The sequence below is a fragment of the Streptomyces sp. 3N207 genome (assembly GCF_052246355.1).
In the GTDB taxonomy this organism is placed as follows: Bacteria; Actinomycetota; Actinomycetes; order Streptomycetales; family Streptomycetaceae; genus Streptomyces.
Genome location: NZ_JBQQBV010000024.1, coordinates 1 through 56,514, shown reverse-complemented (window position 1 = coordinate 56,514; position 56,514 = coordinate 1). Strand labels below are relative to the sequence as shown.

Below are 56,514 nucleotides of genomic sequence, written 5' to 3'. Positions count from 1 at the left end.
ACCGGTGGGGTTACTTGATCCCTGGTGTCCTAGCTGGGACTACCGGGCCTCGTCATGCGCCCCACCCTCCCGGCACAGCATCGTGCTGAAACGCGATGCTGTCAGCGCAGTGCTGTATTACAGGGGTGCACGGCCGCACACCGCGTTCTCAGTCATCCTGTGGCGGGTTTCTGGCGTATCAGTTTCATGCCCGCACCAGAGCGGTACGGGCGCGCCTGACGCGCACTGTCAGAGGCCCAAGTCCGGACGGCTGAACTCTCGCCTTGTAGGCCGCTACAAGGAACTTCCACGCCCGTCGTGCGCAGTACTCTCTGGGCATGTATGCGGCAGTCGCCCTCCACGTGATTTCGGTGGTGCTGGAAGTGGGCGGCATCGTCACAACTGTCTGGGACATCCGTAATGCGCGGCGGAACTTGCGGGATTTCATCAGGCGCCCTCGCCACGCGTACGCCTCGTCAGCGACTGTCACCTCCGAGGCATACAGCGCCGACGTCGTCACCAGCGATACGAAGACTCTTGAACAGCGCGTCGAAGACCTGGAGGAGTGGAGGCGCAGTGTCCCGGAGGCACTCGACCGTCGCGACCGGGAAGTGGCGGCCCGCCTGGAGACTCGCCTGCAAGGAGACCTTGAGGGCAGCCGACGGTCCGTGCAGGCACAGCTCGTGGAGGTCAGCGAGTACCTGGAAGGCGGATTGCAGTCGGCGACGGTCAGCTACCGTGGTCCTGCTGCCTTGTTCGTCGGGGTGATCGTCGGCTTCTGCGGAAATTTCGTTGCGCTCGGCGGCGTTTGACCAGGCAGCCGGTTGGCTGCGCCCGTTCAGGATCACCCCGAGACCCCTATTGGGCTTACCTCGGCGATCCACCTTCACGGGTGGGAGCAGTGGCACCTGTTTATACGGACTGCGGCGGTTCGTCGCCCCTGAGCAGCTATGGACTCCACCGTCAGCACAGGGAAACAGCGGGGAATTCACGTTGCCGCGTGACCCCCTACACGAGGGCCGGCACCTGCATGGGGACGCTGGCCCTCATGCTGCAACCAGCACATCCGCCGGCTCAGGGCTGGTCCGGCCCGAACTGCGGCAGCTCGTCGGGAGACAGGTCGGGGCGCAGCCGCCGTACCCGCACCGGATGCCGCCACCTGCCGGAGTCGAAGGCGGCGTCGGCCTCGAACTCCACCACGAGGCTGGGCCTCACACACCGGTGCTCCAGCGGTTCGCGAGTCCCCCAGCCGGCAGAGAACGTGACCCCTCGCCAGGGGTGGTCGGGAGCAGGCAGGCCCAGGACGCCGCCGATCTGCTGCCTCAGCATTCTGGGCAGAGGGGTGCTGTGGCCAACCAGCCGCATGCGCCCCGCCTGGTCCCAGCGGGCCAGCAGCAGCGTGCTGGGCAAGGTGATCGGCCCGGTGACGGCCCCGATCACCGCGTCGTGCGTGGTACGCGACCGCAGCTTCTCCCAGCCGCCCCGACCGCCCCGCTCGCCCGGCCTGTACGTACCGGCCTCCGGCTTGACGACCAGCCCCTCGACGCCGACCGCGGCCCACTCCGGCGCCAGCCATTCCTGCGCCTGGCCGGCATCGCGGGTGGAGGGGCACAGCGTCCAGGGAGCCGTCAGCTGACGGCGGGCGAACAGATCCTCCAGCAGCGCCCGCCGTTCCCGGTAAGGCAGCTGGAGCGTGACCTGGTCGCCGAGCTGGAGGACGTCGAAGCAGATCAGGTGTGCCGGGTGGGCGAGAGCGGAGGTCTGCGCGCGCTGGCCGGTGCGGCGGGCACGGGCGGCGAGCAGTTCGAAATCCAGGCGCCCGTCGTCGCCGGCGACCACCAGCTCGCCGTCCAGCACGCACGTCTCGACCGCGGCCAGCTCCTTGGCAGCGTGCACGATCTCGGGGAAGGCACCGCCCATCTCGGACCCGCGCCGGGACTGAAGATAGATCCGGCCCGGCATGGCGAAGGCCAGTGCCCGGAAGCCGTCCCACTTCGCCTCGAACCTGAGCCCGCGGCGGCGGGGCATGCGCTCGATGGGCCCGGCGAGTATGGGAGAGATCGGCGGCGTCAGGGCAGGCACAGGGGGACCCCAGCAGTGCGGGAGGGCGGGTGCCGGTGAGTGTGCCCGGACTGCTTCTCGGCGGGGGAGCGGCACGCCGAGGCTGTGGCAGGTTTCCCGAGGCGGCTGCGGAAGCTGCGGCGCGAGAGGCGCCGTACGGCCGGGCACGACACACAGGGAGATCGAAAGCGTTGCGCGCTTCCGGGTGAACCACTGCCGCATCGCGGGCGCGCCGCCTGCCCGGCTGGCTACAACACGATCGTGAACAACCTGACTCGCGGCCTGCTGGCCGCAGCTTTGACCGTGCCCCTGTTGACCGTCGCAGCGTCACCGGCGCCCGCCAAGACGGCGGTGATCGACTGCCCCAACGGCTACGTGTGCATCTACCCCGACATCAACTTCGGCGGCCAGCCCTGGGTCAAGCGCGCGGTCGACGGCAGCGTGAAGGACCTGCCCACCGCCATCCGCGACCGCGGCAGCTCGGTACGCAACAACAGCGACCGCACCGCCCGCGTCTACGAGAAGCGCAACTTCGCCGGACGGTGGGTGTGCGTCACCAAGAGCGGCGGCTCCATCCACGACCTGCGCGGCTACAACCTCAACGACCAGACCCGCTCCCTGCGCATCAACCGCAACGACTGCGGATAACGCAGCTCCGGCCCGCACCCGCACTTCTGGAGCGGGTGCGGGCTCGCCTGTCACGGAGCTGTGCGCTCCATCGTGTGGTTTGGCAGGACACAGCCGTCTGATGGCCTCTTGCGACGCCCACAATGCCGTCGTGATCACACTGGTTCGCGGCCTGACGGCCGCTGCTCTAACCCTCCCCCTGCTGGCTGCTGCCGCTCCCGCGGTGGCTGAACCGACACCGGGCCGGCAGGCTGTCGACCTGCCAGTGGCCCAGGCCATCGAGGCCCTGCCCGTCGAGAAGGAAAACCGCGCAGGCTACAAACGCAGCAAGTTCAAGCACTGGGTTGACGCAGACCGCGACGGCTGCAACACCCGGCAGGAAGTTCTCATCTCGGAAGCCACCGAGGAGCCGAAGATCGGGCCGGGCTGTTCTCTGACGGACGGCCAGTGGTTCAGCTACTACGAGGGCAAGTCCACCGACAACCCCCGCAGTCTCGACATCGACCACATGGTGCCCCTCGCCGAATCCTGGGACTCTGGCGCCTCCGCCTGGGATGCGAAGAAGCGGGAACGCTACGCCAATGACCTCGACTCACCCCGGTCGCTCGTGGCAGTGACCGCGAGGGAGAACCGGCAGAAGGCCGACAAGGACCCTGCCCAGTGGTGGGTGCCCGCCGAGTCCGCGTCCTGCCAGTATCTGTCGGACTGGGTGGCGACCAAGACCCGATGGCAGCTCGCCATCGACCAGCCGGAGAAAAACGCCCTCGGCGAGCATGCCGCCGAATGCCCGAACGCGCGGGTGAAGACCGATATTGCCCAGTAGCAGCGGGGCAGCCCGTCCGTCTGGGCGAGTGGTTCCATGCCATGTTCAGCTCACCCACGTGGGGTCACTGGCGGACCGCGCGGATCCGCCAGTGACTGAGACAGTCCACGCCGCGGATTCGGAGCCTGGCCCGTCAGGTGCTTGACGTTGTCAGGCTGGGCCGTCAGCTGTCGGACCTCGACGTGACTCGATCTTTCAGTGGGCTGTCATGGCCTGCCGTTCGGTGTGCCCTGGAGGCGTCCAGGGCACACCGAACGGTCTGTCCCTACCGGAGTAAGGAGGCCGCCGTCCGGCCTCCAGGCGTCGTCGGCTGCTTCGCGGGGCGCCCCCGGGATGTGAACCGCTTCAAGGCCGGCAATGCCTTCAACTCCTCACTGCTGCTTGAGGAGAAGCAACGCGACCGTCATGGCAGCGATGCCCACCAGAAGGGCGGTACCCACTGCCGGGTGCCGAAGGGCGATGTACGTGGCACCCAGCCCGATCAAGATGACGACGGCGGTACGCAGGTCCAGGCCGTTGTTCACCGGACGCCCGCCTTCGACGTGCCGAGACGGTGGTACATCGCCGTGGCCTCACCGAGGCCGGGCCGGCACTTGGCTTGGTCGGGCAGCCGAATCATCTCTCCCTCGACCGCACGGGAGGTTCGGGCGGTGAGCGGTGGATCTGCGGCCTGCTGGCGAGGCGGTGCGGAACCGTTCATGGTTGTTGCGGGCATGGCACTTCCTTGTTTTGGGCGCGACGAAGTCACGCCGAATGAATGGGGATGGTCGAACCGTGGAGCACCGGAGCCCTAGCCCCGCAAATCCCGTCCCGCCTCTGGGGACGCCTCCCGGGTGGGACGGACACGGAGGAGAGTGCGCCGCAGCTCATGCATGACGCGAGTTCTCGCGAATTTCGGCAGCGGCCCGGCGATGCGGTCGCAGCTTGTACCGGATCCCGAATCCATTCAAGCCACCTGACCTGCGGCTTTGCGGCTGCTGGCGCTTGAATGGATCCCGTGATGCTGGTAAGGACCGCACTTTTCGCGACCGTTTGAATGGGAGGCGCCGGGCTGCTAGAGACGGTGCCCGCCAGTCGTACACCGCGGCGGGGCAAGCTCCGCAAGCACGGCGGCACAGGAAACACCCCGAGCGCCGAGAGTCGACGGCTGGCTAGCCGGCGCAAACTGGTCGATGAACCGCTCTGCGGTGGGAGGCTTGGACAGTGAGCGCTCCAGCGCGCTCAGGATCGAGCCGGGCTCGTGAAGTCCCTCTACGAGCGCCTTGACCACTTGGAAGGTGTGGCTGCTGCCGACCCGGCAACCTGATCCCGCACCTTCCCTATCCCCGTCCAGCACCTCCCCCCGGTGACCTGGATGGGAGCAAGCCCCCGGCGCGCTGCTCACACTCCGCCGAGGGCTTGCTTGCGCTGATCACGACTTGCCCGCAGTCCTGGCACGGTCGAACGCCCATTCCTTTCTGTGACGCCATGGGTACGGATTGTCAGTGGTGGGCGTCATGCTGAACGTGGCCACGGTGTGGGCGCGAGCGTCAACCGCCCTCTGTGAAAGGGAATTTGGGAGAAGGAGAGCTACAGGTGCCAGAGCCGACTGAAGAGCAGGCTGCTGTGATCGACGCGTTCGCCACCGGTGACGATCTTGTCGTCCAGGCGGGTGCCGGCACGGGGAAGACGACCACGTTAGAGATGCTCGGCGCCAGCGACGACCGTCGTGGCCTGTACATCTCTTTCAACAAGTCGGTGGCCGTGGAAGCCCGGCGGCGCTTCCCGCAGCGGGTGAAGTGCTCTACGGCGCATGCGCTGGCCTTTCGAGCAGTCGCTATCCCGTACAAACACCGCCTGGGCGCGCCGCGCCTCCCCTCCTACCGCATCGCGGCATCGCTCGGCATCCAGCACGCTCTGCCGCTGGGAGGCAAGGTCCTTGAGCCACGCAACCTCGCCTACATCACGCTGCAAACCGTCCAGTCCTTCTGCTGGTCCGCAGAGCGCGAACTCTCTCCCCGGCATGTGCCTTTTCAGCGCGGAGCGGAGGAACCCGAGATGCACCAGCTGCTGGTCCAGGCCGTCATGCCCTTCGCCCGCGAAGCATGGCAGGACGTCACCGACCCGGAAGGGCACAAGGTCAACTTCAAGCACGACCACTACTTGAAGATGTGGCAGCTGCAAGACCCCCAGCTGTCCTACGACTACGTCCTGCTGGACGAGGCACAGGACACCAACGGGGTACTGGACGACGTCATCAAGAATCAGCGCGGCCGCACTCAGATCGTTCTCGTCGGCGACTCCGCTCAGCAGATCTACGCCTGGCGCGGCGCACGGGACGTAATGACCCGCGCTCCCGGCACCCACCTGCACCTGTCACAGTCCTTCCGGTTCGGTGACGCGATCGCCCAGGAGGCCAACCGCTGGCTCGGCGCCGTACGCTCCGGCCTGCGACTGACTGGGCACGCACCCGTCACAACCCGGATCGGGCCGCTTGAGAAGCCGGACGCAGTGCTGTGCCGGACCAACGCCGGTGCGCTGACCGAGGTCCTTTCCCACCTGGGGGCCAGCCGCCGCGTCGCGATGGCTGGCGGCGGTGACGAGCTGCGCAAGCTGGCCTTGGCCGCCCGCGATCTGAAAGCCGGACGCGGCACCAGCCACCCCGAACTCCTGCTGTTCAAGACCTGGGGAGAGGTTCAGGAGTACGCGGAGAACGACCCCTCGGGAGCCGACCTGCTGCCCTGGGTCGAACTCATCGATGACCTTGGCTACGAGGAGATCCTCGGCTCACTCCAGCGTCTGGGCGACGAGGACTCCAGCGACGTCACCATCTCCACCGCCCACAAGGCCAAAGGCCGCGAGTGGCCCCGGGTTCGTATCGGCGACGACTTCCCCGAGCCCGACCCGGAGGAGAACGGAAAACCTGGCCGCATCCCCCGCGCCGAGGCCCGACTCGCCTACGTCGCCGTCACCCGCGCCCAGCACCACCTCGACCGCGGCAGTCTCTCCTGGATCCTCGACCACCCCGCCGGCCAACCGACCGTCCGCACCGTCGCAGCACCTCGCCGACCGGCCCCGGCAGCCGGTTACCGAACGTGGAGTGATCTCGGGCCCACTCCCAAGAAGGGCCACTGATGCCGCTGACCGCCCTTCACACCAGCTTCGGCCTGCTGGACGCAACCTGCGAGGACCTCGACGCCGGACTGGACTGGGAGACCATCTACCGGGTCCGCCCCCGAGCGCCCCTGCACTGCACCGCCTGCAACGGACCCGTCCACGCCAAGCTCTCCCGGCGTGGGCGCCGCTTCTTCGCCCACGACAGCGCCGCCCCCCACTGTCCAAGCCGCGGCGAAAGCCCCGAACACCGTCGGCTCAAGCGAGCTCTTGCACTCGCCGCCCGTCGTGCCGGTTGGCGAGCCGAGCTAGAAGTCGCCGGCGAGGGCTGGCGCGCCGATGTCCTGGCCACCGCGCCCAGCGGACGCCGCCTGGCCCTCGAAGCACAGCTGTCCCCCATCACCTACGCCGATATCACCAACCGCACCTACCGGTACGCCGCCAGCGACGTTGAAGTCTGCTGGGTCACCGACACCGAGCCGCCCTGGCTGATGACCGTGCCCTCCCTCCAGGTCACCGCTGACGAAAACGGCCAGCTCCTTGTCCTGGATGGCCACCGCGCCTTATCCAGCAAACCCGTAACCCAACTCTGCGCCGTCGACCTCGACGGCGACCGCGCCGACCACGACGTGTGCGGTCTGCGCTGGCAGCACTGGGAACAGGCCCTACCCCGCACACCCGTCCCCTGGTACGACCCCTGGCGGCTCCTCGCTGCTCACCGCACCACCGAAGACGACTCTGCCGAAGAGGAGGCACCACTGGCCATTCCGCGCGCCAACACCTTTCGAGCCCACCTCGGCTGGTGGCGCCCCAAACGACAGCTGACCGTCGAACGGTTCCTCACCGCACTACGCCACGACCAGATCACGCTGCTGGAACTTGCCGCTCCCTTCCGCGACATCTCCGGCAACCGGAGTGACGCGCTGGTGTGGACGACCCACGACTACCTGGAGCGCGCCACCAAGCTCACCGCATTCGCATACGGCTGGCGGCTCTACCACCGCAGCGAACTGAACCGGTGCCCGTGCGGGAGTGGCGAGAGCTATGTCTTCAGCGCAGACGACCCCGCCGGCTGCCTCATCGATCTGTGCTCGCAGTGCGACAGGGAACTTGTAGGGCTGGCCTCCGACATTGAGGACTGGGAGGGGCGGGGCCAGTACGTATCCCTGTTCGTGGACAGCCCTCTGGTGTACCTCACGCCCTGGCAACGGCAACTACTCTCTCCCCAAGTCGAGACGGATGTTCGGATCGAATCCGGTATCACGCCACAAGACGCCGCCCGGAGACTGACCGGGTACAGCGGCTGACCAACTGCGCCCCAAGAAGTGGTGACTGTGGCGCACGAACAGTTCACGCGTCTGGTGCGAGCGCATCAAGCAGTCGCAGTACGACGTTGTAGCCAGCGGTGATGTCGGGGAGCGGGGAGGTTACGGTGAACAGAAAGTTCGTGGTGCATTTACTCGAACCTGCGCAGCGCAGGTCCGCGGGTACGGCGAGCGCGGTCCTTACTCGATATCTCAAGGCATCCCCTGGCGCGTTGACTCACCTTGGGGTCTCTCAGGACGCGTATCTATCGCCTCTGTACTGGGCGCGTACCGACGTCGGTTGGTACGCAGTGCTGTTGATGAGCCGCAATGACCATGTGAGGACTGCGGATGAAGGCTTTCGCGACACGGTAGGACTGCTTGCTACGCACGGGCTTCAGCGCAGCTTCCCTCGCGTTCTGGATCTCGCTGAAGCGTGCATCGAAAACGGCATGCCACCCGAGTGGATGGCCCTGGTCGAAGCGCCGCATCAAAGATGAGGTGTTTGCACACGAACAACAGGCTGCCGAAGACGCGACAGTGTCTCCGGCCGACATCAGCCACGAGAGGGAGGTGGCCTAGATGCCGGAGCGTAACCTCAACTTTGGACTCTACGGTGCCCAGGGGCAGAAGAGTGCCCAGTTGGCCTCCGAGGTCTTCAACCGACTTGCGCTGGAAGGGGGCATGTGTCCAGCCGACGCGGGCTGTACGCCCGCCTGAACTACCTGACCCGTTCCGCTGCGGGCGGGCAGGCGATGGCGGATGCGGGCATCGCGGTCACCCGCGGCACACTGCACAGGTGGCTTCAGCACAAGCAGACCCCGCGACAACCTCGCCCGTATTGACGCCGCCTACCGCACCTACCGCCGCCAGAACGTCGCCCGCCACCTGCTGCAGCGCCTCAACGCGCGGGGCGGGACTCGGGTGGAGATCCAGCCCCTCGACCAGACCGCTGTGCCCGAGCCCCGGCAGCGCACCATCATCCCCGTGGCAGGGTTCCGTTCATTGCGCACGAGTGAGCCGCCACATCGGGCACTGGCGAGGCCGACCAACGAACCGGCGGGAAGTGTACAGTTCTGTACATGAGTGAGATGTTGCCGATCACTGAGGCGAGGGCCCGATTCGGATCGCTGGTGCGCCGTACCTCCCACGCGCGGGAGCGCATCACGATCACCGATCACGGCCAGCCCGCAGCTGTCCTGGTCAATCCGCAGGAGCTCGCCGACCTGGAGGACGCGCTCGCGTTGGCCGAGTACCGTGCCCGGCAGGCGGCCGGCGAGACGGTCATGGTGCCGCATGACGAGGTACGTGCCCGGCTCGGCCTGGAGCGCGGTTGACCTACACGATCGTCTGGGAAGAGGCGGCACTCAACGCCGCCGCCCGGTTCCTCAAGGACGACGCCGACGGGCTGCGCCGGCTGATGGACGCGGTGGATCTCCTCGCCGAGCAGCCACGCCCGGAAGGCACCGTCGAATACGGTTCGCCTGACCTGCGCCGCATGTACGTAGGCCGTTACCGGGTGATGTACGAGATCACCGGCAGCACCGTCACCGTCGTCGTCATGCACCTCGGCCGGACAGGCTGACTTCTATCGAATGGCTCAGGCAGTAGCCCGGCGGCGCTGGACCAGACTGTGCCAGCGTCCGCGTGTGGTCTCCGCTCCGTCGACCCACTGGGCCGTTGCGTCGATGGCTGGCGGCAGGCCGGCCATGAAGCGGGCGATCTCGATGTAGTGGGCATGGTCGCCGCCCTCGGACAGCTCACGCAGTCGGCCGAGATCAGCGGCAAGCTTCGCCTGGTCGTCGCGGACGGCGTGGTGGAAGGCCAGGGCCAGTTCCAGTTTGACCTCTGCTTCCTTGACGCCGGCGACCTGTGCTTCAGTGCGCACGACCTGTGCGCGGTCTTCGATGTCGGCGTCGTCGCGTCCGGCGTCCCGAGTCAGGGATGCGATGAGGACGGTGAGGTTGGTCGCGCGCATGTCCAGTGGGGCCAGCAGCTGCTCGGCGAGGTCGATTTCCTCGGCGGCAGTCTGCGGGTCGGCGAAGGCCATGGCCAGGGTGAGCTGGGCCTGGCAGGCGGCGACCTCGCCGTCGATGCCTTCTTCCTCGGCTTCGCCGCGGGCGGTGCGGTAGGCGGTGGCCGCGCGGTCCATGTCGCCGTGTGCCCACCACACATCGCCCTCGATGCGCTGTCCGCGCCCCTCCCGTCCCGATTGGCGGGCGAGGGTGAGGGTGGTGGGGAAGTCGCCGGCGAGGCGGGAGAGGTGGGCCAGTCCGCGGCGGGCGTCCGGCGCCATACGGCCGCCGGCGTCGGCGACTTGCTGCATACCGCGTCGGGAGGCCGCGCTCTGGCCGAGGTCGCGTTGGTCCTTGGCCAGGTAGTAGAGCGGCATCTCCCGCAGATTCTCCGGCAGCACGTCGGCGTCGAGGACGCGGGCGAGACGGTCGGCGATATGTGCGCGGTGCTCGTGCTGGCGGCGGGCCAGCGCGCTGAGAACTTCGGCCAGGCCGTCGGCAGCGGTCTCCAGCCGCGCCTGGCCGCGCTCGTCGGCATCGCGCGCCGGCGGGGCGAGGGGCTCCCAGATCGCATCCCGCACATACACCCAGGCGGCGTCGACCAGCCATCCCAGTTCCAGGTGGAAGTCGCGGGCCAGGGCGAGGCCCTGGCGCAGGCAGCCGACCAGCAGCCGCCGGTCCAGCCCGCCGCCGGCCTGCCACGCGTCCCCGAGCGTGGAGTGCGCCCGACGCGCTGCAGCGAGCCAGTCGTCCGTTGACCAGCGGTCGTCGGTGTGGTCCTCAGCGGTGCGGAGGGTGGAGCGGATCAGGTCGTGCAGGTGGAAGGGCCACAGCCCAGAAGAGTCCTCCCGCACGAAGGGGCGCTCGGTCAGCCGCAGCGCAGCCGACTGGTGGGGAAGGCCGGCCGTACGCGTGGCCAGCTGGAGGTCGAAGGCATCCAACAGTGCGACCGAGCGCAGCACGGAGCGCTCTTCAGGGGTCAGGTCAGCGAGGGTGCGGGCTATCAGTGCGGGGAAGTCGGCTTCGAAGTCGCCGGCCTGCGGAGTGTGGCCGCCGCGGCGCAGCTCCAGAAACCGCATCACGGACAAGTCGAGGTAGAGGGGGAGTCCGTGGGAGCGCTCGGCGATGACCTGCCGCACGGCCGCAGGGATGAGGGGCTGGCCGCCGTTGGTCAGGCGTTCGGCGAGGTAGTTTTCGCAGTCCTCGGGGGAGAAGTCGCCGACCAGGATCTGCCGACTGTAATCGTGACCCGGGCCCCGGTCGGGCAGGTGCGGCAGCGAATGAGCCGCCAAGCCGGGCCAGGCAGTCGGCCCGGCCCAGTCGAGCTGCCCGTGCAGCGCCGCGTCGCCCCACTGGAGGCGGGAGCGGCCGGTGACGATGAAGAACGCGTGGGGCATCAGCCACACCACCCGCTGGATCAGCCGCTCCAGATCCCGGTGCGTACGGTCGCCGACAGCTTCGAACGTATCCAGCAGCACCACCGGCACGACCTTCTTGTCGGCGGGGAACTGGGCGAGCTCCCAGGCCAGCAGGTGCGGGTAGAACGAGAGCGCTTCCAGGTCGGGTTCGGCCTCCAGCAGGTCGGCCAGGCGTCGGCACCCGGCCAGCGCCCGCACGGTCTGCCGCCGCTCGCGCAGCGCACCGACCAGGGATCCGGTCACCTGCCCCACCAGGCCACCGACCGTGCCGGGCAGCGCCAGGGCCTGGGCGACATCGCCCAGAGCGGACTGGAGCTGCTGAGGCAGCGCCTGGCCGTACCGGCTGGCCAGCCCTCCGCTGCGCAGATACTCCTCCAGCGGCTCCCCGGGATGCTGGTGCTCCCAGTAGCGGCGCAGCGCCAAGTCGAAGGCCGGCAGCGGTCGTCCGATCCGCGCGAGAGCGAGACGGATGGTCAGTACGAGGCGTTCGAAGTCGACGCCCGCGGAACGGGCCAGGTCGACGCGCACGGGCAGGAGGTGCGCGTCGCCGCGCACGGGCCGCTCCCACTGCGCGGGCCGGTGCCCGTCATCAGCGAGCGCTGCTTCGAGCCGGCGCGAGAGCGTCGTCTTGCCGATGCCGCCAACCCCGTGGAAAACCAGGACGTTCGTGCGGGGTACCTCGAGGTCTTCCACGTCGAACCCGGGGCTGGTGATCTGCCGAAGGTGAGCCTCCAGCGCGACGGCAACGGCCTCCCACTGCGCCCGCCGGTTCGTGAACGCCTCGGCCGCCTTCAGGCCCGCGTCATTCGTGCGGAACAGCGCCCGCAGATCCCCACCCGCCACAAGACCACCCCCGCTAAACGATCAACGTTTCTCCACGCTACGCCGCCCCCAAACGGCCAAGGCAACCTTGCCGCCACTCTGACCGGCTGGTGGGACGACCTGCGTTGCTCATGATGACCAAGTAGGGCGCTCAGACACACGAGGGCGACGGCTATACGACCGGGGGCTGAGCCTGCGAGGCCGCGTTCGTCGAGTTGCGGGCCGTCTTGGACACGAACCGCATGTCCTCGGGATCACTGCGCCGCAAGACGAAAATCTTGGCCAGCGCAAGGAGGCTAGGGCCGCACAACAGGGCCGACAGCCACCAGGCGTCTTTGGCGACGTAGACCCCTGCACCGAGCATCGCGACGGCCAAGACAGCCCCGACTGCCAGGCCCGCCAAGTGCCGGGTGTGGCTGCGCCGCTCCCGCTCCAGCCGAGCCGCGCGCTCAGCAACCTCCCGTTGGAACTCCAGGTGCTTCAGCTTCAGTTGATGCTCCCGCTTCATCTGCGGCTCAAGGGCCTTAAGTGCCACATCCAGCTGGTCCGGCCCACCCAGGGCGGCGCCCCACTTCATGGCGACCTCAAGCCCGGCTGCCAGGACGGACTCCTCCTCAGGAGGGGAAGGGGGCAGCGCACTCCTATCCTCGGTCGTCACTGCGGCGTCCCTCCCCCGCCACTCGAAGCAGGGGCATACTCGACAGCCGTGGGTTCCGGAGGCGGCCCCAGCCGGAGGAACAGACGCGCGAGTGCGTATTCAAGTGACGTCCCAGCCTCGCTGCCCACAGCAGCAGCTTCCTCTTCGGTGATATCAGGAAGGGCCTCCCCCTCGTCCTCCTCGATGGGGAGTGCCTCGTACAACGTGTGCGCGGCCTCAGCAATGGCCTGTGGATCGGAGTTCTTCAGCAAGCCCGAGGCCAGCAACAGGGCTCTCGTGAAGGACTCGGTGCTCGATGAGGGCTCAAGCGGATGTGTGACGCGCTCCCAGTGCTTCCAGGCGGTCGACGGATCGATGGCGAGTTCACGCGCAGCCGCCGCTGCTGGCGACTGGGAGGTGTGCCAGTCCTCAAGGTGCGTGAGGTGAACTCGCAGTACTGGTCTCTGGGGGTCGTCGGCCCAGTAAGCGATTGTCTGGCCGTCTACCCCACCGTATGGGGCAAAGGCATCCGCCTCGTAGGTATCGAGACTGGGGGCCGCCTTGCGGCGGAAGGCCTCGCGGAGCCATGCAAAGACCATGACACGCATCCCCTCCCCGAGCCGGTGAGCTCCGCACCTGGACCGTCAACGGTAGCGGCTGACCCGGAGGTTCGTATCGGAATGCTGGGAGGGCGCCGATGGCGCCGCTGCGGCGCCCCTCGACCCCAATGCGGGGTGCGGGGCCATCGTCCCGGTGGACCCGCACCGTCTGCACCAAGAACGCTCAAGGGGACGGGTGACCGTTCTCCATGTAGGCCGTCAGCCCCTGCACACCGCCCCGCTCCGTGGCTGCACGACTCGGGACAGCTCCGCCGGCACCGGCGTCGTCCCCACCGCTACAACGCCGAAAGGCCCGGATCCGTGGGGACCCGGGCCCTTCGGCGTCGTTGTCGGCCTGTGTGGCTACTGCTGTGTGCGAAGGTGTTCGCGCCTGGTGGTGACCAGGGTGCGCCAGCGGGTGCGGACGGTGTGTTCGTCCTCGAGCCACCGGATGGCGGGCCCGTCGGGCTGGGGCAGGTCGCCCATGGCGGTGGCGATGTCGAGGTAGTAGGCGAAGTCACCGTTCGCTGTTGCCTCGCGCAGGCGGTCGATGGTTGCTGTCAGGTCGTCCTGTGCGCCGCGTACGGCGTGGTGGAAGGCAACGGCGGTTTCTATGAGTGGGGCGAGCCAGGGGAGGCCAGCGAGGGTGCTTTCGGTGTGCAGGACGGTGGCGCGGTCGGTGACGTCGCGGTCGGTGCCGGCGTCGCGCAGGAGGGCGGCGATGGCGGCGTAGAAGGTGGTGGCGCGCTGGTCGAGCGGGGCGAGGTACTGGTGGGCGAGGGCGAGTTCGTCGTCGGCGCGGAGCGGGTCGGTGAAGGCGGTGACCAGGGCGAGGAGGGTCTGGGCGATAGCCCGCTCGCCGGGGGCATTGTGGGCTTCTGCTTCGGCCCGTGCGGCTTCGAAGGCGGCGGTGGCGCGGTCCATGTCGCCGTGGGGCCACCAGATGTGGGCCAGGACGCGGTGGTGGCGGCCTTCCCAGCCCAGGGTGGGGATGGTGGCCAGGGCGGTGGGGAAGTCTCCGGCGATGCGGGCGAGTTGGGCCAGGCCGCGGCGGGCGCGTGGGGCGAGCCGGCCGTCGGTGTCGGCGACCTGGCGCATGCCGTGCACGGCTGTGTCGGTGCGGCCGAGGTCTTTGTGGGCTTTGGCCCGGTAGTACAGGGCGAGTTCGGCGAGTTCGCCGGACAGCAGGCCGGTGGCCAGGACGGCGGTGAGGCGCTCAGCGGTGCGTTCGCGGTGCTCGTGCTGGCGGCGGGCGATGGCGGTGAGGAGCTCGGCCAGGGCGTCGGCGGGTGTGTCCGGGCCCGGATGCGGCTGGTTGCCCAGGGAGGGGGCAGGGGTGGGGGTGGGTGGGGCGAGGGGTTCCCAGACGGAGTCGTTGGTGTAGGCGAAGGCGGCGTCGGTGAGCCAGCCGAGGTGGGTCAGGTGGTGGTCGCGGGCCAGGCGCAGGCCCTGGCGAAGGCACGCGACCAGGAGGGTCCGGCTGGGGGTCAGGGCGCTGGTGTCCTGCCACTGCCGGCCGAGGGCGGCCAGGGCGCGTTCGGCGGCTTGGTGCCAGTCGGCGGGGGTCCAGTGGTCCTCGGTGTGGTCGTCGGTCCCGCGCAGCGCGGTGCGGATGGCGCCGTGCAGGTGGTATGGCCAGATCGCGTACGGATCCTCGGTGACCAATGGCCGCTCGACGAGTCTGCGGGCCGCCGCCTGGTGGGCCAGGCCCGCGGCTTGGGTGGCCAGGTCCAGGTCGAAGGCGTCCAGCAGGCTGGCGCTGCGCAGGACATGGCGCTCGTCGGCGGTGAGGTCTGAGAGGGTGCGGGCGATGAGGGCGGGGAAGGTGTGGTCGAAGTCGGCGGGAGTGGGGGTGCGGCCGGTGCGGCGGATCTCCAGGAAGCGTGCGACGGCCAGATCCAGGTGGAGCGGCAGGCCGTGCGAGCGCTGGGTGATGACCGCGCGGATGTCGGGGCCGATCAGCGGCCTGCCGTCCTGGGTGAGGCGCTGGGCGAGGTAGGTGTCGCAGTCGGTCTCGGAGAAGTCCCCGATCAGGTACTGGCGAGCGCCGCTGTGCCCGGTGGCCCGGGCCGGCCGCCCGGAGTGGGGGGCCAGGCCGGGCCAGGCGGCGGGGCCGGTGTAGTCGAGCTCGCCCTGGAGGGCGTCGTCGGCCCACTGAAGACGGTTCCGGCCGCTGATGACGAAAAAGCAGTTCGGCATGAGCCATACCAGACGGTTCAGGAGTCGCTCGGCGTCACGGTGGCGGTCGCCTGTGTCCTCGAAGGTGTCCAGCAGGATGACCGGCGTGACTCTTTTGTCGGCCGGGAACTGGGCGAGCTCCCACGCCAGCAGGTGCGGGTAGAAGGACAGGGCGTCCAGGTCGGGTTCGGCCTCCAGCAGGTCGGCCAGCCGCGCGCACCCCGCCAGAGCGCGGACGGTCTGCCGGCGCTCCCGCAGCGCCCGCACGAGGGAGACGGTCACCTGGGCGACCGCGGACCCGACGGTGCCGGGCAAAAGCAGGGCCTGAGCGACGTCGGACAGCGCGGACTGCATCTGCTGCGGCAGAGCCTGACCGAATCGGGAGGCCAGCCCGCCGCGGCGCAGGTACTCCTCCAGCGGCTCGCCGGGATGCTGGTGCTCCCAGTACCGGCGCAGCGCCACATCGAAGGCGGGCAGGGGACGGCCGAGTCCGGCGAGCGCGGCCCGGATCGTGAGGACGATCTGCTCGAAGCCGGTGCCGGCTGAGCGGGCGAGGTCGATGCGTACGGGAAGGATCCGCTCGCCGGACCAGGCCGGGGCGCCCCACTGGGCGGGCCGGTGCCCGGAGTCGGCGAGCGCGGCCTCCAGCTTGCGCGACAGCGTCGTCTTGCCGACGCCTCCCACCCCGTGAAACACGATCACGTTGTTGCGCGCGGTTTCGAGGTCCTCAACGTCGAAGGCCGGATCAGCGATGTGCCGCAGGTGCTCCTCGATGGCGGTGGCGACGAGGTTCCACTGGTTCTGCCGGTTGGTGAACGCCTCATTGCTGCCCACAGGGTCATTGGAGCTGAACAGCGCACGAAGGTCGGCCATGTGATGTGTCCCCCCAAAGTGATCACCTGCAGACCCAATCTATGCCGCAGGCGATGGCCGACGGCAGCCCGAGAGGGTATGAGGGCTGAGAAGAGCCGGTGGTGAACCGAATCCGGCCCAGGCCCGAGAATGATCTTCTTGCCAGCGGTTCCCCGAACACCCCGAGGTGGTTCTCCATGCACGACCCCGCATCCTCGCCGTCCTCTCCCGACAGACAGCCCCAGCCGGGGCAGACCCCGGACCTGGGCGGCGACGAGCCCGGGTATGAGGTGGCACACGACATCGTGAGGACCGTCCTCGCCTGGTACAGCCAACAGCTCCTGCTCGCACGGCGCTCCGGCGACCAGCAGCGCCTGGAGGAGCTCAAAGCGCGGCGGCAGGAGTGTGTGGAGGACCAGCACCGGCTCAGGGAGGCCGGGCCAGAGGAGATCGCGCGGATCGCAGCCGTATACACCGCACGATTGAAGGAGCTGGAAGCCGCCGAGCCGCGGCCCGAGTCGTAGAGCGACGGTCACCATGCCGCGTGGACCGGTGCCCCCGAAGGGGGTCCGGGCCGCGCGGCAGGTCTAGACGGGCACGGGCAGCGCGGCAGCAGGGGCCGATGTGCGGAGCTGGCGCGGCTGCTGGGCAGGCATCAGCGGACATGCCAGCCCAGCGATCGCGATGAGGTCGTCGCGGTACTGCGGCATCGACGCATGCAGCTGGCGCTGGACGGCCCAGAACTGGCCGGCTTCCTCAGCGGTGTACGGACGCAGCTGCTCGGCGACCAAGGCCAACTCGGCGGCAGGGCGCCGCGCCCACCGCCCCGGGACGGTCTGCTCGTTGCGGTAGACGAGATGGGCGTCGCGCCGCATCACCATGACCGAGTCGACCGCGGACAACTCCTCGGCAGCCGCCACCACCTCGGGCAGGACCGCGAAGTGTGTGTCGTGCCCGGCGGCGGTGGTGAACCGCGCGGGAAGCCCACGCCGGCTCGCCTGGGCGTAGCGGGCGGCCGTGCCCTGCCGGGAATCGGCTGCGCGCACGGCCAGTACCACCAGCTCCACCCGGTAGCCGGCCTGCCGGTATTGGGCCGCGCCGGCGGCGAACTCGGCGCCGCCGCCCGGGGCGATTTCGATGACGACGTCCCCACGCCGCTCGCGCACATGCGCCTCGGCCTGAGCCTGCCAGGCCCGGTAGTCGGCGCGGATCCGCGCGGAGGCCGTGCGCGGCTCCTCGCGCAGCAACTGAAGGTAGTCCGGGTGGGCAACTTTGAAGTCGTCGCCCGTGATGTGGGTGGGACTGTCCCGCAGAGTACCGCGGACCATCTGGGCAGCCCGGGTCTTGCCGGCACCGGGCTGGCCCATCACGTACACCGCGACCGGCTTCTCCTGCCGCGTGACGCGCCCCAGGGACGGCACGATCAACTCGTCGTAAATCCACCGGTGTTCCTCTGCGGAGAGCCGGTGGTAGTCGACCCCGGGCGCCTCTGCGCGCGGCTGGGCAGTGCGTCTGACCGGCTCGGACAGGGCGGCGGCGCGCTCGGCGTCGCGGCGCACCGCCAGCGCCCAGTCCTCCGGCAGCCGGGGCAGGCGCCGGTCGGCGTCGGCGAGCTGACGGCGGAACCGGCCCGTCTCCCTGGCGTCCCATGGGCGCTTTCGCTCAAAGAGGACCGCACGTGCCGCGCCCGCCGGGCGGCACCAGTGCCCGGCGGGGCCGAGTTCGTTGTCGTACACGGCCTCCAGCCCCGTCTCGGCGGCGCGCCGGACGACGAAGAGCCGGTCCGCCAGGCGCGCGGTCTCCACCATGCTGAGGGTCTCGACCAGCGCGGCTGCGCACGCGTCGTGGTTGTCCCAGGAGACGTACCGGGCACGGCCCTCCTCGGCGAGGCGCAGGTACCGGTCCAGGATGCCGAGCTGGCTGACCGCCTCGGGTACGGCCAGGGCCACGATCTCGACGCGGTAGCCCGCCTGCCGGTACGCGGCCATTCCGGCCAGGAACTCCTTCGGGCGGGCCAGCGGCGCCTCCACCACCGCGTCGTACCGGCCCTCCCGTATCCGGGCCTCCACGTCGGCCTGCCACCGGTAGGTCTCCGGGCGCACCCGCACCCCGGCGGCGCGCACGTCCTCGGCGAGGAAGGCGGTGTAGTGGGGGTGCATGGTCTTGTAGGCGTCACGGTCCACCCGCACCGCACCGCCCCGCCGCTCCAGCGCGGCGTGCACCAGGTCAACGACCAGCGTCTTGCCGCTGCCTGGCTGCCCGGCGACGAACACCACCACCGGACGCGCCGGGCGGGGCTGGGGCATCGCGCCGCCCAGGACGCTGGGCAGGACGGTTCCGGTCAGGACCTCCTCGGACCAGTCGCCGGCCGGAGCCGTTGGATGAGACCCGGGCGGGCCTGCGTCCGGCGCCTTGCTCGATCCCGCCACTGTCCCCTCCTGCTGGTGTCTGTGCCGCTCCAGGTGGCGGCAGCCTCATGTGCTGTGCCGCCGCTTGATGTTGGTGCCACGGCCGTGATCACGAAGTGGTCCGGCCCTGCCCCTCTGTAGCCACTGATGATCGTCGTGGCCGCCCACGTGGCTTCTTCTCCGGCCAGTGCCCGGTAAGAACTTTCAGGAACTGGTCGGGGTTGGCCACCAGGGCCTTCAGGCAGGCGACGACGAAGGCCCTGATCTCGATATCCCGTGCGCTCAGCGCCGACTGGGCCGCTTCCTTCAGGTCAGCAGGCGGCCGGACGGTGAGGGCTGGATCGCGATGCTGGCTACTCATGCCAAGATCTTGCCATAAGTGGCTTGCCACTTTCAAGCCGTGGATAACATAGTGGCAAGCCACTTATGAAATGGAGGTTCGCGGTGATCCGTACCGTCGTGACGGCCCTGTTCTCCCGAAGCTGCCGCGAAGTGACAAGTAGCTCTGCGTGAGGCTCAGGTCTCAGCTCTGCGCGCCGAGCTGCTGTCAGGAGGCCCCGCGCCTGCGGGCGCCCGGCGACAGGGGCCATCGTCGTCACCTCGTCGCCACGGCCTCGGCGCCGGTACGGGGCTCGGGGAGCGTGCCGTCGGCCTGGAGGGCGGCGAAGTCGGCGTGCGCGGCCTCGACGGCTTCGGGGTATGCCTCGCGCTTGGCGTGCTCGGCGAGCGCCCGGTAGATGCTCGCCACCGAGGGATTCTGTCCCTTGCGCTTGCCGGTGGGGATGATCAGGTCGGGCTGGATCTGCTCGACGGACTCGCCGCCCGCGCGGCGCCGCAGCACGGTGTGGAGCATGTCGTCGGTGATGACCGGGGGCCGGCCGCCGTGCTTGCCCTTGCGGGCTGCTGTGTCGAGCCCCTCCAGCGTGGACTCGCGGATGTTCTCCCGTTCGGTCTCCGCCATGGCGGTGAAGAATGCGAACAGCAGCTTGCCCGGGCCGGTGGGGTCGTAGATGCCGGGCAGGGGGCTGGCGAGCATCTCCAGGACCAGGCCGTGGGCGGTGAGGTGGTCGGCGAGCGCGGTGAGTTCGGCGGCGTCGCGGCCGAGCCGCTTCATCTCGTACACGGTGAAGATGACCCGGCAGTGCGGGGCGTGCGCCTTGACCTCACATGCCGTCCTCAGCGCCTCCTCGAACTTCGGGCGGACCCGCACTCGGGTGCTGATCTTCTCGCTGAAGATCTTGTCGCGGGGGATGCCGTGCCCCGCGAGTGCGTCGAGCTGGGAGTCGAGTTCCTGTCCGAGCGTCGAGCATCGTGCGTAGCCGATGCGGATGTCCGCGCTCGGCAGGTCCCGGTCGATCGGCGCCGGCGGCGGGGTGCCCGGCCGCCACGGCCGTCCCGGTCCGCGGTCGGCCGGGGTCGGGATGCGCAGCGCCTTCTTCAGCCGGGGCGCCTTCGTGAAGCGGCGGGTGTGGTAGGCAGAGGCGACCGCGCCGCCGCGCGAGCGGCAGGGTGAGCCGGGCTGTGCGTCACACTTCGGACAGGCGTGCTGTTCGACGTCGTCCGCGTCCGACCGGCCGTTCGGGGAAGGCTGCTGAGGGTCCGTCATGGGCCCGGATTTTCGCACAATGCAAGTCTCAGAAGGGGGTCCGCCCCGCTTTTGAGTGAGAACGGGTTCTGCGAACGAATCCGGGATCGGCGGGGGCCCGGCGGCCTTTTTCTGATCTTGCTCGCGCAAAGGGACGTTTATGAGAGTTCCGGCGTCGCGCCGGCGGCCGTGGGCTCTTGGGGTGTGGCGTCTACCTGCCTACGATGAGCGGCATGTCGCCTGATGCCTCCCTGTCCTCCGTCTGGCCGGTCCTGCACTACGACGACACGAAGGCGGCGCTGCGCTTCCTGGTCGACGTGCTGGGATTCGAGCAGGTGGTCGCCGCGCCGGATGAGCACGGCGGGATCGGGCACGCGGAGCTTCGCTGGCCTGGCGGTGGTGCGCTGGTGTTTGGTTCGACCCGGCACACGGACAGCGTGCACGGGCGGATGCGGGCGGGCACCAGCGCGGTCTACGTGGTGAGCGACGATGTGGACGCGGTGCACCGGCGGGTGGTCGACGCTGGCGGTGAGGTCCTCGAAGCGCCGCATGAGACCCGGTTCGGGTCGGGCGCGGCGGCATACGTGTGCACGGTGCAGGACCCGGAGGGCAACCTGTGGACCTTCGGCACCTACCGCGGCCCTTCGCCGGAGTAGGGCGCCGGGACGAGACGAGAGGACCCCGGCCGGTGGGGCCGGGGTCCTGTGGTGGGGGCGTGCGGCGCCGGGTCAGTGGCTGCCGGCGAGTTCGCCGGTGAGCTTGCCGTGGAGGTCGGCACTCGGGTCGTTCAGCCCGGTGATCTCCACGGCCTTGCCGCGCTGGGCGTACTTGGTCTCGATCGCGTCCAGGGCGGCCACGGAGGAGGCGTCCCAGATGTGGGCGGCGGACAGGTCGATGACGACCTTCTCCGGGTCGCCCGCGTAGTCGAACTGGCCGACGAGGTCGTTGGAGGAGGCGAAGAACAGCTCGCCGGTGACCCGGTAGACGACCGTGTGGCCGTCGGGGTCGACCACGGCGGTGACCTCGGCGAGGTGGGCGACGCGCTTGGCGAAGATGACCATGGCGGTGATGGAGCCGACGACGACGCCGATGGCGAGGTTGTCGGTGGCGACCACCACGATCACGGTGATGGCCATGACGGCGATCTCCCCGGCCGGCATCCGCTTGAGCGTCTTGGGGGCGATGGAGTGCCAGTCGAACGTCGCGAAGGCCACCATGACCATGACGGCGACCAGGGCGGCCATGGGGATGTCGGAGACGACCGGGCCGAAGGCGATGCACAGCACCATCAGGAACACGCCCGCCAGGAAGGTCGAGACGCGGGTGCGGGCGCCGGAGACCTTCACGTTGATCATCGTCTGGCCGATCATGGCGCAGCCGCCCATGCCGCCGAAGAAGCCGGTGACGATGTTGGCGATGCCCTGGCCGATCGACTCCCGGGTCTTGGAGGAGTGGGTGTCGGTGATGTCGTCGACGAGCTTCGCCGTCATCAGCGACTCCATCAGACCGACCAGCGCCATCGCGAACGCGTACGGGGCGATCGTCGTCAGGGTGTCCAGCGTGAACGGCACGTCCGGCAGGCCCGGCACCGGCAGGGAGGACGGCAGCTCGCCCTTGTCGCCGACGGTCGGCACCGCGATGCCGGCCGCGACCGTGATGACGGTGAGGATGACGATGGAGACGAGCGGGGCCGGGATCACCTTGGTGACCTTCGGGAAGAACACCATGAGTGCGAGCCCGCCGATGATCAGCGGGTACACCGCCCACGGCACGTCGTGCATCTCGGGAACCTGCGCCATGAAGATCAGGATCGCGAGGGCGTTGACGAAGCCGACCATCACCGAGCGCGGCACGAATCGCATCAGCTTCGCCACCCCGAGCGCTCCGAGCGCGACCTGGATGACGCCGGCGAGGATGACCGCGGCGATCAGGTAGCCCAGGCCGTGCTCGTGGTTCAGGGGGGCGATGACGAGGGCGATGGCGCCGGTGGCGGCGGAGATCATCGCGCGGCGGCCTCCGACGATCGAGATGACCACGGCCATGGTGAACGAGGCGAACAGGCCGATCGCTGGGTCGACCCCGGCGATGATCGAGAAGGAGATCGCCTCGGGGATCAGGGCGAGGGCGACGACCAAGCCGGCCAGGATCTCGGTGCGCCAGACCTTGGGGTTGTTCAGCCAGTCGGGCTTGAGGCCGCGCAGCCGCGCGGCGGGAGTCACAGCAGCAGAAGACAAGGAGATGCGTACCTGTCGTGCTCGGGCACACCGCGGGCAGGCCGGGGCGTGCGGGAAGGGGCGCGGGAGACCGGCCGGCATCCCGCGGGCGGCCCGAGGCGGGCCGGGAAGTCGTTAAGGACGCGAGCCTCGGGGGCCTGGGCGATGCCCGGCCGGGTGGGTCACGTCCGAGGGCGAAGGGTCACGGCGGGCAGGCGGCGGCGATCGGCGTCATGGGCTCGCGCACGCTCTCTCCTGCAAGAATCGGATCTTCGCCGGGGGCGCCATTGGCCCCGGAACGGCAGTAGCGGGGCGGCCGGGCCGCCCTCACCTTCAGCAACTCTACCCTAACGTTAGAGTAGAGGTCGGTGGGGTCGCACGGGACGCGGCTCGCCATGACGGGAAGGGCCAGGGACACGGGCGTGGACGACAAGCACATGCAGATCGGCGAGGTCGCCGCGCGTACAGAGCTGTCGCTGCGCACCATCCGGCACTACGAGGAGACCGGCCTGGTCATCCCCTCCGCCCGGTCTCAGGGCGGCTTCCGCCTCTACACCGAGACCGACGTCGCCCGTCTCATGGTGATCCGCCGGATGAAGCCGCTCGGCTTCACGCTGGAGCAGATGCGCGACCTCCTGGACGCCACCGACCGCCTGGACGGCGACGACGCTCTCGACGCCGGCGAGCGCGAGGCGCTGCTGGAGCGGGTGCAGACCTACCGGCAGGCCGCCGCCGAGCAGGTGGAGAAGCTGCGCATCCAGCTGGCCCGCGCCGAGGACTTCGCCGACACTCTGGGCGCCCGCTTGGAGCAGAACGCTCCGGCCACCCGCGTCTGAAACCGCAGCGTCACCTCCTGGCCGCCACCGCCTCGTCCTGCGGGCTGCGTGGGCCGGGCACGGTCGCGACTGTCGTGGTCAGGTCCAGCTGAAGGCGGCTGTTCATGTCCAGCTCGAACCGGCCGTAGGGGTTCATCACGTGCGTCCAGAACAGCGGGGACAGGGCCCGCCGGTCGGCGTCGGTGAGCCGCTTCTACCACTTCTCCTCGCTCAGGATGTCCTGGAGCAGCAGGGTGTTGACGTGCACCAGCGCAGACTGGAGCAGGTGCAGCTGAGCAGCGCCGCGCCTGGCGGCATGGCGAGTTGGCCGACTGGCGGACCGAGCTACTGGCCGAGGAAGGGTTCGTCTTCGACCCCCGCGACCAGGCGTTCACAGAGTTCGTGGACGTGTGCGCGCTCTACTTCGCCGAGCATCACACCCTCGCCGCACCCCGCGAAGCGGCTATCGCTGGTGTGGCGGTGGGGGAGCGGCTGCACCAGGCCCGCAAGCCTGGTGGGCTGGGTAAGAAGTCCGCGCGGGCTGAGGCCCGGCGGGAGCGGCTGGAGGCCATCGACCCGGACTGGAACCCCGCCTGGTCGCTGTCCTGGCAGCGGCACTACGCGAAAGCCCGCTGGCTCCTGTCCCAGGGCGCCACCCTCGCGGAGCTCCAGCCCGGCGTCAGCCTCGGCGGCGACGACATCGGCACCTGGCTCGCCGAACAACCAGCAGTCTGGAACACCTTGGAAGAGGGCCAGCAGCAGCGCCTCACTGAGCTCGGGGTCCGGCCGGCCGCCACGGCGGCGCTCACCGCCCCGACCATGCCCGCCGGGGCAACACGATGGGAAATCAACCTTGCCGCCGCCCGCCAATTCAAAACCCGAGAGGGACACCTACGCGTTCCACGGGACCACATCGAAACCGTCACCGACAACGACGGGCGCGAACATCCGATTCGTCTGGGCGTTTTTCGGAGTAACGCCCGTACCCGTCACAAGAAACAGAAACTCACCCCCGACCAGTCCCGCGAAGCCCATGAATTGGGCCTACTGGTCTGATCTCAGCCAACTGACCGAGCATTTCCGCACGGTCGATATGCTGTTAGGGCACGTCCGGCGGACTAAAGGCTTGCAACACTGCCAGGCGATGCGCCCCATAAGCTCATGCGAGACGTCGCGCATGGCGGGGTACGGCCCACCGGGCCCCTCGGGTCGTCGGCGTGCTGAATGGAATCACCACGCCGACGACGAGGGGCCCTGTCTCGTCACCACCCGCTGACCAGCCCATTTCACCCTTCGGCACAGGATGAAAGAGGTTCGCACAGGCCCTTGATGGACAGCACTGTCCGCTGCCGGGGAACGGCTTCGCTGTCGGCGTCATCGTCGGCACAGGGTTGGCGACTTGTCCTGGGGATCATGCTGCTGATGTTGGGCGCTCTACTTTTTTGTCGGGCGCATGTAGGTGCGGGAGACCTGTGTTCCTGGGCGGGTCACGGTGAATTCCATGATTTCTCCGCCGCCCTGCGCGCGGTAGATGCGGTACATGTCCTGACGGAACCAGTCACCGACGGCAATATCCTGGTCCGTGGGGCCCACCTGGTAGCTGTCGCTTACCGCCTTGCTGTAGGACTGGGACCACTTCTTGCTGGTCTTCACGCTCAGTCCCTTCTCGATCGTGGTGCTGACGCTTGCGCTGAGTCCCTTGATGCCGAAACCTGCTTCAGCGGTGACGCTGACATTCAGCGTCCGGTCCACCTCCGAGGCGGCCTCTGCTGTGGTGCCCTCGGTGGTCGACCAGGAATGCGTCTGAGTGACCTTGGCAGGGTGCACCTTCCATCCGACCCTGTTCCAGCTGGACCAGCGGCGAATAATGTAGTAAGGGCTATGTTCCCCCTGCCACTGCACGGCGCGCCCATGATCGTTGGCGATGAAGAAATAGGGTACGGCGACCTCGCCTGCAATCTGCCAGGGGGTGTTTTCGGGCGGGACAGAGTAGTCGGTCAGCTCGGGAGCTGCGAGCCGCGGAGCCTCCACCCGGCCCAGTTTCGCCACCTCGGGGAAGCCACCGGGCTGCTCGTCGAAGTAGAAGGTGGTCGCCTCCTTGCGCTCGTCCACGAACCCAATGGCGTTGCCGTCCGACTGGGCGTATTGCGCACTCCCGCGATTCCATAGAATGCAGCCGCCATTTGACTCTTCAATGCGCCAGATGCAGCCGTCCCTATCGACGTCCGGGATGTCGCTGACAGAGACGTCCGTGACCTCTCCGCCGTCGGTCCACAGGATGTGACCGGGGAGAGAATTGGGAGTTCTGTCATCGCCAATCTTGGTCACGGAGGCGAGGAGAAGAGAAGAGTCAGACTCATCGGCCCAATGGATGACATACTTACCGGCATCTTCACCGGGATCATCCTCCGGGCGTTGGTCCATGTAGTTTCCGCACCAGTATGCCGAGTACCCTTCTTCGGGCTGCATCCTGAGTGTGTAGACGTTACCTATCTTCGGCAGTGCCATGAACACCTCCGCGTGCTGAGCTACTTCCGCAGGCCGCTTCCCTCTGTCACGGCGAGTCGACTCGTGCGTGACTGCCCGAGGGAGCCGAGGAAATTCCCAGAATCGCAGGTGTCACCCAAACGAGTGATCGAAATCAAGCCGCTGAAGCCGTCTACCGCGACTGCGCAACACCATCTGACCTGTCCGTGCGCCCACGTCACCACGTGCTGGAGCATCAGGCGGGCAGTGGTCTCCCGGCAGCGAGTGGACGACGCCCACCGGGTTGAGCACCGAGGTGGGCACGTGTGCCCGTGGAGTTGATGGAGTCAACGAGCATCGTCCGGGCGGTCGGCGGTGGGCGGTCAGTCGTGGAGTCGGCCTAGCTAGCGCGCCTTAGCTCTGCCTGGCGGCCTTTGCCGCCTGCTTGAGGTCCTGTTCGGCCACGAAGTGACCATTGACAAACCCGCCGGTCACGGAGCTGTGCACTGCGCGTGCAGGCAGGACGCCTGAGCCAGCGGAGGAGCGAAGGGGCGGCCGGGCCCGGCTGTGGCTGCACTGGCCCGGCCACCGGCCAGTGTGCACGGATCACGCTGGCTTGGCCTCCGGGGCTATCGCGGACTGCCTGGGTGGCCGTCACGGATGGTTTTCACGCACAACACCGGGTCCGGAGCGGGAAGGAGCGTCTTGTCGACGAGGGCCTTGAGGTTGGCAGGCGCGGGGGTGTCCGTTTGCAGGGCGGCCACGTACTCGGCGGCTTCCGCCGGGGGAAGAGCGGGGATCTTCTGCCGCAGCAGCCGTATCGCGGAGGTACGGCCGCGGGCTGCCGTCGTCTTCCGTATCTCCTCATGCAGCTCCTCCACCGGCCCTGGCGTGGGCCGGCCGCGGATGCGGCTGCGGTAGTCCGCCTCCCAGTCCCCAGTGACCGCATCCACCGGACCAATCTGGTGAAGCCCACCGTCGAGCCGGTCGACCAGATAGGGCCCGTTGCCCCCCAGCAGATAACGCGAATCTCCTGTGCGCACATACTCCGGCACCTGGTAGTAGACGATCCAGACCAGCTCGTGCTCCTCGGCGTGCGTGACCACGAGTTCCCTTGCGCCTTCACGGTCCAGGTGTTCCTGGACCAGCCGGACGGCGAACTCCCGCTCAATCACGCATCCGGCCCTTCACGACGGGAGGAGGCCCGCTCTTGTGGGCGTCGTTCGATGCGGACCAGGAAACTGGCGACGCCACAGCCGAGTCCTCCGGCCAGGATGAGACCGGCGTATCCCAGCTGCCGGATGTGCCGGGTGTTGCACTCGACACTGTGCAGGTAGGGGTCTTCCGGAGCGATGGTCGGCCCGCAGGAAGGGCTGCCGTCGTGTGCTCCCTCCTCCTTGAGCGGAACACACAGCATGACCACCACCACGACCACCGCGGCGAGGGCCAGCGCGGCCAGGAACCGGGACCAGGACTTCACCTCATCCTGTGCCTCCCAAGCTTCCACCGCGTCCTGTCCGCCGAGCTCAGCCTCTCCGGCCACACCCAACCCCCTTCGTCTCCCCCTGGGTCCTGCCCGGCGAGATTACGTCCGGCAGCACCATGCCCGGCACCCTCATCGCCCCCTTCCTCGCTTACCCGTGTGGCAGGCCCTACCGGCGAGCCTGCCTTCCGATCCCTTTTCCCTGATCGTGTGGTTTGACCTTCCAGCCGTCGTGCTCTGTGATGTGGCGGCGCTTGAATGCGATCCGTGAACAACCTCTCCCGCGGCCTGATGGCCGCCGCCATCGCCGTGCCCCTTGTGACCGCCGCGGCGCCCGCTGCCACCCCTGCTTCCGCCCAGGCGGCGGTGATCGACTGCCCCAACGGCTACGTGTGCATCTACCCGGACATCAACTTCGGCGGCCAGCCCTGGGTCAAGCGTGCGGTCGACGGCAGCGTGAAGGACCTGCCCACCGCCATCCGCGACCGCGGCAGCTCCATCCGCAACAACTCCGACCGCACCGCCCGCATCTACGAGAAGCGCAACTTCGCCGGCCGGTGGGTGTGCGTCACCAGAAGCGGCGGCTCCATCCACGACCTGCGCGGATACAACCTCAACGACCAGACCCGCTCCCTGCGCATCAACCGCAACGACTGCGGCTGACACCCCCGATGAACTCTGCCGCCGTGCTGCTCCTGGGGTCGCTGAGGAGCCTGGTGGAACCGCGCTGCGCGCTATGGCCTTCGCTGGCGAAGAGGGTCGGGGACACACAAGGGTGGCCGGGCCCGGCTGTGGCTGCACGTGGCCCGGCCACCGCCAGTGTGCACGGATTCCCCGCCCCGCACGGCATGCGCCGGGAGGCGGGCCTGCCGCGGATGAGCTTCTTCCTGTCGGGATCAGCTCAGGCCCGCCACATGCTGGTTCGGCCGGTGCGGATAATGCGTGTATGAGGCGCGAGGTATGTCTGTTCGTCGATGAAGGGCCGTTGCCGGACTCGGAAGCAAGCGTGGAAGAGATCGCCCGCCGGACACACCAGCTGAAAGCGATTCCCCGCCCGGTCACAGCGGAGGAGGCCAAGGCCCTGGTGAAATGCTTCGGCCCGGATGACTGCTATGGCATCGCCTGGACGCTGCTGCATCTCATCGAAACCGGACCGAACCCCGTCCTGACACGCAAGCCAGCGCCGGACGCCAACGAGTGGCACCACATGCTCTGGAAGCGGGCCGTGTGCGGCGGACTGAGTCAGCGACGTTGATGAGTGTCGAGGCCGGGCCTGACCCCAAGCAGTCGCTGGGGGCGGCGGGTTAGAAGTGGTCGGGCAGCCAGGGTTCGAGGTCGCTGGTGCTGCGGATAAGAGTCGCGAGTGCTTGCTCTGACTGTGCGCGGACGCCTGCCGCACGGGCTGAGGTGACGGTCCGGTAGCCGCCGGCGTACCAGACGGCGAGCTGCTGTCTGGTGAGGTGTACGTGGCCCTGGGTGTGGCTTGGGCTGATCTCGGCTGTTCCGTCGGTGATCCGGAGGAGGTACCGGTCCCAGCCGTCGCTCGCGGTTTCGATCTCGATGGGCACGGTGGCGTTGAGGTGTGCGGGCCAGCCGCGGAGGCGGATGGCCTGGGGGATGTCGAGGATGCGCAGCATCCAGGGATGCCACGCCTCGGCGGTGGGCCGGTGGTGATGGAGGCTGTGCAGGAGCAAGGGGGAGGGCGGGAGCGCGCCGCGGCGGAATTCGACGGTTTGGGCACGGGTGTTGTGGCGGCCGAGGAAGGCGAGCATGGCTACAGCGCAGCTGTAGCTGGCGGCCCAGAAGTCGTGGACGACGAGGTGCATGCCGTGGCGCTCGCGCCGTTTCGTGGCCAGGGACAGGACTCCGGCCGTGGGCTGCCCTCGCCGTTGGAAGCGGTAGGTGGTCAGAGAGCTTTTTCTTTGCTTCCAGGGGAACCACCACTCGGGCCGCTCCACGGGACCGTTCCACTGCCGGGCGAGGTCCCGCTGGAGGTCGTGGATATCCGGGGTGACGCCGTGCTCGATGTCGAAGTCCTCGCCGGTGAAAGACCGCTTCAACTCGTCGGTGGCTACAGTCCAGGCGAACACCGACGCGGGGGCTTCCCATCCGAGCCTGCGGGCGTAGCCGGTGGAGGAGGTCGAGATCGCGGAGATGACCGCGCCTTGTTCTTGCAGGGGGCGTAGCCGTTCGGCGGTCATGCGGGTGGCCAGGTGCTCGCCGCGTTCTTCGGGGGCGACGCAGCCGGCACCGAGACAGGCACTGGGGACGGGGGAGCCGCCGAAGAACTGGTTGACCAGCAGGCCCATGCCTCCGGCGACGACCCGGCCATTGCGGGTGGCCACGCGCAGGTCGGCGTTCCCTTTCAGGTCGGTGATGTCGCCGATGCGGTGGCCGTAGGCGCGGACGGCCAGCTCGTCGTACTCCTGCCACAGATCGTCTGTATTGGCCGCAGTGAAGGACAGCTGGTGGTTCATCGCTCACCTTCTAGTAGTCGGTGGCCGCTCGGACCGCTGAGGGATTGATGGGGATGAGGAAGGTCCTGGTGAACGTCAGCACGCGGGTGCCGGACTGGTTGTGGCCGGTGGTGCGGCACGTGACGATGCCGTAGCCGGGGCGGCTCTTGGAGAGTCTGCGGTTGAGGACTTTGGTTTCCGCGTAGAGCGTGTCGCCCACGAAAACCGGGGCTTTGAAGCGGATGTCGTCAAGCGCGAGGTTCGCGAGAGTCAGGCCGCTGGTGCTGCGCACGGTCATGGCTGCGACAAGGTTCAGCGTGACGCCCCCGCACACCAGGAGGCGGCCCCACTCGGTGTGGCTGGCGAAGTGGGCGTCGGTGTGGAGAGGTGCTGCGTTGCCGGTCAGGGCTGTCCCGAGCAGGTTGTCGGTTTCGGTGACCGTCCTCCCAGGCCGGTGCTCGATGATCAGGCCGTCGGTGAGGTCGTCGTATCCCAGGCCGACGTTCTCGCGGATGCGGCCCTCGGTGATGTGCCGGTAGCCGCGGGGGAGTTCCTTGCGCACGGGGGAGCCTCCTGTGTGTCCGTGGGCCCGGCCAGCTCAGCCGTCCACTTCGCGGATGAGTCGCTGGGCTGCGGTGAAGAACGGGGTGCCGACCATCTGGCCGTTCACGGAGGTGATGCCACGTGCGTTCTCCTGGCTGGCGTTGAGGATTGCCCGCGCTCGGGTGACCTCTTCTTCGGTGGGGGAGAAGGTGTCGTTGATGACGGCCGCCTGGCGGGGGTGGACGGCGCCTTTGCCGTAGAAGCCGAGGTCTTTGGCCTTCTCCGCTTCGCGCCGCAGCGCATCCAGGTCGTTCAGGTCGAAGACTGGGGCGTCGATGGCGGGGATACCGGCGGCCGTTGCGCTGTTGACCAGGGCGCAGCGGGCGTACAGCAGGGCTTCCCAGCCCAGTCCGCAGCGGACTGTTGCGGCGTAGTCGGCCGACCCGAAGACGAGGCCGCCGAGCCGGGGTGCTGTCGTGATCGAGGGAAGGGTGTCGAGGGCGCGGGGGGTTTCGATCAGCGCCCAGATGTCGGGTGTGTAGCCCTCGGTGTCCACAACACTGGCGACCAGTTCGATATCCCGGGCTGATTCGGTTTTCGGGACCAGGATGAGGTCGGGTTTGGCCGCATACCCAGCCAGGGCGACCAGGTCTCGGGTCCCCTCCAAGGTGGCCGGCGCGTTCATGCGAACGCCCAGGGTGCACGGCGGGTGCGGCTTTTGTGGACTGGCGAAGAACTGCTCCGCCCTGGTACGGGCGGCCTGTTTGTCCCGCATGGCCACGGAGTCTTCGAGGTCGACGACGGCCACTCCGGCGCCGGCGGTCTGCGCGGCCTCGAACCGGTCGGGGCGCAGTCCCGGTGTGATGATCCAGGCCCGGCCAGGGCGGGTGTGCTGCGGCATGGGGCTCACCTTTCGTCGCGCTTGCGCTGGATGAGGCGGTCGAGCTGGTCGAGGGTGGCCGCGTCCCTGATGTCGGCGTCGGTGACGTCGATGCCGAAGCGTTCGCCGAGCAGGACGGACAGCTCGACGATCGCCAGGGAGTCGAAGCCTGCGTCTTCGAGGCTGGCGTGCGGTTTCAGCTGGTGCGCGGGCAGTTTGAGGTCGGCCTGCAGAAGGACTTCGAGGTCACCGGTCACGGCAGCTCCTTGTTGTCGCAAGGGTCAGCAGGTCAGGTCGGGCCAGGTGAGGGTGGTGGCGCCCCAGGTCAGCCCGGCGCCGAACGCGGTCAGCACGAGGCGGTGTCCGGCCTTGAGGCGGCCGTCGCCGTCCGCTTGGGCCAAAAGCAGGGGAAGGGAGGCGGCGCCGGTGTTGCCCACCGTGTCGATGTTGTGCAGCTGCCGGTCGGTGGGAAGGGCGAGTTGCCGGGCGACGAAGGAGGTGATGCGGGCGTTCGCCTGGTGCGGGACCAGGCGGTCGATGTCCTCCATACGCCAGCCTGCGGCTGCGACCGCCTGGGTGGAGGCGGCGGACATGCGGGCGGTGGCATGACGGAAGACGTCCGCGCCCTGCATCCGCAAGGTTCCCGGGCGTGCGGCCTCGATAAGGTCGGCGTGCGTGCCATCGCTACCCAGCACCATGGGGCCCAGCGCCCCGTCCTCCCACGCTTGCCCGCGGCGCAGCACCATGGCCCCGGCGCCGTCGCCGAAGAGGGGCACGGTCCTGCGGTCGCTTGGGGCCGGGAGCGTCGAGAGCCGGTCGACGCCGATGACCAGGACGGCTTCTGCCACCCGGGCGGCGATGAAACCGGCTGCCGTGGCCAGGGCGTAGAGGAAGCCGGTGCAGCCCGCCGCAAGGTCGAACGCAGGAACACCCCCCAGACCCAGCCGGGAAGCCACGGTGGTCGCGATGGCCGGGCAGCACCGATCCGGCGTCGTCGTGGCCAGCACCAGCGCCTGCACGGGCGCGCAGCCCGTCACTTTCTCGGCGGCCTGTACCGCCAGATCCGCGGTGCCGCTGCCGATGTCGGCGATGTGCCGCTGGGCGATGCCGGTACGGGAGCGGATCCACTCGTCCGAGGTGTCCAGGTGGGCGCTCAGCTGCGTGTTGGAGACGATGGCCGGCGGCAGTGCCGCGCCGATGCCGCAGATGACCGCGGAGTCGGGTTCGTTGGAAGGCTGCATCATGCCTCCTTGAGCGTGTCGGCGACGTGGCCGATCAGGTCTTCCTGTCCTGCGACGACCTGGCGCTCGCCGAGCGCGAAGAACAGATCGAGTGGATCGACGCCCGCGCGGCGAGCGACATCCAGCACGGGCTTCTTGAACCCGGAGAACACCCCGGCCAGGCCGCTGACGAGGCTGACGGAGTCGACCACCGGCGGGCCCTTCATCAGCCGCTCCTGTGCGATGTCCGCCGCCGCCAGAAGCTTCCGCAGGTCGATGCCGGTGCGGTGGCCCATGCGCTCCAGGACGGCCACGAGAACTTCCAGCTGGGTGTTCCCAGCGCCTGCTCCAAAGCCGCGCGCGGTCGCGTCGATGACCTGGGCGCCGGCCTGCAGTGCGGCCACAGAGTTCGCGAGGGCCATCCCCAGGTTGTTGTGGCCGTGGAAGACCACCGGGACATCGACCGCCGCAGTGATGGCCGTGATCCGTTCGGTGACATCGGTGGGGAGGTAGTGGCCTGCGGAGTCGAAGATCCCGACTGCCTGCGCGCCGAACCCGGCCAGCAGGGCGCACTGTTCGGCCAGCTGGCCGGGGCTGGCCATGTGGCTCATGAGCAGAACACCCTGAGCCTCGGCGCCCAAATCCCGCACAACTCCGAGGTGGCGTTCGGTCACATCGGCCTCGGTGCAGTGCGCGGCGATCCTCACAACCTGCGCACCGAGCGCGACGGCACCGCGCAGATCCTCGGAGGTGCCCCAGCCCGGGGCCATGAAGACACCCAGCCGGGAGTGAGCAAGCGCGTCACGGACGACTTTCAGCATGTCCGCGTCGGCGAGGCGGGACCGGCCGATCTGCAAGGAGGAGGCGCCCAGCCCGTTGCCGTGGCCGACCTCCACCACCGGCACGCCGGCGGCGTCGGCGGCCGCGGCGTAGTCCCGCAGTTGGTCGGCGTCCAGCTGGTGGCGCACCGCGTGGTGGCCGTCCCTGAGCGTGGGATCGTGGATCAGCACCCGGGCACTCGCGGCCTTCGTGGCGTCGTCCATGAGGGCATTTCCCTTTCAGCAGGAACGGGCGGCCGCGTACTGCTCAGCCAGGAGCACGGCTGCCGCGTTGATGAGGTCGAGATTTCCTGCATAACGGGGGATACGGCCGCCGGCGGCGGTCACCTCCACCGCCACACAGATCCGGTCGTCGTCCACCGCCAGAGACGTGATGGCAAACCCCGGCGCGTACGCGCGCACCTTTGCGGCAGCGGCCGTGACGGCCGAGCGCACCAGCCTGGGCCGGAGGCCAGGTGCCAGGACAGTCATGGCAACGCGGAACGGCGGCGCCGGGCGGGCGGGGGTGAGGTTGACCATCACCTTCGCCTCCGGCACGCCGGTGAAGCAGCGGATGGCGGCCTGAGTCAGGGCGATGTACTGGTCCAGGTTGCGGCGGGTGGCCGGGCCCGCGCTTGCGCTCGCCCCGGTGGAGACCACCTCGATGTACTGCGGCACACAGTGCCGGGCCACAGCGTGCAGGACGGGGAGTGCTGCCTGGCCGCCGCAGCTGACGAGATTGATGTGGCGGTGCTCCAGTGCTGCCTGTCCGTTGACGGGCGGGACGACCATCGTTCCCAGCTGGGTGGGGGTGAGATCGATGAGTGTCGTGCCGGTGGAGCGCAGCCGGGCCCAGTGCTCGGCGTGGGCATCGGCACTCGACGCGTCGAAGACGATGCCGCACGGCTCGGACTCCAGCAGCGCCTCGATCCCGCCAGCGGATGTGGCACACCCCATGTCGGCCGCTCGTCGCAGGCCCAGGCTTGCGCGATCCCGGCCCACCACAAGACGGCAGTCCAGCGTCTTCGAGTGGTGCACCTTGCTGACGAGGTCCGTGCCGATCAGACCTGCTCCCAGGACCGCCACGTTCTTTTTGGCATCGGGCATGGCCGCTCCCTTTCGTGGGCGAGGACGGGGGCGCGGCCGGACATGGCCGCGGCTCGGGGAAGGAGGGGTAAGAGCAGGAGTCAGGCGATGCGCAGCTGCACAGGCGGCAGGTGCGGCGCCCTGGCCCGCACGGTGGCTCCCGCCTGCAGGGGGATGCTGGCGTGCACCGCCCCGGGCAGCATGAGGTCACCGGCCCGCAGCCCCCGTGATGCGGAGATGTGGCTCAACCGGTCTGCCAGCCACGCCAGGGAGCGGAACGGATCACCGAGGACGGCCCGGCCTTCCCCGGTGGCGACGGCCTGGCCGTTGACACTGACGACCAGCTGCTCGGCAGCCAGGTCCCACGTCGGTTCGAGCGGAACCATGGGCCCGGTGACAATCCGCGCGCAGGAGGCGTTGTCCGCGATGCTGTCCGCCACGCAGATGCGCCAGCTGGCGAACCGGGTATCGATCACCTCCAGGGCGAGGAACACGTGGGAGACCGCGTGCCTGGCGGCCTCCAACGTGACGCCAGAGCCTTTAAGATCGCGGCCGAGCCGGAAGGCGATCTCCGCCTCCACCCGCGGGGCCAGAAACTCCCCCAGCGGCAGCTCGCCGCCGCTGGGCAGCACCATGTCATCCAGCAGGACACCCGAGTCCGGCTCATCGACACCCATCTGCTCCTGCATGGCCCGCGAGGTCACCCCGGCCTTGTGCCCGACCACGCGGGCCCCGGCGGCAACCCGGCGCTCGACGGAGACGGCCTGAATCCGATACGCGTCTTCAAGGGCCAGGCCGCCTCCCTGTCCGGTCAGCGGAGCCACCGGCACCCGGGAACGCTCTGCCGCCAGCAGCGCCGCTGACACACAACTCCATTGGCTTCTCCGCTCGTCCATGGATTCCCTCCCAGGCTCGTGGGTGGCCAGATCGGGCACGTGCACTGTTGTCGAGCCGGTCGCCCGCACGTTGGTCTGCGCGCAGAACGGAGCCCACGGGCTTTGAACGCTCCGGGCCTCTTCTTTCTGGCCTGATGCTGAGTCAACCCCGGGCAGCCCGGCGGCGGTACGGTGGCGGGGAGGGCAAGCGGTATATCGCGTATATCGGGCAGGTGCACATGACCACGCGCACGCTGAACCACCGGCTCCGTGACCTCGTCGCCGAATCCGGACTGACCTATGAGGCCCTGGCCAAAGCCGTCCGCGCGGTGGCCGCGGAATGCGGCACCTGCTTACGGACCAACAAATCCACCATCGAGCACTGGATCGCCGGCGCCACACCCCGCGGGGAGACCAGCCGCTACCTGGCCGTCGCCCTCTCCCGGCGTCTCGGCCGCCTCCTGACCACCGCCGACCTCGGCCTTGACACCGAACAGGAGGCAGCAAGTGACACCATCGGACTGTCCCTCGGGGCCGACCCGCTGGATGCCCTGCTGCCGATGTGGAGGTACGAGTTGGACCGGCGCAGCTTCCTGACACCCCTCGCCTACTCCGTGGCCGCCGCCTCCCTGCCCCTCTCCCACGTCCAGGAAATCGCCGCCCGCACCGCCGCCGCCCGCACCGGCCACACCGTCGGCATGCCCGAGGTGGCCGCCGTACGCGACATGATCACCGCGTTCTCCGAGATGGACGAGCGCCACGGCGGACAACACGGCCGCAGTGCCCTGGTCACCTACCTACGCGACGACGTCGCCCCTTTGTGCCGGGCCCGCTTCCGCACCGACGAGGCCCGGCGGCAGATGCTCTCGGCCGCCAGCCGCGGCGTCCACCTCCTGGGCTGGAAGAGCTACGACGCCGGCCAGCAAGGACTCGCCCAGCGCTACTACGTCCAGTCCTACGCGCTCGCCGCCGAGTCCGGCCTCACCGGACACGACGGGTTCGTGATGCGCACGATGGCCATGCAGGGCCTCAAAATCCAGCGCCCCGAGCACTGCCAGGACCTTGCCGAGACGGGTCTCAACCGCGCCAGAGGGCACGTGGACGCCCAGACCGAATCCCTCTTCCGCATCGTCAACGCCCATACCCTGGCCAAGGCCGGGAGACGCCGGGCCGCCCTTGCTGAAGCCCATCAAGCCCGGCTCCTCCTGACCACGGCCCCCGGCGACGACCTACCGTTCTGGGCCCTGACCTGGGGACCGCCAGCAGCCTCGGTCTACTCCCGCACCGCCAAGGTCCACGAGACCCTCGGCGACCACCGGGCCGCCGCCGAACAGTACAAACTGGCCGCCGCCTCCCGCCCGGCCACAACCTACGCCCGGATCGTCGCCCTCGACCTGGTGGCCAGCGCCGAGACACACCTCAAACGCGGCAGCATCGAGCAAGCATGCGTCACCTGGCACCAGGCCCTCGACCACATGACCGGAGTACGCTCCGTCCGTACCCGAAAAGCCGTCCGCCGCATGCGAACAGACCTCGCCCGCTTCCGCGCCCGCGGCCTGCGCTGCGCAACCGAACTGGACGAAAGAGCCCGCGACCTCCTGGCCAGCACCTGACCGAGGCGCTGATACCTCTCAGCTCCCGGCCCCATGCCCAGCGTCGGTGTAGCGGCTCACGACCGGTTCCAGGTAGTCCGCATGCGGGCCACTCAGGCCGGCAAGCTCCCGCGAGGAGCCCACGAAAGCGATCCGGTCCAGCTCCGGCTCCCGCCCCTCGGCCCGCTCAGCGGCCGACGCGGCCTCGAAGCGCTCACGCAACACCTCCGCAGGCTGGGCAGGCGCGAGGAAGACCAGACCGATGCTGCGGTTCTCCCCACGGGTAACAGCCCAGTGCCGCAGCTCGTCCGCCCCAAGGTGAACGCCCGTCTCCTCGATCAGCTCCCGCGCGGCATGGCCACGCACAGCAGCTTCATCGAGCAGCTGCCCCTCCTCGGGAGGCTCAAGGGAGCCTCCCGGAAGCTGCCAGCGCCCGGAAGCCGCCGTCGAGGTCGACATCCGCGCCACCAGCACCCGCCCGTCACCGGTCGGCTGCACCACATTCACGAACAGTGAAGGCAGCCACGACGTGTTGCCCGGAACACGGCGCAGGGCGTAGTGCCGGTAGGTCACCCGCGCCCAGGAGAGAAGGAGAGTCTGCGTTCCCTCCCATTCCACTCCTGCGCACGCCACCACCGGACCGTCGAACAGGCTGGGGTTCGCCCGCACCGCCTTCTCCCAGGCACGATCCCGAGCCATCTCCTCCTTCCGCGACAACGAGGGCGCCGCGACCTCTCTCAGCCGCAGATGTTCGGCCACGAAGAGATCAGCACGCACAGGAGGCAACGTCTCAGTCACGCGAACATCGTAGAGGCGACCTCAGCACCGAGACGGGATCTGCTGCACGACACCCCTGGGACTGCGGGACACCAAACCCGCCAACCACCGGCTTCCGGCAGGACCGTTGAAGAGGGCATCGTCCATACCCGGGAGTTCACCACGCTCGTCCGCGAGCGGGGGTGACGTGGTGACGCGGACCGCTCGCCGGCGTTGGGGCCAGGGCATCCATGCCGATCTGAGGTGACGGCGCCCGCATCAGCTGAGTCAACGAGCATCGTCCGGGCAATCGGCGGTCATTCGCGGAAATCGGCCTTTGAGGGGAAGGCGTCAAGAGTGCAGCCTCGGCGGTGCGCGATGTCGGTGACGTAGGCGTGGAAGGCGGCGCGCTCACGTGTCGGCGCGAACTCGTTGTACGGGTGCGGCATGCTCACCACGTGTACGGCCGGGCGGCCGCCACAGGTGGTGGAAGCCCACCAGGCGCCGTCTGCTGCTCCCGCGCTGCCCGTCGCGATGAGCTTCTCGTCTCCGTCGTGCTTCACGCGTACGTAGCGCGCGCGGTCCCCGAAGAAGCTGTCGAAGCGCATCCACCAGGGGGCGAGCCGCAAGGTGTAATCAAGCTCCACATCCACATGCTCTGTCTGCCGGGGGAAGCGCTGGGATAGCTGAGCGGCTTGTGAGGGGCTCACCCCCAGTACACAGCTTTCCTGCCAGGACCCCTTGCTGGTTTGGGTGCCGAGTGTGCGGTCAGGCAGTGTGCCGCGTCCCTTGCCGCGGACCAGCCTGGCGTACCAGCCGCAGGTGCCGCGGGCATCCTCGGCCGCGTGCAGCCGCATCGAGGTGGCCGGTATCCGGCGTGGCGGGTTGGTCGCGTGCGCGCGGCAGCCGAGTTCGTGCGCTGCCCGGCGGGTGGCCTGCGCGGCGAGACCGTCTGCGCGTACCGGCCATGCCGCGGTGTGCGAGCGCTGGCTTACTGGCTGTCGAGTTGCTCGCGGGCGCGTGCCAGGTATCGGCGTGCCGAGTCGACGTGAACTGCATAGCGCTGGGCCACCTCGTCGGCGTTCGGCTTGGCACCGTCCCGCAGCTGCTCGACGATCTCGTTGACGCGTTCCTCGGCGGTCTCATGGATGGGGTGATGGTGCAGGGCACGTGGGGCGGAGTCGGTGGAGCCTTTGGGTCGGCCGGCCTTCTTCGGGGTGAGGATGTGCCGCGGCCACCAGCGGATGCCAGCGATCTCGAGGTACCGGTGAACTGGCCGGTTTGTACGCCGGTCCGCAAGGTCTTGACGTTGATGCCCCGGGCGTCGGCAGCCTCGTGGTCGGACAGCAGGTCCTCGGGATGCTTCTCCTCTTCTTCGAGGTCCTCATCGCGGGTGATCACGGTGGGCATCTCAGCACCAGAGGCGAAAAAGGCGTCGACCTGCTTGGGGTCGTAGGCATCAAGCCGGTCCCTGTCAGTGGTCAGCGAGGGGACGCGGGCCTTGAACTTGGCGCGTTCGGACTTCTTGGAGGTGCGCCAGGTGTCCCATGCGTAGCCGGCGGCGCGGGCAACGTCGTGTTCGGTCACGGCGCCGAGGTGGACTCGGTCGTGGCGGATCATAAGGATGCTCCTGGGCAAGCTCGTTGGTAAGGCGGACGGGTAGTTATGCTGGATTCCTTCCTCGCGTTCCTGCGGAATGCCGTCACCCCCTTGGGGGTGTCCCGCGGGAGTCAACGTGAGGTGTTGGGAGAGCGGGCCCCTTCGGGGCCCGCTCGTTTTTTCTGGTCAGACGTGCCCACTCCCGCGTCGAATTCGCTCTCGCCGCTCATCCCCACCCTCCGACATCGGGCAGGCGTCCATGCCTTCGCACAGGCGAGACGTTGCTGGAGGACACCCTGATCGTCCGCGTCACCGGGGACACGGCTGCCCACGCGGCCTGGCTGTCGACTTGGTGGGACTAGTCCGTCCGGTCGATCAGGTGCCCGGTACTGTCAGGTGGTCTTGAGAGCGAACGAGGAAGGCAGGGGCGGGGTTTGATGACTGACGGAGGGTCAGCGGAGGTCTTCACCGCACTTGCGGAGGATGATCCCACCTCGGTCGCCGGGTACCGGCTCGCGGCCCGCCTCGGCGCGGGCGGCATGGGCAAGGTCTACCTGTCCTACACCCCGGGCGGACGTCCCGTTGCCATCAAGGTGATCCGTCCTGAGTTCGGTGAGGCTCCGGAGTTCCGGCGCCGTTTCCAGCAGGAGGTGCGGGCCGCGGAGCGGGTGCAGGGCCTCTATACCGCGCCGGTGATCGACAGCGACACGGAGGGTCCGCATCCCTGGCTGGCCACTGCCTACGTGCCCGGGTCCCTCGGTCGCCGAGGCGGTGGCTGTGAACGGGCGGTTGCCGGTGGAGACGGTGCTGTTCCTGTTCGCCGGGATCGCGGAGGCGCTTGAGGTCATTCACAAGGCGGGCATCGTCCACCGGGATCTGAAGCCCTCCAATGTGCTGCTCGCGGAGGACGGGCCGCGTGTCATCGACTTCGGTATCGCGCGTGCCGCTGATGCTACTTCGCTGACCAGCAGCGGGGTCACCGTCGGCACCCCCTCGTTCATGGCGCCGGAACAGGCGGAGGGGCAGCGGGTGAGCGGGGCCACCGACATCTTCGCGCTGGGGCAGATCGCGGCGTACGCCGCGATGGGCACCCCGGCGTTCGGTGAGGGAACCTCGCACGGTGTGCTCTACCGCATCGTCCACGCCGAGCCCGGGCTGGACGGTCTCCCGGACGAGCTGCGGGAGCTGGTCACCCGCTGTCTGGCCAAGGCGCCGGAGGACCGGCCGGGGCTCGATGAGATCCTGCGGATGTGCCAGACCGCCTCCGGCGACAGCCAGCTGCGGCGGCCCGGCGACTGGCTGCCCGGCGCGGTGGTGGCCGACATCACCCGGCGGGCTGTAGCCCCCGCACCCGTGAAGGACCTGCTCCCGACGCAGACCGCCACTCCGGGCGCTGCCGCCCTGCCGGCGGGGACGGCACCGGTAACCGTGCAGGAGACGCCCCAGCCTTCCGGGCCGCCGACACCGCCCCCGCCGCCGACGCCCCTGGCTGCCGCCCCGACTATGGCCGCACGCCCAGTCGGCCCCTTCCAGCCCGCGCCGCACCCCGGCGGCCCGTACCCTCCGGTGGCCGGTTACGCCCCGCGCCCCGGTAGCCCGCACCCGCCCGCGTACCCACGGCCGCTGCCGCCCCGCCGGAGGTGGGACCGGGGGAAGACGATCGCGGCGGTGATCGGGGGCGTCTGCGTGCTGTTCTACGGCGGGCTTTTCGCGGTGGGCAACATGGACTACAGCTCCGAAAGTTCCGACAGCTCCAGCTCCGAAAGTTCCGACAGCTCCAGCTCCGAAAGTTCCGACAGCTCCGGCGGCTCGGCCGAGGGGAAGGCGAAGCCGAGGCCGAATCCCAAGCCCGCGACGTACAAGGGCATCAATGTGCCTTCCAACCATGATCTCGTCTTCTCTGACGACCCTCTGAAGCCTCGACAGCTGGATGACGGCGGACTGAGCTCAGCGCTGAACTACAACCACTGGACGTCGGACCCGTCACTGAATATGAACGGGCCCAACGACAAGCTCGTCCTGCTCAACAACTCCCAGAAGGGTTCGCTGCAGACCTGCAGCAACGAGACCCGCTTCACCGACAGTGTTGGGCTGGACCAGCTCTCGCCCGGCTCCCAGATTTGCGTCCAGACCAGCTCGGGCCACGTCGCCCTCGTCACCTACCGAGGGCGCTCCTCCGAGGCGGACCCGAGCGACTACGTCAAGCTCGACGTCACGGTCTGGCGCAACGCCATCGAGGCGAAGGACGAGTAGGCCGGCGACGCCCTTCCCGCGAAGGCGGCCCCCGTGCTGTTCGCCAAGAGCAACACGCTGGACATGCACCGACCTCGGTCGGCAACACGTTTCGGGCGCCACGCAGATGAGTTCGGACCGGCGCTGGCTCGGCCACGTCGTCGCAGAACGTACTCAACGGTAGGCCACTCGATGCCAGCCGATGAATGTCACCGATCGGGCAGCTTGCGACGGAGGTTGTCCATCGACTTCGTCACGTCTTCGAGCTGGTCACCGAGCACGCGCATACGCCACTGCATGTGCTCCATTCGCGCAGCGACCGCCATCGACCGGTGGCTATCCGGCGGCTCGGACCGCCTTGAGGGGTGTGGGCTGGCGTTTGGGCGGTGCGGTCTCGTACATCGGGGCGGTGATCTCGGGCAGTTCCCCGTCCTCGATGCGCTCAGCGGCGTCCTGGACGGCCTCCTCTTCGGTCAACGTCTCGACTGGCGCAAGCTCCTTGGCATCGCTGCCGTCATCGCCGGAGTCGTCGGCCTCCAACTCAGCGGAGCAGCGTGATACCTCAGGACGCCAACCCCGCGCCACGCCACCTTGCCGAAATCGTTCACGAGGAAGGAACTCACATGTCCAGCGACACCGCCACCACCCACAAGAACGTCACCGCCCGCAGCGACCGAGCACGAGCATGGCTCGTCCTCCTCCTCGCCGGAGCCTTCGAGGTCGGCTACGCCCTCTCCGTGCCTCTTGGCAGCTACCCAGACGGAACTTCCACCGGCAGGCGACAACGAGCTTACGAAGATCAATTACGTCATCAAGACCTCCGAGTCTGCTGGGCGCACGAAAGCGCGAGGCTAAGCTGGCACGGCTTGAGTGACCTCCAACGGCGGGGATGAGAATGTCTGAATCTGGCGGGGACGGCATCGATGACGGTGACATCGGTCTGGCCGAGTGGATCGCCGCACTGCGCGCTGAACTCCAGGCTTGTCAGAGCCGGGTGCGGGAGGCTGGTGACGATCTACGGTTCGCGGTGGGGCCGGTTGAGCTTGAGCTGGAGGTGACCTCGGGCCGGGAAGCCGAAGGACGGGGTGAGGTGAAGTTCTGGGTGGTCGGCACGGGTGGGTCGGCTCGGCGGAATGAGCAGATCCGGCAGCGGATCGCGCTGACCCTCACTCCCGAGTCGTCAGACGGGCAACCCGTGCGGGTCAGTGACCGCCTCGGCGAGCGCCCACGGTAGCCGGGCCCCTCGATGCCGCATCCCGACCTGGACCAGGTAGTCGAGGTGATCGTTGCCGGGCGCTCGGGGGCATACGACTACGGCTCGGGCTACCGGCTGGGGCGCACGCTCATCGTCACCTCCCGGCATCTGCTGACCGACACGGCGAACGGGGTGGAGGTGCGGCTCGGAGCGGCGGGGGAGTGGCTGCCCGCCGAGGTCGTATGGCGTGCCCATTCGCCCGGACTCGATGTCGCCCTGCTGGCCTTACGGGCCGATCTGGCTCCCAGCCCCCTGCTGAACCCGCCACGCCTTGGCCTGCTGCACCCCGAACCCGCCCGCACCGTTGCGGTGACCGCGACCGGCTTCCCGCGCTTCACCGCCACCTCCGACGCGGCCGGCCAACCGGTACGGGACAGCTACCAGCTCACCGGCCACATCGCCAGCCACTCCCACCGCAAGACGGGGCACCTGGAACTCAACCGGGACGGGCGCCCGCTGACTCGCGGCGAGAAGTGGGCGGGCATGTCCGGCGGGTCGGTCTTCGCACACGGCATGCTGATCGGCGTGGTGGTCTCGGCCCAGCGCGAAGATGTGCCGCTGACCGCCTGCTCGCTGGCGCCGCTCGGCGCGGAGCCCGAGGCCGGGACCCTGGATCCGGAAACGGCGGCGAGCGCCGACGCGTTCTGGGGGCTGCTGGCAGCCGACGGCGTCGACGCCCGGTGCCACCCCGCGCTGCGCCGCCCCTCGTATGCCGACCACATCCGTCAACGGGCCGACCGCGTCGGCACCTTGCGGGACCGGGAGGCCGAGTTGGCCGCCATCTACGCCTTCGCCCGCTCCGGTGAGCCGTACTGCTGGATCGTGGGGCCACCCTGGGCAGGCAAGTCGGCGCTCGCCGCGTGCGCCGCCTCCCGTCCGCCCGCTGATATAGACGTGGTGGCCTTCTTTGTTTCCCGGGGCAGTGGTGCACAGACCGGCGAGTTCCGGCAGGAGATCTGCGACCAGCTCTCCGCGCTGCTGGACGAGGAGAGGCAGATCATGTACACCCAGGCCGACCTGGAGAGCCTGTGGTACCGCGCCTGTGGGCGGGCGGAGCGGCTTGGCCGGCACCTGCTGCTGCTCGTCGACGGGCTTGACGAGAACGATGAACATCCGCCGATCGCCGCGTTGCTTCCCACGCGGACCGGCGCACGAGGACATGTCCTGCTACTCAGCCGCCGTCTCCCGCCCGTACCAGTGGAGGTGGCCCCCGACCATCCGCTCCGGGATGAGGCGAGATGCCCACGGGTCGAGCTGACGCCGAGCCCGTACGCCGGGCGGCTGAGGGACCGCGCCACCGCCGATGTGGCGGGCCTGCTGCGCGACGGCGGCGCCCGGCAGGCGCTCGGCCTGCTGGCCATCGCTGGGCCGATGACCGTCGACGAACTGGCCGGGGTTCTCGACGTCGACCGCTGTGAGGTGGCCGACATCACCCGGAGCGCACCGGCCAGGGTGCTGGTCGCGGGAGGGGCGAGCGGTGAGGAGCGCTTCGCATACGGACATGAGGAGCTGCGCCGCACGGTACTGGGCCAACTCGGCGAAGCTGCCGCCCATCGCTACCGCGCTGCCCTCCACACATGGGCGGGCCGCTACGCGAAGGAGGGCTGGCCGGACAGCACCCCGGCGTATCTCCTGGACCACTACCCGGCCCTGTTGACCGCTTCCCGGGAAACCGGCCGCCTGGCCGTGCTGCCGAGCCCGGAGCGGCTGGCCCTGTGGCAGCGCCGGGTGGGCCATGACGCCTTCGCCGTCGCCGAGTTGAGCATGGTTCTCCATGCCCTCGCCGCCGAGGAGGCCCCGGACCTTGCGGCGGTGTGCGTCCTGGCGTGGCGCCGGTATCAGATGGTCGACAGGCTCGGCAGCAGCCGTTGTCCCTTTCCCGCGGAGATCCCGGTTGCCTGGGCTCGGCAGGGGCAGTGGAGGCGGGCGGAGTATCTCGCCGCTCATATCTGGCGGCGTACCGAGGCGTTCGTCGGCATGGCCGAGATCGCGGCTCAGGCCGAGGACACCGAGCGTTTCAGGAAGTGCGCGGACCAATCCGAGAAACCGAGCTCGTGGGGGTCGCGCCTTCCCGGCGCCGAGGCTGCGCTGCTGGCCCGGCTGGCGGCTGCGTCGTGGAAAAAAGGAGACCAGACTTCCGCTCGGACGCTGCTCGGAGAGGTCGAAAGTCGTGTCAGGGATCCCAAGTGCCACGCTCAGCCGATGGATCTTGCCCGTATCGCGCTCTGTGCCGCACGGGCCGGTCATCGGGATATGGCGGAGAGACTTCTGGGTGAGGCGGCGGGGCATGCGGGCCAGAAAGCACAGGATCCGGAATGGGCGGCGCTTGTCGTGACCGCTCTTGTGGAGATCCGAGGTCACCAGGCGGTTTTGGCGGGCCCGTCGGCGGCATTTCGCGAGATGGGAGTTGAGTACCTTGTGACGAAGGCGGTGACGCTCGCCCTCATCGTCCGGGGTGCGGCAGGCGCCGATGAGCCGATTGATGCGGCGGCGTTGCTGACCGAGGCGGAGCGTGCCCTGGTCGACAGGGCCGGGGCGCTCGCACCCGCCGGGGAGGGGGAACGCGCCGACCGCGATGACCTCGCGCGCGCCGCCGCCTATGTGGCGGTGGCCGCCGCCGACGTGGGTGAGGCCGCTCTGGCCTCCCGGCTGACCGGCCTCGCGTTGTCGCACGTCGGCGATGGTGACCCGGCCGAGAGCGATGAGACCCGCGGCCACGTGGCCCGTGCGTGCGAGAGCGTCGGGGATGTCCGAAGCGCGGATGACCTGCTCGGCGCCATGGAACGCGGTGAACGCGGCCCAGCGCTTCTTACGGCGCTGGTCGGATGTGTGGACGCCGCCCGCGACTGCGCCCGGGTCCTGTCACTTCTGGAGAGCGCTGAGCGCGCGCTTCCGTCTCCCGCGCGCCGGACCGAACCCGACAACGCGCACGAATATCTCGCGGCGGCAGCGGCCCGCAACGGCCACCCCGCCATCGCCGAACGGATCATGGCGCGGGCCGATCCCCTCAAGGGCATGCGCGACTGGGACCGGTGGAACCTCAACGCCGTGCTGAGCGACATCGGATATGCGCGCCCTTGGCGCGGGGCATTTGAGGCATTCATCTGGTCACTCAGCTCTGCGTTCAAAGACACGGTCAAGGGCCCACAGGAAGATCCCTCCGCCCTGACACATGGCGCTGAGGAGCCACATGCCGGAACGACCGACGCTGACGATCTCGGCCCCGTCTACCCCGAACCGATGCGGGTATGGCGTGCCCTGCGTTCGGCGCGTCGTGCTGCAAGACGGGGAAATCCCGGCAGGGCACGGAACAAGCTCGAGAGAGCCGTACAAGGAATTGACGCCCGGGAAGCGGCAGACCCCGAGACGGATCGTGCGTTCTCGGACATCGCGGCAGCCGCGGCGGACATCGGTGACTTGACGCTGGCGGAAGACCTGCTCAAGCGCATCGGCGATGCGAGTTTCCGTACGCCGGTGATGGCCGCCATCGCCGGCGCGTTGGAGAGGGCCGGTGACCATGACGGCGCGCTGGCGCGGGTGACCGAGGCGTTTCACTACTGGCTGCGGTCAACCGGCGGGCCACGCCAGGTCCAATTTGAAGCGATCTACGCGCTGTTCAAGGTTGCCGTCTCTATTGACCCCTTGACCGCGCGTCGCATGTCGGCCGAGGCGCTCGCCACGGACCTGGACACCCCCAAGTACCTCGCTCATGCCGTGCGCGTCGATCCTGGCCTGGCGGAGCGGATCCATGGCCTGCTTGTCGAGTGATGTCAACCGGCCGGCGGCCCGTCCGGCTGTGCTGGCTGACCGGACGCGTGCCGGAACAGTTCACCGGCAAGACGTAACGCCGTGGCGCCCCGTGTTGTCAATGTCCGAAGTCGCCACGGGTGAGCTGGGGTTCATCGCGCTGCTGCCTGGCCACCGGCTCATCGTCACGCGGCCAGGCAGCAGGAAAGCCTTGAGACACTCCCGGTCTGGAACAGGTTGACAGACCGCATAACCGCTTCGGAGGTCCCCGCGCGCCGCGGCTTACCCGCCAGCGGCACGGCCAACAATGTGGGAAGGCGGAGTATCGAAGGAGGCAGATATGCCACGAGGCAGCTACGGCACCCCCATGACCACCTTCCGCGTCCCCCGGCGCAAACCCGACCCCCGTCGGCAGGGGACGTGCCCGAAGTGCTACGCGATGCAGGGTGAACCCTGCCGCGCCCGTCCCGGGCTCCGACCGCGCAACGGCGTGCACACCGAGAGGCTCAAGGCCAACGGAATCGATCCGAAAACCCTGCCTGTCTACCAAGGCGGTGTCGCAGGCAAGCAGCGCCGTGGCAAGAAGGGCCAGCACACTCAAAGGCAGCCCGAGCCTGCCAAGGCCGTGCCCCGCACCACGGACCGCAACGGCGGCTTGCCCGTGGTGCGGGCGTCCCGCCAGGCGAAGCGGCCCGACTGACCCCTGTCCGGGCCCTGCTTCCCAGGGTGTCCTCAGCGCCCGCGCCGGAATGCCGAGGGGCGGCCGGGTCAGATCGTGGCTGTCACCAGCTGGGTATCGGCAGTACGTGGCCCGTCGGTGGTGGAGCGCAGTGTGTCGATGCTGATTTGGGCGAAACCTGCCTGGTCGAGGATCTTGGTCCATACGTGCTCTTGGAGTACCCAGCGGCGCATCGTGGCGGTCTCGCCCTCGGGTGTCTTCGCAGGGATATCGGCGTGCTGGACGTCGGGCTGGGCGGGGGCGCCGGTCAGGTAGTGGGCGAGGGTGGAGAACACCAGCCGCCCGCGGGGCCGCAACGCGTAGGCTGCGGCTGGCAGAAGCTCGTGCGGATCGGTGAAGTCGACTGCTCCGAAGACGCTGTAGAGCACGTCATAGGTGCTGGCAGCGGCGCTCAGGTGGTACGTCACATCGGCGTGCACGAGGCGCAGGCGGGGGGAAAGATGGCTGTACAGGTCGGTGGCCATGGTGTGCTGGGCGGGTGAGGCGTCGATGGCATCGACCCGGGCCGGCTGGTGGTGGACGGCCAGGTGGGCGGCGTGCCGGGCGGCTCCGGCGCCCAGGTCGCCGAGGACCCGGCCGTCCAGGTCGCCCAGGACCTCGGTGCCGGGTCCGCTGTCCTGTCGCCAGGTCCAGGAGAAGGTGTCGGGGACTGCGCGGTCGGTGGCGTGGCGGGTGCGGCCGTAGTGGTGCCAGAGGTCTGCGGTGGCGGTCACGCGGCCCATCCTGGCGGGCCCGGACGGGCGGCGGGCCGATTCCGGTCACTCTCACCCGGGCGTGCCGAAGGGCCCCGGCCGCAGACGGCCAGGGCCCAGGGAGGGAGCGGTGTGCGGGGGTGGTCAGTGGGAGTCGTTGCCGTGGTGGCACGGGCCGCACTCGGCGGCGTCCACGCAGGTCAGGGGGCATCCTGATCGGCGCCTTGTGCCATCGCTACGACTTGCGCGTAGGCGGCGGCCATTCGTTCGGACGCGGGAGGCCCGGAGCCCTCGGGCCGGGGGATGCCCAGATGCCGTTCGCGCAACTCGGCCATGAAGTCGTCCCAGAACTCCGGCCCGGCGGCCAGTAGCCACTCGGCTCCCGCTCGTCGGTCGGGGGTGGTGGGGCGGTGCCGCACGCTCCACGCGCCCAGATGCGCGAGGGTGGGCACCAGTTGGATGGCTGGCTCGGTGAGGCTGTAGGTGGCGCGTCGGCCGGGGCCCGGATCGTCGCGGGTGAGCATGCCTGCCTCCAGCAGCTTGGCGAGTCGGTCCGACAGGATGTTGGAGGCGATGCCCTCCTCCGAGCCTGCTTGGAGCTGCCTGAAGTGCCGCCGGTCTCCGAAGATCATGTCGCGCAGGACGAGGAGCGTCCAACGGTCCCCGAACACCTCGACGGCGGCGTTGAGGGGGCATTCGGAGCGCAGCCTGGAGCGGGCCGCGGTGTGTGGCGTCGCTGTCATGAGTTCCTCCCGGAGAGACCGCTTGCATTTTACCAGCACCGCCGTTTAGAGTCCTAAGCGCTTGCAAAACACAACCGGCATCAGAGTGGAAGCAGGGAACCATGTCCAAGAACAAGCAGACCGTCGAGACCTACCTGGACGGCTTCCGCAAGAACGACCACGCGCAGATCCTCAGTTGCCTCACCGACGACATCGAGTGGACCGTCTACGGCGCCTTCAACCTCACCGGCAAGGAGGCATACGACGCCGCGATCGAAGGCCCGGGGTTCGTCACACCGCCGAACCTGGAGGTCGTGCGCATGGTCGAGGAGGATGACGTGGTGATGGCGGAGATCAACGGAAGCGTGGCCGTCGGCGACGAGGACACGGTGATGCGCATGTCGATGGCGGAGGTGTTCCGGATGCGGGACGGGCTGATCTGCGAGCGCCGCGCCTGGGTGATCCCGCTGAAGGAGAACGACTACCGCTGACCAACACAACATCCGCCGGCCGAGCGTCAGCGCCAGCGATCCCGTCCTCGCGGCGCTCGACGTACCAGGCGTTGTCCCATAAATGATCTACGGCATGCTGGCCGGTTGGCCTTGTTCCCCGGTCATCCGGGGGCTTCCGGCGAGGGTGAGGACGCGCAGGCGGGCGATGCCGGGCACGGTGCGGCGGACGCCGTCGCCCTTGAGGCGGCAATCCGGAGGATCTTCCCGGTCTTCATGCGGGCGAAGGCGTATTCCGGGCAGGCGTGGACCTCGCGGTAGGAAGCATCGTGTTCCGCTTTCCAGGGCAGGCAGCTCGCTCCGGCCGCGTTCGCGGCGGTGCGGGATGACCAAGCGGTGCCGCGCGGTTCGTGGGATTCCACGCGCTTGAAGTCGTCGCTCACGCCTCAGATCGTTTCCTGTGGAATCGCTGTTGGCCAGCACGTCGGCGGCCTGGCAGATGCGCCACTCGGCGAGGTAGGCCATCGGTGGGCTGCCGACGAGATGGCTGAAGCGCTGGGCGAAAGCGTGTGATCTAGGTGTTGCGGGTCGTGACGTTGTTGACGGTGGGGCTGCTATGTAAGGGGCGGGTCCTTGGGCGGCAGGATGAGAACTGCCAAGTCACCCATCCGCCAGCGAAAGGACCCGCCTGGTGTCCCACCGTAATGCCCCGTTGTCCGTCGAAGGCCGTCGTCGTCTGGTGCGCAGGTGTCGGGACCGTCCGATCGCCCACGTCGCCGCGGAAATGGGCATCTCGCGGGCCTGCGCGAGCAAGTGGGTCAACCGGCACCGCCGCCACGGCGACCTCGGCCTGCACGACCGGCCCAGCACACCCCGGCACCAGCCCACACGGACACCCGGCGAGACCGTGACCCGCATCGAGTCGATGCGCCGCCAGCACAGATGGTCCGCAGCCCGCATCACCTTCGAGTTGCAAGCTGACGGCACGGTCATCAGCCGCCGCACGGTCACCCGCCATCTGCACCAACTCGGGCTGAACCGCCGCCGCTTCATCGACCCCGACGGCGGCACAAACCGCACACCCCGCACCATCACCGCCCGCCGGCCAGGCCACATGGTCCACCTCGACGTGAAGAAGACCGGCCGGATCCCCGACGGCGGCGGCTGGCGTGTCCACGGCCGCGGCAGCGACCAGGCCAAGCGTGTCGCACGCACCAAGACCCGCAGCACCCGCCCCGGCTACCTCTACCTCCACTCGGCCATCGACGGCTTCTCCCGCCTGGCCTACACCGAAGCACTACCCGACGAGAAGGCCGCCACAGCGATCAGCTTTCTCCACCGGGCCCGGGCCTTCTTCGCCGCTCACGGCATCAACTACATCCAGCGGATCGTCACCGACAACGGCGCCTGCTACCGCGCAGGCGACTTCGCCCGAGCCCTCCACGGCTCCCGCCACCAGCGGATCACGCCCTACACGCCACGGCACAACGGCAAAGTCGAGCGCTACCAACGCATCCTCGCCGAAGAGTTCCTCTACAACCGCGTATGGACCTCAGACGACCAGCGAACCCAAGCCCTGACCACCTGGAACATCCACTACAACTACCATCGCCCTCACACTGCCGCCAGAAACCAGCCCCAGCCTCCCGACTCCACGCAGGCGTCACCAACCTCATGGCCTCATACAACTAGCCGTGGGTATTACCGCTGGCGGATCGACTCTCAGGGACTTGAAGCAGGGTCAAAAGTCGGGCTGGAAGTCGTAGGTGTAGGGGCCGCTCTGGTAGCTGTCTGTGGAGATAAGTTCGGCGGTGTCTGTGCTGTCGGGCGATACATCGTTCAGGGAGCCATTGAGCGTGGCGATGTCCTTCTTGCCTTTGAAAACGGTGATCGTAAACGTGTTGACGCCACCGGCCTCATCGCTGCCGGTGTACGTGATACGCGCGCGTCCGCCGAAGCTACCCAACCCGTCGTCCTTCAGCGCAATTGATTCTAGCCGCCAGTCGCCACTTTTGATCGGCGGCTTTCGCCCCCCGGTTTCAGGGGAAGGGCTGCTGGTCTGCGTCGGCGAAGTCTTGGTCTCGGTCGGCGTCGGCGAGGTCTTGGTCTCGGTCGGCGTGGGCGATGATGTCTCGCCGTTGTCTCCTGTTCCGCCGCACGCGAGCTGAGCAGTCAGCAGCGGCGCCAGGAGAATCACCAATCTCTTCATCTCAGCCTCCAAGCCCTACAACACGTAACACCCCCAATTCCGGAAGTAGACCACTTACCAAGATTGACGATCTGTATAGACACGCCTGCTGTCCACAACCCGCAGCTTGATGGGCGTCGTTGTTTTGTCGTTGGGCTGTGTCATGGGTTGTCCTTGGTTGCTGGCTGGTTGACCTGTGGTCTTTGTGTCCGGGCCTGTCGTTTGGGTGTGACAGGGGCTGTCGAGTTTGCCGGGTCAATACGTGTCGTGTGTGTAGGCGGGCCCGCTGCCGGGGCCCGGCGACAGCGCGGGCTTCAGCGGGTCTGCGCACTGGTGTCAGCGGGCCTGTGCGGTGGTGTCAGTACCGGGTGGGACGCTGTCGCGTATGAGTCAGCCGCGCCGGCGGGTGTACGGGAGCGACCACGACGACCCGTACCCCTACGCCCGTCCTGGCCGCTCCTACCGGGAGTTGGTGGGCGGTCCGGCTCGATGGCCTGCTGCTCGATGTCACCGGCCAGAGTGAGGTCGAGCGGGCCGACGGCTCGGCCCTGATAACCGAGATCGGCCGGTTCGGACCCCGCCGGCCGAGCCCTCTACAGCCCCACCAATTCCCTCGTGGAACTGGGAAGGCGACACCCCCCCTGAAAATCCCACGCCTGACAGCACATTTCCTGAGCCGGAATCTGATGTTTGGCGTTTGGTTTTCAGTGGTTCGGCGTGAGGGTTTCAGTGCGGCTTGTGGCCGCGCGGCCTGGGGGGTTGCTGATGGGCGGCTGCGCGCACTGAAGATCAGATGCCGAGTTGACGCTGAAGGCTGCCGTCGAATCTCGATGAAGACCAGGCGCTGAGCGTGTAGGCGCCCTTCCGAAGCTAGTGGCATCGATGTTGCTGATGTCATTCGTCGAGGTGATCGAGGTCGGCGTGTCTGCTTGCGTGGTGGTTGGGCTGGAGAGCCTGCCTCCGGACGGCGAGGGACGTCGGAGGGCAGGCGGGTGGGTAGGCAGGAGGGCTCCGGCTCCTGGGATGCCGGGGAGTGCTCGGTCGGCGTGGACCGGCCAAGCGCTGTTGCTCGGCTGCTGGCCCTGGATGAGCGGGGAGAGCTTCGTACGGCTCATGTGCGGCTGGTGGCCTCCGCAGTGGGCGTTGCGGAGCGCACCGTGTGGAACTGGTTGTCCGCGGCGCGACAGGAGGGGCGCACAAGGCCACGGCCCCGTCCGCGGTTCACGGTGACGCAGGAGGTTAGGGAACTGCTCGCGTTGTGGGGCGGGAACGTCTCTGCGGTTCACCGTGAGCTTGCCGCTCGGGCAGCGAAAGACCCTTCATCGAAACCGGTCCCTTCTCTCTCGGTGCTTCACCGCGCGATTGCCCGGGATCTGTCGGCGGGGGAGCGGGCCGGGTTGCGGGAGGGTGAGGCGGGCCGGCGTCGGTTCGATGTGTACGGAAAGCGTCCGCCCACCCACCGGAATGCGTGTTGGGAGGGTGATCACAAGCGGGTCCCGGTCCGGGTGATGGTCGAGGGGGAGGCGGTGTGTCCGTGGGTGACGTGGTTCGTCGATGTCGCGACGAAGGTGATCACTGGTGTGGCGGTCACTCCGCATGCCCCGGCCCGGGATGCGGTGCTGGCAGCCTTGCGTACGGGTATCAGCCGCACCGGCCCGTATGGTCCGGCCGGTGGTCTTCCCGCAGCGGTCAGGGTGGACCGGGGCAAGGAGTTCTTGTGCCGGACGGTCTCCCAGGCGCTGGGCGGTTTCGCGGTCCCGGTCGAGGACCTGCCCGCCTACACGCCGTACCGCAAGGGCACGATCGAGGCCCTGAACAGCGCGGTGGAGGAGATGTTCCTCGTCTCTCTGCCCGGCTACACCCGCCGTGCCCGTCCCGCCGGCGCTCACCGCCCCGACCAGGCTGAAGACCTGATGTCCTTCGCGGACTTCGTTACGGACCTGCTGGGCTGGGTGCGGTGGTGGAACACCGAGCACCACCCCTCCGGACTACCGACAGGGCAGACTCCGATTGCGGCCTGGGAGGCGGACCCGACACCCGTCGAGGACGTGGACGAGGAGCAGCTGGCCTTCTTCGCCCTTCAGGACGACGGCCGGCTGCGGAAGATCTCAACCAGCGGTATCAGGTGGCGGCGCCGCTTCTACATCGCCCCGTGGATGGTCGGGCATGTCGGCACCCAGGTGAGGCTGCGCTATCTGCCGCACTACGACGGGCAGATCGAGGTCTTCCAGGCCGAGCAGCCCGGCCGCCATCTGGGGACCGCCTACCTGGCCGAACAGGCAACCCCCGAACAGCGCAGGGCGCTCAGCGCGGTCAGGGAGAAGAAGGCCCGCGCACTCAAGGCCGACCTGAAGGCCGCGGAGAAGCTGCGCCGTACCCGCTACACCGCCACCACCACACCGGGCACTCCCCGCCCGCGGCGCACGGTCACCGGCAAGCAGGCCCAGGAGGAGATCGCCCGCGCCCAGGCCACGGATCTGGCCGCCCGCGCGCTGCCGGACCTGATCCCGCCCCGGGAGCCGCCCGCCGGCTGGGCCCGCCCCCGCCCAGCACCCACCACCCCGCCACGCCCAGGACCATCCCGTAACACCCCTGCGGCAGAGGACACCCCAGATACCGAGGCCCCTTCAGACAGCAAGGAGTGAGAAACGAAGATGGCTACCGGCGAACGCAGGGGACGCCTGCCAAGCCAGCGAGAGGACCACTTCATGCGCCTGCCCGGCGCCCAGGTCGTCTCCACACAGGCCCTCCTCACAGCCCGGGAGAACATCCGCGCCGCGATCGAGGCGAAAGCGATGATCTGTATCTACGGGCAGGCCGGCAACGGCAAGTCTTTCGCGGTCAACGCCTCCCTGCGGGAGCTGGCGCCCACTCTGACCCGCCGGATCCAGTTCCGGGCCCGCCCCACCACACGCGATCTGCGGCATGAGCTCTTCCACGCCCTGGGCCTGCACGGCCGCCCGCCCTCCCACGCGATCGAGTTCGACCGCATGCTGCGCGGCGCACTGGAAGAACCCCGGGTACTGGTGTGCGACGAGGCCCAGTGGCTCTCGAAGCTGTGTTTCGAGTACCTGCGCTATTTGTGGGATGACACCGACTCCGACCTGACGATCGTCTTCACCGGCGGCAACGGCTGCTTCGAGATGCTGCAGAGCGAGCCGATGCTCGAATCCCGGGTCTATGCCTGGCAGGAGATCGGCGGCATGCCCCTGGATGAAGTCCTCACCGTCATCCCCGCCTTCCACCCCATGTGGGCCGACGCAGACCCCGACCTGATCGCGCTGTGCGACCAGGAAGCCGCCCACGGGAACTTCCGCGCCTGGGCGAAAATCACCCACCACCTCACCATCGGCCTGCAGGAGACCGGCCGCGAAACGGTGGACGAGGACCTCCTGCGCTGGGCCTACAGCAAACTCCGCACCCGCCAGGCCGCCTGATGCTCACCTGCCCCCACCCACCGCCCATCACCCTGATCACCGACCCCCACGACAACGTCACCCACACCCGGGCAGCACTGACCGCCCACGACCCCGCAGAGGGCCGCACCACCGTCCACCCGACCCCGGGAACCCGCTCCACCCTCGCCCTCGCCCACGACATCCTCGCCACCCTGGGCAAACCCGTCCCCCTGACCGGCTACCGCCCACTCGACCCCCGCCCGGCCTGGATGCTGTGCGCCGCCTGGATCCTCGCCCTCCCCCTCACCCACCTCACCCTCCTGCGCGCCCACCTCCTCGACCCCCACGCCCTGGACGACCTGCTGACCCTCCGCGCCAGGACAGGGCTGCGCCTCGCCTTGGTGTGCCACCAACGAAAGGTCCCCACGAGCCTGGAGAGGGCACTGAGCCGAACGGACCACTACCTCGCGGACGCGGAAGCACTCCTGCCCGCCGAGGAAACCGCCACAACCGCCACCCGGCCCAGGACCAGTGCTCCAGCCAAGCCCTCACGCCGCTGGATCACCCTGCCGGCACTGACCACCCTGCGCTCCCTCGACGAGACCGACCACTGCACCTGCCAGCCACCGCCAGCCGACGAACGCGGCTTCACCCCACCCTCCATCTCCGCCGCCGACCGCAGCCTGATCGCCTCCCGCCTCCAAGCGGCCACCGCCCACCCGCACCTGGCAGCCCAACTGGCCACGGCTTGCCACACCGCCGCCTCGATGCCCCAGCTGCTCACTGCCCGTGTCACCGACGCCGCTTTGGACGCCCGCACCCTCACCCTCCACGATCCGGCGAACGCCCGTCAGGGCTGTATGACCCACCACGTGCCCCACTGGGCGCGCCCCTTCCTCCGCGCCACCGTGTTCCTCCACCTGCTGATCACCGACAGCAAGGATTCCCGTCTCTTCGCTGATCCGCTTCGAGCAGCTCGGCTGCCGCGTCTGACCGACTTCGCGGAGCAGTGCAAACTCCGCCCGCCTCAGCCGCTCCTGTCAAAGAACACCCGCCGGAAGACGCCGCCACCCACCGTGTGGCCCCTGAGCACTGCTCACCACAGCACACTCCGCGAGAAGGACACGGCCGGCTTCCCTCAACTCCTCGGCCACAGACAGCCGGTGGGCCGTCGACGGCGCCACGTGTGAGCAGCTTGGCAGGCCGACAGCCGGGCTTCCCCGGCCGGGCCACGTGGGCCCGGAGCTGGTCGGTGCTCCCTGGAAGATGGGCCGCGTGTTTGTGGTGGGGTTGCGTCAAGGGCCGTCCTTGACTGCCGGTTGGTTGGCCTGGGGGTTTTTGTGTCCGGGCCTGTCGTTTGGGTGTGACAGGTGGTGTCGTTTGCCGGGTCAATGCCGTGTCGTGTTGCACCCCGCTCACCACCGAGTTGACAGCCCATTCGGAATTTCCTCTACTCCATCACCGGTCAGGTATTGAGGGGAATTCACTTCCGAATCCTGCGCGGTGTCAGATGCTGCGGGGCGGTGTAGTGTGACCTCAATTTCGACCCCATCGTGCATACTTGATCCGGAGTCAGGGGATTTCCCTGGAAGGTGCGGGGGAGTGGTTGAGAAACCCAAAATCGACCCCGACGTGCATACCGGGGGAGGTCGAGTGAGGACCGAACCCCTTCTCTGTAGCCCGCGAGTGGGTGGCCCCGGAGGGGACACGCACTCACACAGGAGCAAGAGAGGCCAGCAGTCCGGTGACAAGGCAATGCCACTCCTCACAGGATCGGTTGGCACCGGCCGGAGGCCGGTGCCCCGGCCCCGGAGGGGACGGCTGGACCCCGGAGGGGGCCAGGTTGTCCGCCGCGTAGCGGCGGCGCGTCGTGTCTGCGGAGCAGACCG

The 56,514-nt window shown here is 68.7% G+C and carries 51 protein-coding genes and 5 pseudogenes; 27 read left to right on the top strand and 29 right to left on the bottom strand.

Annotated features, from left to right (window positions below; genetic code table 11):
* Positions 1-317 precede the first annotated feature (317 nt).
* Entirely contained in the window at positions 318-791 is a 474-nt protein-coding gene (locus tag ACTWP9_RS29410; protein WP_443249340.1) for a hypothetical protein, read from the top strand.
* A 262-nt stretch (positions 792-1,053) separates the two neighbouring features.
* Here the strand turns inward: ACTWP9_RS29410 and ACTWP9_RS29405 are convergent, their stop codons facing one another.
* Entirely contained in the window at positions 1,054-2,061 is a 1,008-nt protein-coding gene (locus ACTWP9_RS29405) for an ATP-dependent DNA ligase (RefSeq protein ID WP_443249339.1), read from the bottom strand.
* A gap of 240 nt (positions 2,062-2,301) precedes the next feature.
* Here ACTWP9_RS29405 and ACTWP9_RS29400 point away from each other — a divergent pair, with 240 nt between their 5' ends.
* Positions 2,302-2,688, top strand: coding sequence for a peptidase inhibitor family I36 protein (locus tag ACTWP9_RS29400; protein WP_443249338.1), 387 nt, complete (start codon positions 2,302-2,304; stop codon positions 2,686-2,688).
* 130 nt (positions 2,689-2,818) lie between these two features.
* Complete coding sequence (locus ACTWP9_RS29395; protein ID WP_443249337.1) at positions 2,819-3,490, top strand: HNH endonuclease family protein; 672 nt, start codon at positions 2,819-2,821, stop codon at positions 3,488-3,490.
* Positions 3,491-3,861: 371 nt separating this feature from the next.
* Here the strand turns inward: ACTWP9_RS29395 and ACTWP9_RS29390 are convergent, their stop codons facing one another.
* Both ACTWP9_RS29390 and ACTWP9_RS29385 read right to left on the bottom strand, forming a co-directional pair.
* Positions 3,862-4,014 carry a hypothetical protein gene (locus ACTWP9_RS29390; protein WP_443249336.1) on the bottom strand — a complete coding sequence of 51 codons (153 nt, stop codon included), beginning with the start codon at positions 4,012-4,014 and terminating at the stop codon, positions 3,862-3,864.
* The gene (locus tag ACTWP9_RS29385; protein ID WP_443249335.1) at positions 4,011-4,205 is read right to left on the bottom strand and encodes a hypothetical protein; all 195 of its coding nucleotides are present in this window, start codon (positions 4,203-4,205) and stop codon (positions 4,011-4,013) included. The genes ACTWP9_RS29390 and ACTWP9_RS29385 overlap by 4 nt, the downstream gene beginning before the upstream one ends.
* Before the next feature lie 860 nt (positions 4,206-5,065).
* Between ACTWP9_RS29385 and ACTWP9_RS29380 the strand changes: the two genes are divergently transcribed.
* The 6 genes from ACTWP9_RS29380 to ACTWP9_RS29355 all read left to right on the top strand — a co-directional run bounded on the left by ACTWP9_RS29380 (position 5,066) and on the right by ACTWP9_RS29355 (position 9,472).
* On the top strand, positions 5,066-6,604 hold the full coding sequence (locus ACTWP9_RS29380) for a UvrD-helicase domain-containing protein (RefSeq protein ID WP_443249334.1): 1,539 nt from the start codon (positions 5,066-5,068) through the stop codon (positions 6,602-6,604).
* The gene (locus ACTWP9_RS29375) at positions 6,604-7,890 is read left to right on the top strand and encodes a competence protein CoiA family protein (protein WP_443249333.1); all 1,287 of its coding nucleotides are present in this window, start codon (positions 6,604-6,606) and stop codon (positions 7,888-7,890) included. Before ACTWP9_RS29380 ends, ACTWP9_RS29375 begins: the two co-directional genes overlap by 1 nt.
* A gap of 125 nt (positions 7,891-8,015) precedes the next feature.
* Entirely contained in the window at positions 8,016-8,387 is a 372-nt protein-coding gene (locus tag ACTWP9_RS29370) for a hypothetical protein (protein WP_443249332.1), read from the top strand.
* A 186-nt stretch (positions 8,388-8,573) separates the two neighbouring features.
* A complete protein-coding gene (locus ACTWP9_RS29365; RefSeq protein ID WP_443249331.1) occupies positions 8,574-8,732 on the top strand; it encodes a hypothetical protein in 159 nt (52 codons plus the stop codon).
* Between the two features lie 237 nt (positions 8,733-8,969).
* A complete protein-coding gene (locus ACTWP9_RS29360) occupies positions 8,970-9,224 on the top strand; it encodes a type II toxin-antitoxin system Phd/YefM family antitoxin (protein WP_443249330.1) in 255 nt (84 codons plus the stop codon).
* On the top strand, positions 9,221-9,472 hold the full coding sequence (locus ACTWP9_RS29355; RefSeq protein ID WP_443249329.1) for a type II toxin-antitoxin system RelE family toxin: 252 nt from the start codon (positions 9,221-9,223) through the stop codon (positions 9,470-9,472). The genes ACTWP9_RS29360 and ACTWP9_RS29355 overlap by 4 nt, the downstream gene beginning before the upstream one ends.
* A 15-nt stretch (positions 9,473-9,487) precedes the next feature.
* Here the strand turns inward: ACTWP9_RS29355 and ACTWP9_RS29350 are convergent, their stop codons facing one another.
* The 4 genes from ACTWP9_RS29350 to ACTWP9_RS29335 all read right to left on the bottom strand — a co-directional run bounded on the left by ACTWP9_RS29350 (position 9,488) and on the right by ACTWP9_RS29335 (position 16,429).
* Positions 9,488-12,163: an ATP/GTP-binding protein gene (locus ACTWP9_RS29350; protein ID WP_443249328.1), complete on the bottom strand. Its 2,676-nt coding sequence runs from the start codon at positions 12,161-12,163 to the stop codon at positions 9,488-9,490.
* Between the two features lie 151 nt (positions 12,164-12,314).
* Positions 12,315-12,800: a hypothetical protein gene (locus tag ACTWP9_RS29345; RefSeq protein WP_443249327.1), complete on the bottom strand. Its 486-nt coding sequence runs from the start codon at positions 12,798-12,800 to the stop codon at positions 12,315-12,317.
* Positions 12,797-13,378 carry a hypothetical protein gene (locus ACTWP9_RS29340; RefSeq protein WP_443249326.1) on the bottom strand — a complete coding sequence of 194 codons (582 nt, stop codon included), beginning with the start codon at positions 13,376-13,378 and terminating at the stop codon, positions 12,797-12,799. The genes ACTWP9_RS29345 and ACTWP9_RS29340 overlap by 4 nt, the downstream gene beginning before the upstream one ends.
* A 363-nt stretch (positions 13,379-13,741) precedes the next feature.
* Positions 13,742-16,429 carry an ATP/GTP-binding protein gene (locus ACTWP9_RS29335; RefSeq protein WP_443249325.1) on the bottom strand — a complete coding sequence of 896 codons (2,688 nt, stop codon included), beginning with the start codon at positions 16,427-16,429 and terminating at the stop codon, positions 13,742-13,744.
* Between the two features lie 176 nt (positions 16,430-16,605).
* Here ACTWP9_RS29335 and ACTWP9_RS29330 point away from each other — a divergent pair, with 176 nt between their 5' ends.
* On the top strand, positions 16,606-16,932 hold the full coding sequence (locus ACTWP9_RS29330; RefSeq protein ID WP_443249324.1) for a hypothetical protein: 327 nt from the start codon (positions 16,606-16,608) through the stop codon (positions 16,930-16,932).
* A 63-nt stretch (positions 16,933-16,995) separates the two neighbouring features.
* Here ACTWP9_RS29330 and ACTWP9_RS29325 read toward each other — a convergent pair whose 3' ends face one another.
* From ACTWP9_RS29325 to ACTWP9_RS29315, 3 genes are all read right to left on the bottom strand, one after another.
* Positions 16,996-18,837, bottom strand: a complete 1,842-nt coding sequence (locus ACTWP9_RS29325) for a zeta toxin family protein (RefSeq protein ID WP_443249323.1) — start codon at positions 18,835-18,837, stop codon at positions 16,996-16,998.
* An 88-nt stretch (positions 18,838-18,925) separates the two neighbouring features.
* Positions 18,926-19,177: a hypothetical protein gene (locus ACTWP9_RS29320; RefSeq protein ID WP_443249322.1), complete on the bottom strand. Its 252-nt coding sequence runs from the start codon at positions 19,175-19,177 to the stop codon at positions 18,926-18,928.
* A gap of 234 nt (positions 19,178-19,411) precedes the next feature.
* The gene (locus ACTWP9_RS29315; protein WP_443249321.1) at positions 19,412-20,422 is read right to left on the bottom strand and encodes a recombinase family protein; all 1,011 of its coding nucleotides are present in this window, start codon (positions 20,420-20,422) and stop codon (positions 19,412-19,414) included.
* Between the two features lie 212 nt (positions 20,423-20,634).
* On the opposite strand from ACTWP9_RS29315, the gene ACTWP9_RS29310 reads away from it, so the two are divergent.
* Complete coding sequence (locus tag ACTWP9_RS29310; RefSeq protein WP_443249320.1) at positions 20,635-21,057, top strand: VOC family protein; 423 nt, start codon at positions 20,635-20,637, stop codon at positions 21,055-21,057.
* Between the two features lie 72 nt (positions 21,058-21,129).
* Here ACTWP9_RS29310 and ACTWP9_RS29305 read toward each other — a convergent pair whose 3' ends face one another.
* Positions 21,130-22,620 carry a SulP family inorganic anion transporter gene (locus tag ACTWP9_RS29305; RefSeq protein WP_443249319.1) on the bottom strand — a complete coding sequence of 497 codons (1,491 nt, stop codon included), beginning with the start codon at positions 22,618-22,620 and terminating at the stop codon, positions 21,130-21,132.
* Between the two features lie 416 nt (positions 22,621-23,036).
* On the opposite strand from ACTWP9_RS29305, the gene ACTWP9_RS29300 reads away from it, so the two are divergent.
* Positions 23,037-23,450, top strand: a complete 414-nt coding sequence (locus tag ACTWP9_RS29300) for a MerR family transcriptional regulator (RefSeq protein WP_443249318.1) — start codon at positions 23,037-23,039, stop codon at positions 23,448-23,450.
* Positions 23,451-23,460: 10 nt separating this feature from the next.
* Here the strand turns inward: ACTWP9_RS29300 and ACTWP9_RS29295 are convergent, their stop codons facing one another.
* Positions 23,461-23,586 carry a hypothetical protein gene (locus tag ACTWP9_RS29295; RefSeq protein WP_443249317.1) on the bottom strand — a complete coding sequence of 42 codons (126 nt, stop codon included), beginning with the start codon at positions 23,584-23,586 and terminating at the stop codon, positions 23,461-23,463.
* A 167-nt stretch (positions 23,587-23,753) separates the two neighbouring features.
* Between ACTWP9_RS29295 and ACTWP9_RS29290 the strand changes: the two genes are divergently transcribed.
* On the top strand, positions 23,754-24,485 hold the full coding sequence (locus ACTWP9_RS29290; protein ID WP_443249316.1) for a helicase associated domain-containing protein: 732 nt from the start codon (positions 23,754-23,756) through the stop codon (positions 24,483-24,485).
* 378 nt (positions 24,486-24,863) lie between these two features.
* On the opposite strand, the gene ACTWP9_RS29285 is transcribed toward ACTWP9_RS29290, so the two are convergent.
* The 3 genes from ACTWP9_RS29285 to ACTWP9_RS29275 all read right to left on the bottom strand — a co-directional run bounded on the left by ACTWP9_RS29285 (position 24,864) and on the right by ACTWP9_RS29275 (position 27,438).
* Entirely contained in the window at positions 24,864-25,937 is a 1,074-nt protein-coding gene (locus ACTWP9_RS29285) for a hypothetical protein (RefSeq protein WP_443249315.1), read from the bottom strand.
* Between the two features lie 587 nt (positions 25,938-26,524).
* The gene (locus tag ACTWP9_RS29280) at positions 26,525-27,070 is read right to left on the bottom strand and encodes a YrhB domain-containing protein (RefSeq protein ID WP_443249314.1); all 546 of its coding nucleotides are present in this window, start codon (positions 27,068-27,070) and stop codon (positions 26,525-26,527) included.
* A complete protein-coding gene (locus tag ACTWP9_RS29275) occupies positions 27,067-27,438 on the bottom strand; it encodes a hypothetical protein (RefSeq protein WP_443249313.1) in 372 nt (123 codons plus the stop codon). The genes ACTWP9_RS29280 and ACTWP9_RS29275 overlap by 4 nt, the downstream gene beginning before the upstream one ends.
* A gap of 207 nt (positions 27,439-27,645) precedes the next feature.
* Between ACTWP9_RS29275 and ACTWP9_RS29270 the strand changes: the two genes are divergently transcribed.
* The gene (locus tag ACTWP9_RS29270; RefSeq protein ID WP_443249312.1) at positions 27,646-28,041 is read left to right on the top strand and encodes a peptidase inhibitor family I36 protein; all 396 of its coding nucleotides are present in this window, start codon (positions 27,646-27,648) and stop codon (positions 28,039-28,041) included.
* 283 nt (positions 28,042-28,324) lie between these two features.
* Complete coding sequence (locus ACTWP9_RS29265; RefSeq protein WP_443249311.1) at positions 28,325-28,633, top strand: hypothetical protein; 309 nt, start codon at positions 28,325-28,327, stop codon at positions 28,631-28,633.
* A 49-nt stretch (positions 28,634-28,682) separates the two neighbouring features.
* Here ACTWP9_RS29265 and ACTWP9_RS29260 read toward each other — a convergent pair whose 3' ends face one another.
* The 8 genes from ACTWP9_RS29260 to ACTWP9_RS29225 all read right to left on the bottom strand — a co-directional run bounded on the left by ACTWP9_RS29260 (position 28,683) and on the right by ACTWP9_RS29225 (position 35,277).
* Entirely contained in the window at positions 28,683-29,855 is a 1,173-nt protein-coding gene (locus ACTWP9_RS29260; protein WP_443249310.1) for a GNAT family N-acetyltransferase, read from the bottom strand.
* Between the two features lie 10 nt (positions 29,856-29,865).
* Complete coding sequence (locus ACTWP9_RS29255) at positions 29,866-30,396, bottom strand: MaoC family dehydratase (RefSeq protein ID WP_443249309.1); 531 nt, start codon at positions 30,394-30,396, stop codon at positions 29,866-29,868.
* 36 nt (positions 30,397-30,432) lie between these two features.
* Positions 30,433-31,278, bottom strand: a complete 846-nt coding sequence (locus ACTWP9_RS29250; RefSeq protein WP_443249308.1) for an HpcH/HpaI aldolase/citrate lyase family protein — start codon at positions 31,276-31,278, stop codon at positions 30,433-30,435.
* Positions 31,279-31,283: 5 nt separating this feature from the next.
* Positions 31,284-31,514: an acyl carrier protein gene (locus ACTWP9_RS29245; RefSeq protein ID WP_443249307.1), complete on the bottom strand. Its 231-nt coding sequence runs from the start codon at positions 31,512-31,514 to the stop codon at positions 31,284-31,286.
* Between the two features lie 24 nt (positions 31,515-31,538).
* Positions 31,539-32,501 carry a beta-ketoacyl-ACP synthase 3 gene (locus tag ACTWP9_RS29240; protein ID WP_443249306.1) on the bottom strand — a complete coding sequence of 321 codons (963 nt, stop codon included), beginning with the start codon at positions 32,499-32,501 and terminating at the stop codon, positions 31,539-31,541.
* On the bottom strand, positions 32,498-33,520 hold the full coding sequence (gene dmpG, locus ACTWP9_RS29235; RefSeq protein WP_443249305.1) for a 4-hydroxy-2-oxovalerate aldolase: 1,023 nt from the start codon (positions 33,518-33,520) through the stop codon (positions 32,498-32,500). The genes ACTWP9_RS29240 and dmpG overlap by 4 nt, the downstream gene beginning before the upstream one ends.
* Before the next feature lie 15 nt (positions 33,521-33,535).
* Entirely contained in the window at positions 33,536-34,402 is an 867-nt protein-coding gene (locus ACTWP9_RS29230; RefSeq protein WP_443249304.1) for an acetylating acetaldehyde dehydrogenase, read from the bottom strand.
* A gap of 80 nt (positions 34,403-34,482) precedes the next feature.
* The gene (locus ACTWP9_RS29225; protein WP_443249303.1) at positions 34,483-35,277 is read right to left on the bottom strand and encodes a 2-keto-4-pentenoate hydratase; all 795 of its coding nucleotides are present in this window, start codon (positions 35,275-35,277) and stop codon (positions 34,483-34,485) included.
* A 218-nt stretch (positions 35,278-35,495) separates the two neighbouring features.
* Between ACTWP9_RS29225 and ACTWP9_RS29220 the strand changes: the two genes are divergently transcribed.
* Positions 35,496-36,869 carry a hypothetical protein gene (locus ACTWP9_RS29220; RefSeq protein WP_443249302.1) on the top strand — a complete coding sequence of 458 codons (1,374 nt, stop codon included), beginning with the start codon at positions 35,496-35,498 and terminating at the stop codon, positions 36,867-36,869.
* A gap of 18 nt (positions 36,870-36,887) precedes the next feature.
* Here the strand turns inward: ACTWP9_RS29220 and ACTWP9_RS29215 are convergent, their stop codons facing one another.
* A complete protein-coding gene (locus tag ACTWP9_RS29215; protein ID WP_443249301.1) occupies positions 36,888-37,646 on the bottom strand; it encodes an NUDIX hydrolase in 759 nt (252 codons plus the stop codon).
* A gap of 275 nt (positions 37,647-37,921) precedes the next feature.
* On the bottom strand, positions 37,922-38,251 hold the full coding sequence (locus tag ACTWP9_RS29210) for a hypothetical protein (protein WP_443249300.1): 330 nt from the start codon (positions 38,249-38,251) through the stop codon (positions 37,922-37,924).
* Positions 38,252-39,640: 1,389 nt separating this feature from the next.
* Here ACTWP9_RS29210 and ACTWP9_RS29205 point away from each other — a divergent pair.
* The 5 genes and pseudogenes from ACTWP9_RS29205 to ACTWP9_RS29185 all read left to right on the top strand — a co-directional run bounded on the left by ACTWP9_RS29205 (position 39,641) and on the right by ACTWP9_RS29185 (position 47,137).
* Positions 39,641-41,456: pseudogene (locus ACTWP9_RS29205) on the top strand (serine/threonine-protein kinase).
* 429 nt (positions 41,457-41,885) lie between these two features.
* Positions 41,886-41,993 (top strand): annotated as a pseudogene (locus ACTWP9_RS29200) (DMT family transporter); the annotation flags it as partial.
* A 337-nt stretch (positions 41,994-42,330) separates the two neighbouring features.
* Positions 42,331-42,669, top strand: coding sequence for a trypco2 family protein (locus tag ACTWP9_RS29195; RefSeq protein ID WP_443249299.1), 339 nt, complete (start codon positions 42,331-42,333; stop codon positions 42,667-42,669).
* Between the two features lie 12 nt (positions 42,670-42,681).
* Positions 42,682-46,458 carry a hypothetical protein gene (locus ACTWP9_RS29190; RefSeq protein ID WP_443249298.1) on the top strand — a complete coding sequence of 1,259 codons (3,777 nt, stop codon included), beginning with the start codon at positions 42,682-42,684 and terminating at the stop codon, positions 46,456-46,458.
* A 319-nt stretch (positions 46,459-46,777) separates the two neighbouring features.
* On the top strand, positions 46,778-47,137 hold the full coding sequence (locus tag ACTWP9_RS29185) for a zinc finger domain-containing protein (protein ID WP_443249297.1): 360 nt from the start codon (positions 46,778-46,780) through the stop codon (positions 47,135-47,137).
* A 68-nt stretch (positions 47,138-47,205) separates the two neighbouring features.
* Here ACTWP9_RS29185 and ACTWP9_RS29180 read toward each other — a convergent pair whose 3' ends face one another.
* Complete coding sequence (locus ACTWP9_RS29180) at positions 47,206-47,898, bottom strand: class I SAM-dependent methyltransferase (protein ID WP_443249296.1); 693 nt, start codon at positions 47,896-47,898, stop codon at positions 47,206-47,208.
* 170 nt (positions 47,899-48,068) lie between these two features.
* Positions 48,069-48,611 carry a winged helix-turn-helix transcriptional regulator gene (locus tag ACTWP9_RS29175; protein ID WP_443249295.1) on the bottom strand — a complete coding sequence of 181 codons (543 nt, stop codon included), beginning with the start codon at positions 48,609-48,611 and terminating at the stop codon, positions 48,069-48,071.
* Between the two features lie 101 nt (positions 48,612-48,712).
* Between ACTWP9_RS29175 and ACTWP9_RS29170 the strand changes: the two genes are divergently transcribed.
* Entirely contained in the window at positions 48,713-49,081 is a 369-nt protein-coding gene (locus ACTWP9_RS29170; protein ID WP_443249294.1) for a nuclear transport factor 2 family protein, read from the top strand.
* An 87-nt stretch (positions 49,082-49,168) separates the two neighbouring features.
* Here the strand turns inward: ACTWP9_RS29170 and ACTWP9_RS29165 are convergent.
* Positions 49,169-49,459 (bottom strand): annotated as a pseudogene (locus ACTWP9_RS29165) (hypothetical protein); the annotation flags it as partial.
* 271 nt (positions 49,460-49,730) lie between these two features.
* On the opposite strand from ACTWP9_RS29165, the pseudogene ACTWP9_RS29160 reads away from it, so the two are divergent.
* A pseudogene (locus ACTWP9_RS29160) lies at positions 49,731-50,731 on the top strand (IS481 family transposase).
* Between the two features lie 49 nt (positions 50,732-50,780).
* Here the strand turns inward: ACTWP9_RS29160 and ACTWP9_RS29155 are convergent.
* Entirely contained in the window at positions 50,781-51,248 is a 468-nt protein-coding gene (locus tag ACTWP9_RS29155) for a hypothetical protein (RefSeq protein ID WP_443249293.1), read from the bottom strand.
* A 364-nt stretch (positions 51,249-51,612) separates the two neighbouring features.
* Between ACTWP9_RS29155 and ACTWP9_RS29150 the strand changes: the two are divergent.
* The 4 genes and pseudogenes from ACTWP9_RS29150 to ACTWP9_RS29135 form a co-directional block, all read left to right on the top strand.
* Positions 51,613-51,861: pseudogene (locus ACTWP9_RS29150) on the top strand (hypothetical protein); the annotation flags it as partial.
* Positions 51,862-52,765: 904 nt separating this feature from the next.
* Positions 52,766-53,872, top strand: coding sequence for a Mu transposase C-terminal domain-containing protein (locus ACTWP9_RS29145; protein ID WP_443249292.1), 1,107 nt, complete (start codon positions 52,766-52,768; stop codon positions 53,870-53,872).
* Between the two features lie 63 nt (positions 53,873-53,935).
* Positions 53,936-54,664, top strand: coding sequence for an AAA family ATPase (locus ACTWP9_RS29140; RefSeq protein ID WP_443249291.1), 729 nt, complete (start codon positions 53,936-53,938; stop codon positions 54,662-54,664).
* Positions 54,664-55,815, top strand: a complete 1,152-nt coding sequence (locus ACTWP9_RS29135; RefSeq protein ID WP_443249290.1) for a hypothetical protein — start codon at positions 54,664-54,666, stop codon at positions 55,813-55,815. The genes ACTWP9_RS29140 and ACTWP9_RS29135 overlap by 1 nt, the downstream gene beginning before the upstream one ends.
* Positions 55,816-56,514 lie beyond the last annotated feature (699 nt).

Coding starts and splice junctions, on each gene's coding strand:
- ACTWP9_RS29330 (WP_443249324.1), top strand. CDS start 16,606: ATGCACGACCCCGCATCCTCGCCGTCCTCTCCCGACAGACAGCCCCAG.
- ACTWP9_RS29265 (WP_443249311.1), top strand. CDS start 28,325: ATGAGGCGCGAGGTATGTCTGTTCGTCGATGAAGGGCCGTTGCCGGAC.
- dmpG (WP_443249305.1), bottom strand. CDS start 33,520: ATGGACGACGCCACGAAGGCCGCGAGTGCCCGGGTGCTGATCCACGAT.
- ACTWP9_RS29315 (WP_443249321.1), bottom strand. CDS start 20,422: ATGACGGACCCTCAGCAGCCTTCCCCGAACGGCCGGTCGGACGCGGAC.
- ACTWP9_RS29340 (WP_443249326.1), bottom strand. CDS start 13,378: ATGGTCTTTGCATGGCTCCGCGAGGCCTTCCGCCGCAAGGCGGCCCCC.
- ACTWP9_RS29225 (WP_443249303.1), bottom strand. CDS start 35,277: ATGGACGAGCGGAGAAGCCAATGGAGTTGTGTGTCAGCGGCGCTGCTG.
- ACTWP9_RS29140 (WP_443249291.1), top strand. CDS start 53,936: ATGCGCCTGCCCGGCGCCCAGGTCGTCTCCACACAGGCCCTCCTCACA.
- ACTWP9_RS29220 (WP_443249302.1), top strand. CDS start 35,496: ATGACCACGCGCACGCTGAACCACCGGCTCCGTGACCTCGTCGCCGAA.
- ACTWP9_RS29295 (WP_443249317.1), bottom strand. CDS start 23,586: ATGAACCCCTACGGCCGGTTCGAGCTGGACATGAACAGCCGCCTTCAG.
- ACTWP9_RS29230 (WP_443249304.1), bottom strand. CDS start 34,402: ATGCCCGATGCCAAAAAGAACGTGGCGGTCCTGGGAGCAGGTCTGATC.
- ACTWP9_RS29155 (WP_443249293.1), bottom strand. CDS start 51,248: ATGAAGAGATTGGTGATTCTCCTGGCGCCGCTGCTGACTGCTCAGCTC.
- ACTWP9_RS29175 (WP_443249295.1), bottom strand. CDS start 48,611: ATGACAGCGACGCCACACACCGCGGCCCGCTCCAGGCTGCGCTCCGAA.
- ACTWP9_RS29180 (WP_443249296.1), bottom strand. CDS start 47,898: ATGGGCCGCGTGACCGCCACCGCAGACCTCTGGCACCACTACGGCCGC.
- ACTWP9_RS29195 (WP_443249299.1), top strand. CDS start 42,331: ATGTCTGAATCTGGCGGGGACGGCATCGATGACGGTGACATCGGTCTG.
- ACTWP9_RS29375 (WP_443249333.1), top strand. CDS start 6,604: ATGCCGCTGACCGCCCTTCACACCAGCTTCGGCCTGCTGGACGCAACC.
- ACTWP9_RS29250 (WP_443249308.1), bottom strand. CDS start 31,278: ATGCCGCAGCACACCCGCCCTGGCCGGGCCTGGATCATCACACCGGGA.
- ACTWP9_RS29335 (WP_443249325.1), bottom strand. CDS start 16,429: ATGGCCGACCTTCGTGCGCTGTTCAGCTCCAATGACCCTGTGGGCAGC.
- ACTWP9_RS29240 (WP_443249306.1), bottom strand. CDS start 32,501: ATGATGCAGCCTTCCAACGAACCCGACTCCGCGGTCATCTGCGGCATC.
- ACTWP9_RS29320 (WP_443249322.1), bottom strand. CDS start 19,177: ATGAGTAGCCAGCATCGCGATCCAGCCCTCACCGTCCGGCCGCCTGCT.
- ACTWP9_RS29170 (WP_443249294.1), top strand. CDS start 48,713: ATGTCCAAGAACAAGCAGACCGTCGAGACCTACCTGGACGGCTTCCGC.
- ACTWP9_RS29285 (WP_443249315.1), bottom strand. CDS start 25,937: ATGGCACTGCCGAAGATAGGTAACGTCTACACACTCAGGATGCAGCCC.
- ACTWP9_RS29260 (WP_443249310.1), bottom strand. CDS start 29,855: ATGAACCACCAGCTGTCCTTCACTGCGGCCAATACAGACGATCTGTGG.
- ACTWP9_RS29310 (WP_443249320.1), top strand. CDS start 20,635: ATGTCGCCTGATGCCTCCCTGTCCTCCGTCTGGCCGGTCCTGCACTAC.
- ACTWP9_RS29190 (WP_443249298.1), top strand. CDS start 42,682: ATGCCGCATCCCGACCTGGACCAGGTAGTCGAGGTGATCGTTGCCGGG.
- ACTWP9_RS29135 (WP_443249290.1), top strand. CDS start 54,664: ATGCTCACCTGCCCCCACCCACCGCCCATCACCCTGATCACCGACCCC.
- ACTWP9_RS29185 (WP_443249297.1), top strand. CDS start 46,778: ATGCCACGAGGCAGCTACGGCACCCCCATGACCACCTTCCGCGTCCCC.
- ACTWP9_RS29385 (WP_443249335.1), bottom strand. CDS start 4,205: ATGCCCGCAACAACCATGAACGGTTCCGCACCGCCTCGCCAGCAGGCC.
- ACTWP9_RS29360 (WP_443249330.1), top strand. CDS start 8,970: ATGAGTGAGATGTTGCCGATCACTGAGGCGAGGGCCCGATTCGGATCG.
- ACTWP9_RS29410 (WP_443249340.1), top strand. CDS start 318: ATGTATGCGGCAGTCGCCCTCCACGTGATTTCGGTGGTGCTGGAAGTG.